The sequence below is a fragment of the Palaeococcus ferrophilus DSM 13482 genome (genome assembly GCF_000966265.1).
In the GTDB taxonomy this organism is placed as follows: Archaea; Methanobacteriota_B; Thermococci; order Thermococcales; family Thermococcaceae; genus Palaeococcus; species Palaeococcus ferrophilus.
This window is the reverse complement of the sequence record NZ_LANF01000009.1, coordinates 163,794-215,235: the sequence shown is the minus strand read 5'-3', so window position 1 is coordinate 215,235 and position 51,442 is coordinate 163,794. Positions and strand designations below refer to the sequence as shown.

Here is a 51,442-nt window from a genome sequence, read left to right as displayed (position 1 = left end):
GTTCAAAAACGTGGATTATGAGAACCGCACCCTTGCGTTGCAATAAGACTCTAGGAGAATTGAAAGAAGAACTTAATAAGCGGGAGAAGCTTAGGCGCTTGCTTCGTTGCAATAAGACTCTAGGAGAATTGAAAGCCTTGGGTCGTTCTCTTCGGGAGCGTGGACGAAGTAACGGGTGTTGCAATAAGACTCTAGGAGAATTGAAAGACAGGCACTTAATCTGGTTCCTAAAAGAGGAATCCTAAAGTTGCAATAAGACTCTAGGAGAATTGAAAGGCCCTCCGGGGAGAACCCCGAAAGGGCTTCAGGGAAGTTGCAATAAGACTCTAGGAGAATTGAAAGTAACAAACTTATCAAGGGTGTGCGTGCGGGGCTGGCGTTGCAATAAGACTCTAGGAGAATTGAAAGACCTTTGCTTGTGGGTTGCGCATGGAATTTCGCTAGGTTGCAATAAGACTCTAGGAGAATTGAAAGACCGTTAAAACGTGCGTAGCTCCGTATATCAGAAAATGTTGCAATAAGACTCTAGGAGAATTGAAAGTTCGTTATGAACAGAAAGCTTATAGCCAGCTTTGAGGTTGCAATAAGACTCTAGGAGAATTGAATCTGGGGGAGGTTTCTGGGGGTTTTCTGACACTTATCAGGGCCCCCTAAGTTACCCCCGTATTCAGCTTTCCGTCAGTCGTTATCCGGGCTGAGACTGGTTTTTCGCTGGTTTAGAGGGGAACTTGTGGGAGGAGCACTAAGGGACATGCTTCCGGTGCGGCAACTTTAAAAACTCCTTGGGAAAGCTCTCTCCGGTGAGAGCATGAAGATAGCGGCGCTCTTTTCAGGAGGGAAAGATTCAACTTACGCCCTCTACTGGGCTTTAAAGAACGGCTTTGAGGTGAAGTACCTCGTCAGCATGGAGAGCGAGAGCGACGAGAGCTACATGTACCACGTACCCAACATCCACCTGACGGAGCTACTCGCGGAGGCAATAGGAATTCCCCTTGTGAAGGCGAGAACGAGTGGAGAGAAGGAGAGGGAAGTGGAAGACTTAAAGGAAGTCCTGTCGAAGCTCGACGTTGAGGGCGTTGTGGCGGGGGCCCTCGCCAGCCGCTACCAGAAGGAGCGCATAGACCGCATAGCGAGGGAGCTCGGGATTGAAAGCTTCGCCCCCATGTGGATGGTTGACCCGGAGGAGTACATGAGGAACCTCGTGGGGGAGGGCTTTGAGGTCATCATAGTCGGCGTCTCCGCCTTCGGGCTCGATGAGAGCTGGCTGGGGCGGAAGATTGATGAGAAGACGATTGATGACCTCAAGAGACTCAACGAGCGCTACGGCGTGCACATCGGCGGTGAGGGTGGCGAATTTGAGACGCTGGTCCTCGATGCGCCCTTCTTCAAAAAGAGGCTCGTTGTAGACGAGGCCGAGAAGGTATGGGAGCCCATGATGGGTTCCGGGAAGCTCGTGGTGAAGAAGGCCCACCTGGAGGCGAAGGAATGATAGAGGGGGTTTCCTTCGGCAGGATAGTTATCAACGGGAGCGTTTACGAGCACGATGTGGTGGTGTATCCAAGCGGGAGGGTGGAGAGGCGGAAGAAGTGGCTGAGCAAGGAGAAGCACGGGACTAGCCACAAGCTCGACCCCGAGGAGCTGAAGGAGTACCTCTCGGAGGACTTCGACGTTCTCGTCGTGGGCACGGGGATTTACGGCATGCTCTCGCTCCTCCCGGAGAGCAGGGAGCTCGTTGAGGGGAAGGAGGTCGTGGAAATGCCCACCCCTGAGGCGATAAAGCTCTTCAACGGGCTGAAAAATGAAAAGAGGGTTCTCGGGATATTTCACATCACCTGCTGAGCAGGGAGAAGGCACCGCTCACCACGAGGAGTGCCATAATGCTTGAAATTGCAACCCCCCTGGTGAAGCCCGCGACGAGGAACGCCCCACCAAGGAAGAGGTAAGCGACGGCCACCATGAGGAAGAGAACCGCCATGTTGCCGAGGTTCACCTCCGGCGACCCTATCTCCTCCCCCTCGTAGCGGAAGAAGTAAAGCATGACCAGCGAGGCGGAGAGAAGGGGGAGCAAGAGGGCGAGGGGAATCAGCAGGAGTGGCTTCCACCCTAGCGTGGCCAGGCCGAAGAGTACAATGGCGAGGTTCACTATGGACGGCACTAGGGCCATTGAGATGGCTTTCGAGCGTGCGTAGTGGCCCTTGTTCAGGGGGAGTGTTCTCAGGAACCCGATTGAGAGGGACTCGAGCTTTAAAACGCCGTCGGCGCCCGCCGTTGACGTGAAGCCCACTATGAAAAGGTAGAGGGCCAGTTTGAGCGGTGTGAGGCCCTCCCTGACGCCCGCTAATATCTGGGGAAGGACCACGTAAACGGGGATTAGAAATGCCACGAGCGTTGCCGGTCTCCTGAAAAGGATTTTCACGTCCTTCGCAACGAGCGCCCTGATGGCCCCTCCCCCCGCGGCACGGAAGGGCGTTTTCTCCGTTCCGGCGAACTCCACCTCGGGCTCGAGGGCCCTGTTCCACACGGCGGGCAGTACCCTAACGTAGACCGCGCCGAAGACGAGGGCGTACAGGAGGAGGAGCGTCATGGAGGGGAACGGGTGGAAGACGGAGCTCAGGGTGAAGGGGTATGCGAGGGAGTATCGCCCTATTACCCTCGCGAGCTCCTCGCTGTGCGCCCTCATGTATTCCTGCCCGTAGGAAAAGGCGTAGAACATGCCCATGTACGCGAGTATGCCCAGTATTTTGAGGAAGTTCCTCAGGGTTCCGCCCTTTCCGATGCGCACCCTCATCCCGAAAGTCCTGAATATCAGAAGGCCTATGGTGTGCCCCAAGAAGAGCCCCATCAGAAGCCAGAGGAGCGTTATGAGACCCGTTACGGGGGCCCTCACCATTAACGCCAGCACCGAGGGGGCTGTAATCGAGAAGGTCGGGACAATCTCCAGGAGGAGCAGCTCGCTGAGGTAGAGGCTCCCGACACGGAGGGGCAGGGGCTTGAGGGGCTCGAAGATTCCCATTGAGACCACGTGGGATGCGTGGACTGCCGTTGTGTAGAGCGCCATTATGAAGGGTATCGTGGCCAGGGAGACGAGGATGGGGATGAGCTGGGTGTCAGTCTTCGCCAACAGGACGCTCCCCGCGTAGAAGAGGCCAAAGCCGAGGAAAGCCAGACTCTGGTAGCCGAGGCCCGACTTCATGCTGGTTGTTCTTTTAAGGGCCTTCCTGTAGGCCTTGGGGTCCGCCATGACGATCGGGTTCTGCTTCAGTATCCTGTAGTGAAGCTCCCTGTAAAGTATCCTCACTATCTCGAACATCCTCTCACCTACAGGGTCTCCCTCAGGGCCTGCACGATGGCGAAGACCTCGTCCTTGCTCTCCGTAAGCTTGAGGAACACGTCCTCGAGGTTCTCCTCGTGGGCTCTCTCCTTGAGCTCCTCTATGGTTCCCTCCGCTATCAGTTTGCCCCTGTATATCAGCCCTATCTTGTCGCACACCATCTCGGCCAGCTGGAGGACGTGGGTGGAGAAGACGATGCTCTTCCCTTCCCTCTTGAACTCCAGGAGAAGCTCCCTGAGGATTCTCGCGCTCTTTGGGTCGAGACCGTTCATGGACTCGTCGAGCACGAGAACCGCCGGCTCGTGGAGGAGGGCCGTTATTATGGACACCTTCTGCTGGGTTCCGAAGCTCAACGTCCCTATGAACTGCTCGAGGTACTCCTCGATTCCAAAGGCCTTCACAAGCCGCTTAACGCGCTCCTCCAGCGTCTCCTTTGGGATTCCCCTTATGCTGCCCACGAAGTTGAAGAGCTCCGAGGGGGTGAGGCTCTCGTAGAGGACGGGCGTTTCTGGAACGTATCCCACTATCTTCTTTACCTCCAGGGGGTTTCTCGCGGCGTCTATCCCGTTCACGACGACCTTTCCCGAGGTGGGCCGGAGAATTCCCGCGAGTATCTTCATGGTCGTGGATTTTCCGCTCCCGTTGGGGCCCAGAAGGCCGTATATCTCGCCGTCATCAACGTGAAAGCTTATTCCATCCACAGCCGTCTTGGGACCGTACTTTTTAACGAGGCTCTCAACCCGTATCATCCTATTCACCGTGGGTATATGAAGACAATTTTGGTTAATAAGTCTGCTGGTGGGGTTTAACCCCACACCGATAAATTTTTATATACCTACCGTGCTATTTTAGTACAAGAAAGTGTACTACAAAAACATGTACCTGGTGGTAGCATGGACGATTTGAGGGCTCAGCTGGAGGAGCTGAAAAAGCGGCTTGAGGTGCTGGAGGAGAACATCGAGCCCGTTGACGAGGTTATGCTCTCCATAAAGGCCCGTCTCAAAAAGCGGCTTGAGGGTGGGGCTTTACCCGAGATAGACGAGGAAAAAGCAGCGAAGACCCTGAAGGCCCTCGCCAACCCGGACAGGATAAGGATACTGAAAATGCTGGCGGAGAGACCGATGGGTTTCAAGGAGATCAAGGAATCCCTCGGGGTTGAGAGCCCCACCGTTTCTCACCACCTCAAGCTCCTCGTAAGGACTGGTATGGTGAGGAAAGAAGAGGGATACGAAATCTCGCCAGACGGACGTTTGTTTTTGCGCCTGCTTGAGATAATAACCGCCCTTGGGGAGGTGGAAGAATGATGTACGGGTTCCATGAGGAAAGGGGTCTCCGGTTTAGGGTGGCCGAGTACCTGAAGACCCTAACCGCGCTCCTGCTTATACTTTGGCTCTTTAAGGGGCCGCTGAAGCTTGAAGACTATAACGACTACATGGTGTACGCGATAATAGCGCTCATCTTCGCCTTCGAGCTGCTAAGCGTCGGGAAGTGGCTCGGGGTGACGATAAGCGGGGTGGTGTTTGCCCTCGCCAAGGCCTCCTTCTGGACGAGCGTCTTCCTGTTCTTCGGGAAGTGGCTTGGGCTTTCGGAGACGTTCACCGGTGAAAACGCAACGATAACCGCTGGCACTGCCTTCGCCTACGCCGTTGTCCTCTTAATAGCCGGGCTTCTGCTGGCCAAGTTCGACGAGAGGAACATCGAGTGGAAGGTCGAGAAGAAGGCCTATGAGTTCAGTGGTGCCTCCTTCGGCGAGGTTAAGCTCAAGGGGACCGGCAAGGCCTACCCCGTGAAGTTCGGGAGGAAGCCTGTGGGCTGGGTTATTGATGGCGACCTCATGGTTGAGACAGAGACACCTATTGGAAATGTCACCAGAAGGCTCCTTTCGCCGGTTGTCGTCTGGACTTCGGAGAAGATCGCCGAAAGGAAGACCTCTCCAGATCCGGGCTTCGTCAAGAGGGCGAACGAGCTGATAAACCCGGACAGGCTTTACCGTCCCAAGAACAAGGCGAGCGTCGTTGATCTTGGAATAGTGAAGGTCTACGAGGGGGATGGCTTCGAGTACGTGAAGGTGCCCTTCGTGGAGGTCATAAGCACTCCAGCGGGGGATGAGGTGAAGATAGGCCCGATGAGGCTCCGCGAGGGTCGGATAACGAAGACGATAGGAGAGATGCTCACCATTAGAGAGCTCACCAACGGCTTTCAGCTCACCAAGGCCGGCGATAGGCTGGCCATCAAGACGGAGGAGTTCACGATAGAGGTTTCCGGGGACAGGGTGACCTACAGGAGCGGCGACGAAACTCTGAGCCTCGGTGAGACGGTCTCACTCCGCTCGGGCGATATCTCCGTAACGGTGGGAAGGGGAAGGGCCAAGCTCAGGATAGAGGACGTGGTGATTTCCGCGCGCGACGGAAAGGTTCGCATTCGCGTTGGCGAGAAGACCCACACGATTGAGAGCAGGGAGGCCTGCGACCTCGTCCTGAGGAAGGCGAAGGAGATAGTGGAAGAGCAGGGAACTGAGATGGTCGAAGGGCTCGGTATAGACCGCGCCAAACTCAACGGCCGCGTTAGGGAACTCATAGACGAGCTGATGAGGTACCTGGGGTGATGGGCTTGGAACCGGGTCCGGAGAAAATGGAAGAAGGATACACTGGGGGCGAGAGCCCCTCTTTGACTTTGTTTCGGAGGGGTGGCTGTGAGGTTCGAGGGCGTTGAAGAAGTCTGGATGAAGCTCGTGGACGTTGACCTCAGAGTAGCCGGCTGGGAAAAGGACTACGTGGAGCTGAACCCCGGTACGGAGAGGGCAATTAAGCTGGATTTCAAGGACGGGGAGCTCCGCGTGGATTACAAGGCAATCTGGAAGCTCAAAAAGGCCTTGAAAAGGGACAGGACGCTCGAGCCCCTCGAGCTCCGCGTTCCCCGGGGTCTTCCAGTCTCGGTTGCAATTAAGAGGGGGAGAGTGTACGCGGAGCGAGTCCACTTCAAGAGCCTCACCCCGGGAGAGTGCACGGCGGAACTGAGAGAGTGCATCATAGGAGAGCTCCTCTCACTCGCTTCCACCGTAAAGGGCTCGATCAGCATTTTAGAGGCGGCCTCCGTGAAGGTGCTTGCGGGGACTGCCTCCCTCAGGCTTGGAAGGATTGAGGGGAGCTTTGAGGGAACGGCTATGAGCGGCATGCTGGAAATCTGCATTCCGGAGGATGGGGATGTTTCCCTGAACATTGAGCAGAACGGAGGAGTGGTGACTCTGGAAGGGGTTGAAGATGGGCTTTTCGAGGACGGAAAGCACTCCCTAAGACTTGTGGCACACAATGGAGGGGTTGTTAAAGTAAGGCTGTGTGAAGGTGATGGCCATGATGCTTGAAAACGTGAAGAGGGTTGAGATATCCGCTGTGAACGGCCGGCTTGATATCGAGGGCTGGGATAACGACCATGCCGAGGTAAGCTACACTGTACATGGGGAGGCCGAGGTGGAGGTCGAGCAGAAGGGGGAGAGGCTCGTCATCAGGGAGGAGCCGAAGAAGAGGTTCCTCAACCTTCTCGGAAAGAGCGGCTGGGCTGAGATTGCCGTAAAGGTGCCGAGGAAAGCCACAGTTAGAGCTTCCACCGTGAACGGGGAGATAAGGGCAAGGGAGGTATCCTTTGAGAAGGTCTCCACGGTTAACGGCAGGATAGAGCTTGAAAACTGTGAGGCAGAGGAGATAAGCAACGTGAACGGAAGGGTGAGAGCCCACCTAACGCTAGCGAAATCCCTGAAGGCCGGAAGCGTCAACGGGCCGATGGAGGTTGAGATAGATGAGTTTGAGGGTGATGCAAAGATAAGCACCGTGAACGGGAGTATCATTCTGGCCCTTTCCGACTTCTGCGACGCGAGGATAAAAGCAAGCCGCGTGAACGGGGTGATAACCTTTGAGGGCATTGACCCCGAGAATCCGATCATCGGCACGGGCGAGTTCAAGGTGAAGGTCAGCACGGTAAATGGAAGCGTGGTAGTGAGGCGGGTTTAGCTTTCTTTTCTGCTCACCTCTGCGCGGAAGGTAGAAGGGGAGTGAGCAGGTAAGATATATTAGCAAGTTGGGGGAAGGAGGAGAAACCATGAGATTCAACAAAAACTTCTGGCTCTTCGCGGTGGGACGCTTTATTTCCCAGCTTGGATGGGCGGTGCAGGATGTAGCGTTGCCGCTCTACGTGCTGGATCAGACCAAGAGTGGCAGTATGATGAGCCTCTTTATCATAGCGGAAATACTGCCGAGGGCCCTGCTTTCCCCCATAGCCGGTGTCGTTGGCGACCGCTACAACAGGAAGAACCTAATGGTGTGGCTCGACATAGTCAGGGGCCTTCTCCTCTTCGCGGTCATTGGGCTCAACCTGCTGACCATTAGGGAGCTCCTCGTGGTTCAAATCCTCATGACGATAATGGGGACTTTCTTCGGTGCCGCCACGGGTGCCATGTACCCCGACCTTGTAACCAAGGAGGAACTCGCCTCGGCAAACTCCCTCCTCCAGAGCTTTGGAGTTGTGGCGAGAATCATTGGCCCAGCCCTCGGCGGAATAATCTACGCCTTCGGCGGAATAAGGCTAGCCATTCTCATCAACGCGGTAAGCTTCTTTGGCTCCGGTCTCTTTGAGGCCTTCATCCGCTACGAGTGGACTTCCCGGAAGATAGGGTCCCTCGGCGAGATCGTGGAAGACCTTAAGGAGGGAGTCAATTTCCTCCGCTCGAGTACCTACCTCAAAGTGCTCCTTAGCTACGCCCTTTTCATTAATTTCCTCCTCAATCCGGTCTTTGCCGTAGCTCTCCCCTACGTCTACAGGGTGGAGCTGGCCTTTTCGAGCCAGTGGTTTGGCTTCCTCCAGACTGCCTTCATGGTGGGCATGCTGGCCGGGAACATCCTCATAATGGCAAAGCTCGGTAGCAGGGCTGAGAACTTCCTGTTCAAGGGGCTTTTCGTCCAGCTTGGTCTCGTGCTCGTGCTGGCGTTCCTGATATCTCCCTTGGTGGCCCTGAGCACGGGAGAGCTCTTCGCCATCTTCATGACTCTCAACGTTGTGGACGGGGTGTTCAATGCACTCATCAACGTGCCGATAGTGACGAAGCTCCAGAAGGCAATACCGAGTGAGCTGAGGGGGAGAATCTTCTCGGTCTTCGACCTCATAGTTGGGACCATGATACCCCTTGGAATGGCCGTGGTTGGTACCGCCCTCGACTACGTCCCGGCCTGGGTGATGTTCCTAGTTTCGGGAACGCTCGGCATTGCGGTGACGGTTTACTACTACATCCGGCACGGCGAAACCCTTCAGGGTGATATGGAGATGAAAGAGGCAAAAATCAGGGAGATGGAAGGCCTTCCAGAGGTCGCTTAGTGGGCTCCGGCTCCTTCAGCGGGGTCAGGTTTTTAATCTCCCTCTCATATTTTCAATCATGATGGACTTGCACACCCACACAGTCTTCTCGGACGGCATAGGGGACGTCCTCGAAAACGTGGCGGTGGCAGAGGATAGGGTTAGCCTCCTTGGGATAAGCGACCACCTCCACTACCTCAGCTGGACGAACGTGAACCACTACCTCCGAGAAATCGCGAGGGCAAAGGAGGAGAGCGAGATAACGGTTCTCGCGGGGGTAGAGGCCAACATCATGGAGACGGGCACGGACATAACCGACGCCATTGCGGAGAGGCTCGACTACGTTATAGCGAGCGTCCACATGTGGTTTGAGCCAGGTGATGCCTGGAAATACCTCGAGCTCGTCAAACTCGCCCTCAGGGACAGGAACGTTGACGTGATAGGCCACTTCGGAAACGTCTTCCCCTATATCGGCTACCCTTCATGGGAGGAGCTCCTGGAGGTCATAGAGGTTGCGGAGGAAGAGGGAAAGGCCTTCGAGATAAGCTCCCGCTACAAGGTTCCGGACCTCGAGTTCGTGAGGGAGTGCGTTAAGAGGGGGGTAAAGCTCACGCTGGGGAGCGACGCCCACAGACCCCAGGACGTTGGAAGGATAGGCTGGAGCGAGAGGATGTTCAGGCTCGCGGGAGGAAAAAAGGAGGATCTGCTTTTCTCGGAGTTCCTCTAGTCAAGCCACACGGAATCGTCGCCGTGATAGTTCAGCTTGACCACGAAGAGCCTGAAGGGTTCGTCACTCTCGTTGACGACCCAGTGGACGGTTTTGGGCTTTACTAGGAAGATATCGCCCGGCCTTGCTATGTATTCGTTTTCCCCTATGCCCAGCTTCGCCTCGCCGCTCATTATGTAAAACAGCTCGTACTGCTCTCTGTGGTAGTGCTTTTTAACGGTTTGATTCGGCTTGACCTCGACTATCTGGGCGTAGCTCCCCTCGGGAAGTTCACCCTCGAAGAGGGGGAGCTTTCGGTATGTCCCGCGGTCAATCAGGTTCCTGGTTTCGGCCCTCATGTTCTCACCACCTGAACCTTTCCCTCGGTTTTATTATCCTTTTCCCCGAGTACGCCGTCAAGCCAGGGGAACAGGTACATGGCAGCGAGTAGGCTCATGTAGTGGCTCGAGACGTCAACTACGGAGGAGCGCTGGAATATCTCCCTCGGGAACGCCTCGATTATTATGGTGATGTTTATCAGGAGCACACCGAGGAGGTAGAGTATGGCCTTTTGCTTCAGGGATGACTCCGTGTATTCATTAAAGGCCTGTCTCAGGGGGTCGAAAAGGAACGCGAGGGTGCTTATGAGGAGTGCGATCCAGAGTAGGGTGAGTGAGTAAATGAACGCTATCACCGTCGTGAACATGAGGAGGAAGCCCAAGGTGAGCATCCCCGGGCGAACCCTGAACTTGAAGCGCTGGTTGAGGAGTCGGGCGGTGAAATAGGGCAGCGCCCCCACGAAGGCCATGTCTATACTCGAGAAGCCCCCGCCGTAGAAGAAGTTCAAAACCCTGCCGAGGATGAAGTTTATCGGCCCTATGAAGAGCGGCACAAAGCAGAAGGCGAAGAGGACGAAGCGGCGGAACCGGGGAAGGTCGTCGTTCATCTCGGCGACCTTGAAGAGGAGGAAAAACGAGACCCCGAATATGAGGAGGTTCCCCGCGAGGTGCCTCGGGGAGTAGTGGACGAAGAGGGAGGTGTAAAAGCGCAGCCACGCGGTTAGGCGGAAGAGGGAGTCAGTCTGGTAGTTTATGGAAAGAACGTGCTTAACCCCCTCCGGGAGAGGGTACCCGAGAAGAAGTAATACCCCGACAGCGCAGGCGAACCTCACAGTTCCTTCCCTCATCATACGGATTCCTTCGCCCATATTGATTGTAGACCGCCATCTTATAAGGGATTTCCCGATGGTTTGTTACAATTTTCTAGAGTAATCATGTAAGATTGATGTTTTAATGTTTAAATCTGTGCAAAAGCATTTTATAGGGGTGATATGAGATTAAAAAAGATATAAAAATTTGGGGATGCGTGATAACCATGGAGGCACTTGAAAGGGCCCTCGGCTGGGCAGAAGGAAAACTGAAGGCGGACTACATAGAGCTCCGCTATGAGGATTTGAAGAAGACAACGCTCGGCCTCAAGGACGGTGTTTTTACGAGCTTCACAGGAAAGCTCAACCGCGGCATAGCCATAAGGGTTCTGGCTGACGGGGGCTGGGGCTTCGCCTCGACGAGCGACCTGGGCAGCATTGAGGAGAAAATTGAGGAGGCCTACAAGCTGGCTAAGGCCGCCGCTCAGACGAAGAAGGAGAAGATTCAGCTGGCCGAGATAAAGCCCGTTGAGGACTTCGTAAGGAGCAAGATGAAGATCAAACCGCGGGAAGTTGATATCGAGGAGAAGGTTAACCACCTACGCGAGCTGGAGAGGCTCCTAAAGGAGGACGAGGCCGTAAAGAGCGTCCAGATAAGATATGAAGACGGCGGCGGTAAAAAGCTCCTTTTGACCAACGAGGGAATGAGGATAGAGTGGGACTACAACTACCTCTACCAGGGAACCTACGTCACCGGAAAGGCCGACGGAAAGCTCGCCATGGCCAGGGACAGTATCGGCGCGGTTGACTATGGCTGGGAGCTGATGACCGAGAAGGAGCCGAACGAAAAAGTAGCCGAGAGGCTCAAGAGAAAGATGTGGAGCCAGCTCAAGGGCGTTGCCCCGAAGCGCGGCGAGTTCCCAATCGTTGCCGGCCCGATAGTCGTAGGAATTATAGCTCACGAGGCCCTTGGCCACCTCGCCGAGGCAGACCTGACGATAAACTCACCCTTCAAGGATCTTATCGGCAAGCAGATAGCACCGGAGTACGTAACGATGAGCGAGCGCTACGTTGACGGCGGCTTTGGAAACGACCGCTATGATGACGAAGGGGTCCCGGTCAAGGACATCCACATCATCGAGAACGGAATCCTCAAGGAGATAATGCTGAACAGGGAGTACGCGGCCAAATGGGGCATGGAGCCGAACGGCCACGCGAGGGCCGAGAGCTACCGCTATCCGCCGATAATCAGAATGAGGAACACCATCTTCGAGCCCGGCGACCACTCCTTCGAGGAGCTCATTGAGGACATCAAGTTCGGTTACTACGTCGTGGACTTCAGGGGAGGACAGGCACAGCTCAACTCAGCCTTCCAGGTTGGAATCCAGGAGGGCTACGTCATCAGGAACGGAGAGATAGCCGAGCCTATAAGGGACACCTCCATCACCGGAGTCGCCATCGAGGCCCTCAAGAAGATAAGCGCGGTAGGCAAGGACTTCGGCCTTGAGGTAGGGTTCTGCGGCAAGGGACAGACGGCCTTCGTCAGCTCGGGCGGCCCGCATATGCGCTTTGATGGAGGAATACTCATTGGATGAGGTGGTGGAGATGGAGAACCTCATACGCTTCGGCGAGAAGTTTTTCGACGAGCTTGAGATAGCAGTTTACCGCTCAAGGGAGGTCTCAGCGAGCGTTGAGCTCAACGAGATTTCCATGGCCTCGACGAGAAGCGGGGCTTTGACGATAATCCGCGGAATAAAGGACAAGCGCCTCGGCCTAGCCCTGATAGACAGCGATGATCCTGATAAGATAAGGGAAGCGGTAGAGCAGGCGGCGAAGATGGCGCGCCTGAATTCCCCCGACGATAGGTGGGTCTCCCTGCCCGAGCCGGGCAAGTACAGGGAGAAGCCGAAGCCGAACTACGAGCTCAAGGAGGCCTCGCCCGACGTTCTCGTGGAGAAGCTGGTTAAAGGTATAAAGCTCGCCCGCGAGAAGGATGAAAACGCTATCGTGGCAGGTGGAGCCGGCGGCGTCAGCTGGGAGGAGAGGAACATACTCAACTCCCACGGTGTAGATGTCTTCCAGGAGGGTGGTGCCGCGTACATGTACCTCGAGCTCGTGGGCATGAGGGACAACGTGGTTACGCCGGGAATTTTTGACTTCGATGCCAGAAGGGACCTAAACCTCGACGTTGATGGCGTCGTTGAGAGGGCCACCCAGAAGGTCAAATGGGCTTACAACGTCCTCCCGAGTAAGAACGAGGAGGTTCCGATAATCCTCGGCCCCTGGGCCATAGCAGGCCTCTTCAGCTTCGCCCTGCTTCCTGCATTTAGCGGAGAGAGGCTCGTTAAGGAGACGACGCCACTCGCTGGAAAGGTCGGGGAGAAGATAGCGAGTGATGTTATTACCCTCTACGACGACCCGTTCCACCCGCTGGCCATCGAGCCTGTGATAGCGGACGGTGAGGGGGTGCCAACGAGGAGGAACGTCCTCATCGAAAACGGAACCTTCAAAGGCTTTGTCTGGGACAACTACTGGGCGAAGGTTTACGGAACCGAGAGCACAGGGAACGGTAAACGGGACATAAGGAGCGGCGGAATCAGCATAGGCTTCCACAGCACCGTGATAGAGAAGGGGAAGCGCCCGCTGGAAGACCTCATCGGAGAAATCGATAGGGGCTACCTCGTGGACGGCCTCCAGGGTGCCCACTCGAGCAACCCCGACAACGGAAACTTCGCGGTAACGGCCAACCCGGCTTTCCTCATAGAGGACGGCGAGGTTAAGGGCGCGAGCGTCTTCCTTATGGCGGGCAACGTCTACGAGCTCCTCAAGGGAGCGAGCGAAGTCACCAAGGAGCAGACGGTCATGCCCTTCATGGCCACGATGATAACGCCGCACATAAAGTTCGAGAACGTGAAGATAGCGGGGAAGTGACCACCCCGCTTTAACCCTTTCTCAGCTTTTTCATCTTGAAAGCCCGTCCTCCAGGGCGGGATGGGGCCGGTCCAAAGGCGCAGCCTCCAATTGAACGCTCCCCCCAATACCTCCCCCGAGGGTAGCTCTCACATGAGGCGCGCCCTTCTGTGGTACATGACCGCAAAATTTATAAATGCATCCACACTCCCTATGAATGGGCTTGAGCCGCCGTAGCTTAGTCGGCAGAGCGCCGGACTGTTAATCCGGTGGTCCCCCGTTCAAGTCGGGGCGGCGGCGCCATCGTGGGCCCGTAGCTCAGCCTGGTCAGAGCGCGCGGCTCATAACCGCGTGGTCGGGGGTTCAAAGCCCCCCGGGCCCATTAAAATTAACGAGTCTCTTCTCCGCGACGATAAACCTCCTAAAACCGTGCTCAATGTAAACCCTCCCCCAGTATTCCCTGGCGTATTCCACCTCCACTCCAACCCTCAGAGCAGATTTTTGGTAGAGAACGGCCCGCTCCACCTCCGGTGGAACCTTCCCCTCGCACTCCACGAGCTCCCCATCCACGTAAACCCCCACCAGGCGTTCATTCCTGAAGAGATAGCCCTCCACATCGTAGCTCTCATAGATGGCCCCATGGGATGAGGGGAACGCCGTATCAAGCACCTCCGCCATACCACCACCGGTACAATATTCCACCGCATCGTATTTCAGGTACCCGGTGAAACCGGCGTTCCGGAGCGTTTCAGTGTCCGGAAATAATTTTAAGGGGTGCTCCGTAGGGGATAGAGGTGATACAGGTGCTGCCCCTCGGCAAGCTAAGGAGCGATGTTCTCAATGAAATCCTAGAGAGGCTTGAAATAAATGATGGAAAAGTTGTAATCGGCCCCAGGGAGGGCTTTGACTCGGCCGTTCTGGAGTACGACGAGGAGCACTACCTCGTGGTAGCTACTGATCCCGTTCTCGGAGTCCCGGAGGAGCACTTCGGTTTTTTCACATACCACTTCGCCTCGAGCGACGTTTCCGTCTTCGGGACCAGGCCGAGGTGGCTCGTCGTGGACATACTCCTCCCGGAGGGAAGTAGGAGGGAGGAACTGGCGGCGATAATGGGGGAGCTCAATGCCGAATGTGCGAAATACGGAACCTCAGTAGTCGGCGGCCACACAGGTGTCTACAGGACCCTAAGGGCTCCCACGGCGACCACCACCGCCATGGGCATCGTTAGGAGGGAGGAGCTGAGGCTCCCCGTAGCGAAGCCCGGGGACGAGATAGTGATAACGAAGGGCGTAGGCATAGAGTTTGCCGTCGGGGCGGCATGGTTCGACGCGGAGGGGCTCAAAAAGCACTTAAGCCCCGGAGAAATCGCCCAGCTGAGGGAGATGTACAGGCTTGAAACCGTCGTGTCCGATGCGCTCGTGGCGGCTCCCTTCGTGAGGGGGATGCACGACGCGACGGAAGGGGGCTTAACGGCGCTTCACGAGATAGCGGACAACTCAAACCTGGGCTTCGAGGTGGATATGGGGAAGGTTTACATCCCCCCGCTCGTGGACAGGGCTCTCGGGGCCTACGGCGTGAACCCCCTAACGGTCTCATCAACAGGGACGCTCATAGCGATAGTGCCCCCCTCAAAGGCGGAAGTGCTTGTGAGGGCCCTCGGGGAGAGGGGAATCCCCGCCTTCAGAATAGGTCGCTTCACGGAGGACAAGGGGAGGCTTTTGAAGAATGGTGAAGGGTGGGAGGAGTTCCCCCGTTTTGAGGGCGATGCGTACGCCGGGCTGTACTGACCCTCAACGACACCGAAAACCCTAATAAGGACTTCTCCTTTCTTTTCTCGGTGGTCATCATGAAGAAGATAGGCATAATCGGCGGAACGACACCCGAATCGACCTGTTACTACTACCGCAAATACATTGAGATCAGCAGGGAGAGGTTCGGACCCTTCACGTTCCCGGAGCTCATAATTTACTCCATTAACTTCGAGGAGTTCAAGAACAACCCGCGTGGCTGGGAGGGCAGGACGGAGATCCTCATAAACGCGGCGAAGGCCCTCGAGAGGGCCGGGGCGGAGATAATAGCGATGTCCGCCAACACTCCCCACATAGTCTTTCCGGAGGTTCAGAGGGCTGTGAGCGTGCCGATGGTGAGCATAATCGATGCTCTAATTGAGGAGATAAAGAGGAGGGGCGTTAGGAAGGTTCTCCTCCTCGGAACCAAGACGACGATGACGGCTGACTTCTACAGGAACGCCCTCCAGGAGGCGGGCCTTGAGGTCGTGGTTCCGGGTGAAGAGGAGATTGACAGGATTGACGGCATAATATTCGGTGAGCTTGCCTTCGAGAACTTGAAGAGCAAGCCTTACCTAATCGAGCTCGTTGAGAGGTACGCTAAGGAGAAGGGCATCGGGGGAGTCATCCTTGGCTGCACCGAGCTCCCGCTGGCCATAAAACAGGGCGACGTCTCAGTTGAGGTCTTCGACACAGCCGCAATCCACATGAGGAAGCTCATTGAGCTTGCGAGCGAGTGATTTTTAAGGGCCTCTTCTTCCCTTTATTCAGGTGAGGGGAATGGAAATTGGGGAGTTCCAGAAGCTTATCCACGACATCTACTTCCACAAGGACTCGAGGAGAGGCGTTGAAGAGACGTTCCTATGGTTCGTCGAGGAAGTGGGAGAGCTGAGCGAGGCGATACGGAAGCGCGATAAGGAAGCAATGGAGGAGGAGGTTGCCGACGTTCTGGCATGGCTGATGAGTCTCGCCAACCTCCTCGATATAGACGTTGAGGAAGCAACTAAAAAGAAGTACCCAGGTGCATGCCCTTACTGTGGAAAAAACCCGTGCGAATGCCTGGAACCTGGATTGAAGGATTAAAAGTTAAAAGAGGGGTCAGATGTCTATCTCTCCCTTCTCCTTGAGCTCCCTGTACATGCGCCATGTTATGACGGGCCTCTTGGCAGCTAAGACGTCGTCAACCCTCTTCACGGCGGCGTTGTGGGGCGCGCCCTTGACTACTTCGGGGTTCGTGTAGGCCTCCTCGCTGATCCTCTTGAGGGCCTCGACATAGGCGTCGAGCTCTTCCCTGCTGGCCGTTTCAGTGGGCTCAATCATGAGCGCCTCATGAACGATCAGCGGGAAGTAGATGGTTGGCGCATGTAAACCGAAGTCGAGGAGCCTCTTCGCCACGTCGAGGGCTTTGACACCGGTCTCCTTCTTCATTGGCTCTGCTGAAAAGACGGTCTCGTGCTTCCTGAGCTCCTTGTGGGGCAGCTCGTAGCCCTTGGTACCCTTCAGCTTCTGGGTAATGTAGTTTGCGTTGAGAACCGCTACCTCGCTGACCTCCCTGAGGCCCTCCCTTCCCATCACCTTGAGGTAGGTCAGGGCCCTCACCATGACCGCGAAGTTGCCGTAGAACTCCTTGACCTTGCCTATGCTTTTGGGGACATTGTAGTCGAGGTAGTAGCTCTCCCCGTCGTAGCCAACCAGCGGAACCGGGAGGTAGTCCTTGAGGAAGTCCTTCACTCCAACGGGCCCGCTTCCAGGGCCGCCGCCACCGTGCGGTGTTGAGAACGTCTTGTGGAGGTTGAGGTGGACGACGTCAAAGCCCATGTCTCCAGGTCTAACCTTTCCAAGGACAGCGTTTAAATTAGCGCCATCGTAGTAGAGCAGGCCACCGGCCTCGTGGACTATCTTGGCTATCTCGAGTATCTCGTCCTCGAAGATGCCGAGGGTGTTCGGGTTGGTGAGCATTAAACCTGCAGTCCTCTCGCTCACCGCGTTCTCAAGGGCCTCAAGGTCAACCGTCCCGTTCTCGTTGGAGGGAATCTCAACGACCTTGAAGCCGGCCATGGCTGCACTTGCCGGGTTGGTTCCGTGTGCTGAATCTGGAACGAGCATCTCCGTCCTCTGGGTGTCGCCACGGTCGAGGTGGTAGGCCCTTATCACCATAACGCCCGTGAACTCACCGTTCGCTCCCGCTGCCGGCTGGAGGGTGAAGCGGTCCATTCCCGTGATTTCTTTAAGCCACTGCTCCAGCTCCCACATTACCTTAAGCGCTCCCTGAACTGTTCTCTCGTCCTGGTACGGGTGGACGTAGGCAACACCTGGATGGGCGGCAATCTCCTCGTTTATCTTCGGGTTGTACTTCATGGTGCACGAACCGAGGGGATAGATGCCAGAGTCAACGCCGTAGTTCATCTCGCTAAGCCGTGTGTAGTGCTTTACAACCTCCGGCTCGCTAAGCTCGGGAAGGTTGAGGGGGCTCTTTCTCCTCAGCTTCTCAGGGATTTCAACCTCAACGTCCTCAATCGGCTTCGGGAGGGTGTAGCCAACCCTTCCGGGGCGTGAGAGCTCGAAAACGGTTGGTTCTTCCCATTTGGCCTGTCTGAACATTTTCACCACCTCACAGCTCCGCCTCGCCTATTATCTCCCGCAGGGCATCCACGAGGCCGTCAACCCACTCCTTCCTCGTGGTTTCGGTGGCAGCAAAGAGGGCCGTCTCCCCGAGCTCCGGGAAGTGCTTCCCTATGTAGTAGCCGCCGTGGATGTTCCTCTCAAGGAGCCTCTCGTGGATAACGCTGTAGGGAACCTCGAACCTAACGGGTACGTCCTTGAAGTTTATCCCATCGAAGGCTACCTCCCCAACCTCGCCGAGGCGCTTCTTTAGGTAGGCGGTGTTCTTGAGTATGACCTCACCGAGCTCCCTGAGCCCCTTCGGCCCTAGGGTGGCCAGGTGAATGGCAGCAGCGACCGCGACGAGCGCCTCGTTTGAGCATATGTTCGAGGTGGCCTTGGCCCTTCTGATGTGCTGCTCCCTCGTCTGGAGCGTCATCACGAAGGCCCTCTTGCCGTCTGCCGTTTTGGTCATGCCGATTACCCTTCCCGGCATCTGCCTTACCAGCTTTCTGTCGTTCTTCGTTGCGAATATTCCCGCCCTCGGACCGCCGAAGTTCGTAGGAGTGCCAAAGTATGCCGCCTCGCCGACGACTATGTCAGCCCCAAGCTCTCCAGGAGCTTCGACTATTCCGAGGATAGTTGGGTCAACGCCTACCACAAAGAGCGCTCCAGCGTCATGGGCTATCTCGCCGATTTCCCTTACCTTCTCCTCGAGCAGGCCGAAGAAGTTGGGTATCTCGATGTAGACGCCGGCGGCGCCCTCAACTGCCTCTTTGAGCTTCTCAATGTCGAGCTGGCCCCTCTCATCCCAGGGAACCTCAACTATCTCAAGGGCCGGGCCGGCGGTGTAGGTCTTGAGAACGAGCTTCTTCTCGGGGCTGAGGTGCTTTGGAACTACAAACTTGTTCCTCTTGGTCACGCGAGCTGACATCAGGGCGGCTTCCGCCATCGCCGTTCCCCAATCGTACATTGAGGCGTTGACTATTGGGAGGCCAACCAGCTCCGCTATGAGGCTCTGGTACTCGAAGAGGGCCTGGAGCATGCCCTGGCTTACCTCGGGCTGGTACGGAGTGTAGGAAGTTAGGAACTCGCTCCTCTCTATGAGGTACTTGACATGAGCGGGGACGTAGTGGAAGTATGTTCCGGCTCCCAGAAAGCTGGGCATCTCAAGGAAGGTTTTGTTAGCGGAGAGGGTTTCGTTGAGCTCTGTGAAGACTTCGTACTCGCTCTTCCCCTCCGGCAGGTTGAACTCCTTGACCATTCCCTTTGGCACGTCGGAGAAGAGGTCTTCAATGCGCTCAAAGCCTATTTCTTTGAGCATCTCTTCCTTATGTGGAAGGTTGGGGATGTAGTGTTTTCCCATAGGCATCACCTTTTGAAATCATCATCTAAACCTTTCATCCGTAGAATATATGCTTTGTGCCCGAAAAGGGGCGGGACGTCACGGCATGGGCCTGCCGGTGACCCATTGAAAAATAGAAAAACGGAGTTAACCTTTAACGCCGACGTCCTCGAAAAACTTCTCCATGAGGCCAGCGACGGCCCTTATTGTGTAAACCATGCTCTCGTAGGTTGCCCACTGAACGTTGCTGTATTCCCTCCCGTCGAGTGTTCTAAAGCCACTCGGAGCGTTAACGTCGAAGTTGGCCTTGACCTCTATGTTCCTTACGGCCCAGCCGTCAACGTCGTCATCGAACCAGTCGTCCCCCTCAACGTGGGTGTAGATGTAGACGGTGTCTCCCGAAACGGTAACGCTGGTATCAACTAGTGGATTGGGGTCCTGGGAGTATCTCGCTACGAGGTTCCCGTTCCTGTCGTAGAGCTCGACGTAGCCGAGGGTCTTGAAGTAGACGTTCTGCATGTCTATATCCTTGAAGACGATGGTTATCGCGCTTGCCCCGAGGAACTGAAGCTTGAAGACGCTCCAGTCTCCCTTCTTGAGCTCCTTCGTCCAGAAGTAGCTTCCGAGGTGGCCGCGCTCGCTCCAGAGGTTGATGTCCTTTCCGGTTGAGTAGAGCATGTAGCGCCAGGAGTTGTGGGCTATGAGGTCAGCGTAGGCCCAGGCGACGCCGTGCGATAAGTCCATGTGGCCGTTCTCGTTGTCCGCTACGTAGATGTCCTTTCCCAGTATGAACCTCCCCTTCTCGTTCGGGATTTCCCACCACCTTATCGGGGTGAGGTCGAGGGGGACGCGGTTGTTGAGGATGTCGTCGGCAACCGTCGGGGAAATCTCGTTCTCAACGAAGTCGTGGGCGTCCTCGATGTAGCTGAACTCGTCAAGGGTCTCGAACATGTGGGGGGTGGTGTGGGCCACGAGCATGCCCATGTCCTCGAGGATGTGGACTGATCTTCCGAGGTAGAGCATGGCCTCCTCCTTCTTGCCCTCCTTCCAGAGCTGGACTGCCTTCTCGTAGAGTTCCTGTGCCATGTCAGCGCCTGAAGACTTCCTGTCACCGAGGAGGTCAACCGTTATCAGCTCCGCGTGATCCATAGGGTCGTGGAAGTGGTACTGGCTCTGGAGGGTGTAGGTCTTGCCGTTGAAATCTATGCTCCCGCCGCGCCAGTCCTCGTCGTAGGCACCGTAGAGGAGTCTGTCCTGGTACTGCATGAGGATGTTCCCAAGGGTCGGGTTGTCCGCGTAGACCGCCTCGATGGCCTTGTAAGTCAGCCTCTGGTGGACGTTCATTGGGTCCTCGAGGGTTGGACCGTTGGTCGGCCATGCACCTGCAAAACCCATCCCCCCGAGGACGAGTAGCAGGAGGAGCAGTGCTTTAAACCTCTTCATTTTACCACCTCATTTAAACTGACAGTTTTGCAGTTTCGTTCCTCATCTTAAATAATTTTCCCTAAATTGCATGGGTTCATGTAATTTGAAATTTTTGCATAATGTGGAGCTTCCATACGGGGGGCAAGATTTTTTAACCTCGCCACCAACCTGCCCCCATGGATGGTGGGATAGTGAATAAGCTCGCCTTCGCGGGAGTGTTGCTCCTGTTGCTTCTGGTGCTCTCTCTAAACAGCGATGGAAACAATCAGGGAACTTCGCCCCCCAAAGTCGTGGGGTGGAGAGCCGATGGTGTGATAGAGGAGGGAGAATACGCGTTCAACCACACCGCTGAGGGCATGGCCGTTTTCCTCGGGTTCAATGGGGACGACCTCGTGGTGGGATTGAGAGCCGAAACCCCGGGATGGGTGGCCATCGGCTTCGGTGGCGGGCCGGGAATGAAAAATACCGACATAGTAATAGCCTACGTCCTCCCAAACGGGACGGTTGAGATAAAGGACTCCTATTCCACCGGCTTCTCCGGGCCACACGAGGATGACAGGCTCTACGGGGGGAGCTTTGACATCAAGGACTTCGGTGGGAGCGAGGTTGAGGGAATTACCACCGTCGAGTTCTCAAGATCGCTGAGGACGTTGGACGGCTACGACTTCCAGTTTCTGGATAACGGGAGCGTTAGGATAACGTGGGCCTACGGGCCGGTTGATGACTTTCTCTCCATGCACTCCGATGCCGGCGCCTTCAATGTTAAAATGGAGGACATCAAGGGGGGTTGAGGATGATAGTGGCGTTCGACTACGATGGTACCCTGGTTGACAGCTACTCCGTGATCGAGGAGGCCTTCCGCCGGGCGATAGGGAAGCACTACCCCTGGATGCCCGGTAAAAGCTCCTTTGCGAAGCTTTTGACGAGGGTGGAGCTCTACTTTGAGAGGCCCCGCTTTGGCAAGCACAGCGGTAAGGTCAAGCAGCCGGCGGTATTCAGGCTTCCCCTCTTCAGGACGTGGTTCGAGGAGAGGGCAAAGCTCACCAGGCCCCTTGACGATTCAATGGAGCTCCTCAAAAGGCTCAAGGAGGAAGGTCACACACTTCTCTCCTTCTCGGCGGAGGACTTTGTGAGCGGGATGAAGGAGCACCGCCTCAAACTGAACGGCTTCTACGACCTCTTCGACGACGTTATAATATTCGGGCGGGAGATGACGCTCGAGGAGGCCTTCGCCCTGGTTCGCGAGAAATACGGGGATGAAACGTTCATCTGGGTGGACGACAAGCCCTGGCGCTTCATAGGGCGGGGCGATGAGAATACCGAGTACGTGTGGTATTACTTCCCCCCAACGGCGCGCTATGCGAGCGATGAAATCCTCGCCCGGATACCTCATCTCCACGTGATAAGAGACCTCTGGAGCCTCTTCGATGTCATAGAACGGGTTAAAAAAGTTTAAAACATGCGGATGAGAGGGTGTAACGGTGGGATTATGCATCCGGTTAACGCGATAATATTCTTCGCCTACGCTCCAGCCCTTGCCCTGCTGTGGTACTTCTACCACAGGGATAGGTACGAGCCCGAGCCCAAGCGCTACGTCCTCGGCACTTTCATAATGGGGGCCACGCTCTCCGTGGGCGTGGCGATGTTTTTGGAGGCCGTTCTCACGGGGGGAGGGAACTTCGGTGTGGGAGGTTACGCGCTGCTCCCCGTCAGTGCCTTCTATATAGCCCTCGTTGCCGGAATCGTTGAGGAGCCCTCAAAGGCCCTCGCCATAAGGTGGCCCTTCAACGCCGGCCAGATGGATGGGGTGATGGATGGTATTGTCTACGGTGTGGCCGCGGGCCTCGGCTTTGCCGCGACGGAGAACCTCCTCTATGGCCTTGGTTACGGTCTCGGAACGACTATCCTGAGGGCATTCTTGACTCCCTTTGCCCACGCGACGTGGAGCGCCATAATAGGCGTCGGCTATGGCCTCAGGGCGGAAGGGAAGACCCCCTCTCTGTTCCCCTACTACGTGATCGCTATGGCCCTTCACTTCTTCTGGGACTATTTTGCGTTCCTGAGCATCGGGGTTCCGGCCTATTCGATATTCACAATCCTGCTGATATTCATAAACGTGGCTATAATCCGCTACTTCCTCATGATAGGCGAGAGGGAGGATATGGCCCGTTGGTGGTACAGGGTATGGAGGGTGAGGAAGTATGAGTGAAAAACTGGAAAAGGCCCTCTTTGAGGCCCGTCCCTACGTGGAGTACTTCGATGAGCTGAAGGACAAAGTTTACGAGCTCTATCTGAAGGCGCCGGACGAGGAAGCTTTCCTCAGGCTCCTCGAGGAGGAGATGGGCAACGCCCGGGAGCCCTTCAGGACAGACCTGAGGATATTCATCCAGAAGTTCGAAGTGCTGAGGAGCTGAAGCACCCAAAGGTTATTAACATCCGTGCGTTAGTGGGGGTGGTGAAAGCATGAAGAGACTTGCGTTGCTCGTTGTGCTTATCGTGCTCTTCTCGGGATGTCTCTCGGGGACCAAAGTGCCGACGAAGGATGAGATACTATCATCGCTTGAAGGCGCGGACGCCTACGTTTACACGGTTAAAATAACCTCCCCAGACTCAAACGACACGGTGAGCATTGAAACGGGAATTGACAGGAAGGCCAGGCTTTACTTCTCCCACACCCTAACCGAGGGCAACGGAACTCTGGAGGTCTGGGAGCTCTACGAGGGAGGTAAATACTACATAAAGACGCACCAGGTTCAGGGAGGAAAGAACCTAACCAATGCCGCCGTTTTCAACCTCAGCGACCTTTACGAGGCCCTAAAGCCGGGACTGCCCCCGGAGGTCACGGAGGACAACTTCGAGGAATACCTCCTCACCGAGGAGCTGGGCATACAGCACGACCTCTCGTGGCTGGAGAACGCCACGCTGACGTACACGGGGAAGGAGAACGACCTTTACCGCTTCAACATTTCCGCCACGGTCTCCTACGTGAGCGCTCCCCACACGGGAAACGCCGATTACGACACCCGGATGACGAGCAATGTGATAAAGCACTACTCCGGGGAAATGCTTGTGAACGCTGAGTTCCTGCCCGTGAAGCTCGAGGTGAACGTGGACAGGCTCTCCCTCTACAAGGCCGCCAACCTCACGGTCGCCGGCAGCAACGTCTACGAGATAAATGTGAACTACAGGTTCAAGCTTCCTGACTGGGCGGAAGAACTTAAAAAAGAGGCCGCGAAGGGTTAAGCCCCCCTCGTGGCGACTATTTTTACCCCTTCCCACTCCGCGACGACCTGGCCAACGGTCACGGGCGCCTTAAGCTTTAACCCGGCCAGAAACCTCATGAGTTCGGGAATCCTCTCCTTGGGGACGGGTTTCTCCGTCTTGACGCTCACCGTGGGAAGGGCTCCTCCTTCAACTGGAACCACGCTCATAACGACCCTCTTTGGATTGGTGACCTCCTCTATCGCCCACTCCTTTCCGCGCGGGCAGGTGTGGCCGGTGACGCCCAGGACCTTTCCCTTCTCCATTTCCACCTCTATCGAGCATCCGAGGGGGCAGACGATGCAGGTGAAGCGGTAGGTCTTCCTCATCCCCGCACCACCTCAACGGTGAGCTTTTCTCCTACCTTTTGAATCTCCTCCGCCTTCAGCCTGAACCTTATCATCTCCGCCGGCGTTGCCAGGGCGAGCTTTATCCTCCTGCCCACCTCGGGAACCCTGAGCTCCGCGTTCTCTATAGGCCTCGCAACGCGCAGGTAGAGGTAAACGTCGCGGTCGCCGCTCAGGTAGTGCGGGACAATCAGACGCACGTTCTCGCCCTTCTCCACCTTCACCCACTTCCTGCTCTCTATCCCTCCCTTCTCTATGAACTCCTTTGCGCTCTCAGCGGCTAACTCACCCTGCTCGGCAACGTAATCAACGAGGTCGTTTATTAGGAGGGCGTTTCCGGCAACGAATATTCCCGGGACGCTCGTCTCAAGCCTGTCGTTCACGACCGGTCCGCCGGTTGAAGGGTCTATCTCGACGCCGATCTTCTTGAGCTTCTTGACGCTCGGGATTAAGCCCGCTGAAATCACCAGCGTGTCCGCCTCAATCCAGAACTCCTCGCCCGTTTCGTTGAGGTTCTCGTCCACCTTGACGACCTTGACCCTCTCAACCCTTCCCTTTCCGCGGACTTCAACCACTTTGTGGCTCAGGTAGAGCGGAATGTTGAAATCGCGAAGTATCATGATGTTCCTTGCAAGGCCGCCCGGATAAGGCATGAGCTCAACGACGGCCTTCACCTTTGCCCCCTCAAGGGCAAAGCGGCGAGCCATTATTAAGCCCACATCCCCGGAACCCACTATCACGATTTCCTTTCCCGGCATTATTCCGTAGATGTCCATGAGGGTCTGAGCCTCTCCAGCCGTGTAGATTCCGGCGACACGGTCTCCAACTATGCCAATCTCAAAGGCGTGCCTCTCACGTGCACCGGCGGCGTAGATTATCGCCTTCGCCCAGACCTGGTAGAGGCCGCTTGGAGAGGTGAATATCACCACCTTCTCAAGGTCGGAGTAGTTCTTTATTTCAAGCACCCTCGCCGCTGTCCTGTACTCAACGCCGAGCTTCACCATTTTTTTCGCGAGCCTCGACGCGAACTCCGGGCCGGTGAGCTCTTCCCTGAAGTAGTGGATTCCAAAGCCCGGGTGGACGCACTGGGGGAGGATTCCGCCCAGATAATCGTTCTCATCCAATAGGAGAACGTTGAGCCCGAGCTCCTTGGCCTTTGCCGCGGCCGCCATTCCGGCCGGCCCGCCGCCTATGACGACGACGTCGTAGGAAAGCATCGGTATCTCTAGGAAAGGCTCCATCATGCCTCATCCCCCCTGAGAAGGGCCTTAACGTCGCCTATTCCAATCTCACTTCCCCTTCCCTTGAGGGTTACCTCCCAGGGCTTGACGCCGTACTCCCTGGCCAAAAGCTGTACGATCCTCGGCCTGCAGAAGCTTCCCTGGCATGTCCCGGTCGTGGCCTTCGTTCTAAACTTTACGGAATCAACGCTCGGGGTCTTAACGCCTATGAACTTCATCCTCTCTATGGCCTCGAGGATGTCTCCCTCGCTGACGTTGTTGCACCTGCAGACTATCTTTCCGTAGGACGGGTTCCCCTTTATCAGCTCGTTCGCCTTCTCCGGCAGGAGCATGAAGAAGTGGGTTATCTCCTTCCTGTAGGGGTTCCACTTCTCCTTCTCAACAAGCTTGATTCCAAGGTCACGCTGGATTATGTCCTTCACCTCGTAGGCTATAGCTGGAGCGCTCGTCAGTCCGGGAGAGCGTATTCCCGCGACGTTTATGAAGCCCCACACCTCCTTCTCAGCCTTTATTATGAAGTCCCCTCCTGTGGGCTCGGGCCTTAAACCTGCGAAGGTCCTTATCACCTTGCTCCTCTGAGGGAGGTTTGGCCAGAGCTTCTTAGCCCCTTCCCAGACCTGTTCGAGGCCCTCCTCTGTGGTGGCGAAGTCCTCCTTCTCCTCGCGCGGAAGGTCCTGGGCGTTGGGGCCTATCATGAGGTGGCCGCTTATCTCCGTCGTCACGACGATCCCCTTGCTTATTGGCGTTGGCGTGGGGAAGAGAACCCTCCTCGGGCCGGGAATGCCCTCGTCGAAGATCCAGTATTCACCTTTCCTCGGGTGTATCTCGAAGTAGTCTATTCCGGCCATTCTGGCAATCTCGTCGGCGTAGAGGCCGGCGGCATTGATAACTACCTCCGCCTCTATGAAGCCGTTGTTGGTTTCGACGCCCTTTACCTCGCCGTTCTCCACTTTTATGCCGGTAACTTCTGTCTCAAGATGGGTTTTGACGCCGTTTGCTACCGCGTTCTCGACGAGGGCTATAACGGCTGGAATCGGGCCTATCTGTCCGACCGTCGGAACCCAGAGTGCGCCTATGGCTTCCCTCGTGAGGCCCGGCTCGAGGTGGAAGAGCTCCTTCCCATCAACTATCCTCATCTCGGGGACGCCGTTTTTATGACCGCGCTCCAAAAGCCTCTCCAGGGTGTCAAAGTCCTTCTCCTTTGTGGCCACTATCAGGGCACCGTTCCAGACGTGGGGAATTTCGAGCTCCTTCACCCACCGGTGCCAGAGTCTGTTCCCCTTAACGCAGAGCCTGGCCCTCGTTGGATACTTGTTCGGCTCATCGTCGTAGCCCCCGTGGATGAGGGCGGTGTTGGCCTTGCTCACGCCCCAGCCAACGTCCGGTGCCTTCTCGATGAGGTGAACCTCAAGGTTCTCGTATCTACTTAAAACGCGCGCTATGCTCGCGCCGCTTATCCCAGCGCCAATTATGGCCACCTTGGTCCGCATATTCTCCCCTCCAATTTAACTTAAGGTAGGACTTTCAATGTTTTAAAGCTTTCTCTCGCCTTTAGGTCGGCTTAAAAGCCTTTGGAGAACAGTTTTGAGCATAAAAAGGGAGAACTGGGGTGAACACCGGTCAGGTGAACAATTGTGTTCCCTCTACTGCATAGTCCCCACGACCTTCGCCCAGCCCATGGCCCTCTTCACAGCTTCCTTCCAGCCCCGGTAGAGCCTCTCCCGCGTTTCCTCGTCCATCTTGGGCTCGAAGACCTTCTCCGCCTTCCAGAGGCTCTTTATCTCCTCGAGGCCCTCCCAATAATCCACGGCCAGTCCAGCGAGGTAGGCCGCACCCAGTGCCGTCGTCTCCTTCACGACGGGCCTCACGACGCGCCTGTTGAGTATGTCCGCCTGGAAGCCCATCAGGAAGTCGTTTGAAGTGGCCCCTCCATCAACGCGGAGCTCCTTTATTCCAACGAGCTTCTCCATCTCCTCGACGACGTCCCTCGTGAGATACGCTATCGCCTCAAGCGTGGCCCTCGCGAGGTGCTCCCTGCCGGTGCCGCGGGTTATGCCGATTATCAGCCCGCGCGCGAACTGGTCCCAGTAGGGCGCTCCAAGGCCGACGAAGGCCGGGACGAAGTAAACCCCCTCGTTGCTCTCAAGCTTCCTGGCGAGCTCCTCCGTCTCGGAGGCGTGCTTGATTATCTTTATTCCGTCCCTGAGCCACTGGACGGCGGCTCCGGTTACGAAGACGCTCCCCTCAAGGGCGTAGTTTACCCTTCCGTTGAGACCCCACGCTATCGTTGTGAGGAGGTTTTCGGAGAAGCGTACCATCTTACCGGTATTGGCAAGGATGAAGCTTCCGGTGCCGTAGGTGGCCTTGACCATTCCCGTCTCGAAGGCGGCCTGTCCAAAGAGGGCGGCCTGCTGGTCTCCGGCGTCTCCGCTCACCGGGATTTCCGCGCCGAGGAGCTCCCTCCTCGTGTGGCCGTAGATTTCGCTGGATTCCTTAACCTCCGGGAGGATGGCCTCGGGTATGCCGAAGAGCTCGAGGAGCTCATCGTCCCAGTCGAGCCTCTTTATGTTGAAGAGCATCGTCCTCGAGGCGTTGGAGTAGTCAGTAACGTGCTGTCCAGTTAAGCGGTAGATGAGGAAGGTATCCACCGTTCCGAACATCACCTCGCCTTTCTCGGCCTTTGCCCTCAAACCCGGAACGTTGTCGAGGAGCCATTTGAGCTTTGAGGCCGAGAAGTAGGCATCGGGAACGAGGCCCGTCTTCTCCTTTATCACCGTCCCGTACTCGCGCTTTATCTCCTCCACCATCTCGGCCGTTCTCCTGCACTGCCAGACTATGGCGTTGTGGAGGGGCCTTCCCTCTCTGTCCCACACGAGCGTCGTCTCGCGCTGGTTGGTGACTCCAATGGCCGCTATCTGGCTCGGCTCGATTTTAGCCCTCTCAATTGCGGTCTTTATCGCCCTGAGCTGAGCGTCCCATATCTCCTCTGGATTGTGCTCGACCCATCCCGGCTTTGGGTAGTGCTGGGGAAACTCGTACTGGCCTATTCCGTGGATGTTGCTCTCCCTGTCGAAGATTATTGCCCTCGCCGAGGTGGTTCCCTCGTCGAGAGATAGGATGAACTTCTCCATTGATGGTCACCAAAGACAAAAAATGGCTAAGGGGGTATATTAGAGATTCGGTGAAGCTCACCTGAGTCCGAGCTTCCTTAAGTAATCAACCATCCGCTCAACGTCGTTGACTATCACTCCATCAAAGAGCCCGCCGAGCCTAACGAGGTTGTCGTTGGCGTAGTAGCTCTCGTCGTTCAATGACCAGAGAACGACCTTAAGACCAGCTCCTTTGGCCATCTGGAGAGCACCGACAGTCTTCTCCACGCCGAGGAGAGCCATCGCATCGATCGGAGGGTTGATGGACCAGAGGGACAGCTCCCCGATGAGGGCCGGAAGCTGTGAGAGGACTTTCTCCCTGTCGATGAGGAGCCCCATTCTGGTCTCCCTATCGTACTTCCTGTACTCCCGCAGAGCATCTATGAGGAAGGATGATACAATGACCCTCGACGGGTTGTGGCTTTTGATGATGTCCGCGGCCTTCTCGGCGGCGTCAGCATCCTTGAGCTCGACGTTGATTATGGCATCCTCGGGAAGGGCCTCGAAGACCTCCTCCAGCGTCGGGATTCTCTCCCCGTTTCCGAAGTCCAGGGACTTGAGCTCATCGAGCGTCATCTCCTTGACCTTACCGCTCCCGTTGCTCGTTCTGTCAACGGTCTCATCGTGGATCACCACGACCTCACCATCCCTCGTGAGCCAGACGTCGAGCTCAACGCCATCGGCGCCTGCCTCGATGGCCTTCCTAAAGGCAAGGAGGGTGTTCTCGGGATACTTCGCCGAGTAGCCCCTGTGGCCGAGCACGAAGATTCTCTTATCCGCCAACACGATCACCCCAATACTTTGCCCCCCAATCCCGTAAAAACCTTTCTCAGTCGTGCGGGGTCATCGGAGATAACCGCATCAACGAAGGGTAGAAGCCTGGGGACCCAGCGGAGCTCGTCCATGGCGTGGTTCCAGAGGTATATCTTAAGGTCGCGCTTTCTGAAGGCGCGCAGGAGCGTCGTGAACGCCCCGTACCCCACGTAGGAGAGGCCGTCTATCGGAACGTGGAGTGAGTAGAGGCCCTTCAGCCGTGGAATCCATGAGAGGGAGCGGTAGCCGACTATCGAGAAGCCGACCCTGCAGTCCGGGCACTCGCGGAGGAGCCCTTCGATGATTTCGGGCCTCTCCGAGGAAAAAACCGTTCTTTCAATGGCCTTGTACCTTCCCGCAGCATTTAGAAGGGCATCAACCGTTTCAACCTCCTTGACGTCGGCGTTGAACAGCGCATTGGGAAAAGCTCTGAATACGTAATCAACCTGCGGTATTATCCCCCCGTTCGGGTGAAGCCTCCTCAGCTCTGCGAGGCTCATCTCCCTTAGGCGCTGGAAGTTCCCGTTGGCATGGAAACCCGGGTCGTGGTGGGTTACGAGCTTCCCATCGCCCGTGGTTCTAACGTCAAACTCTATCCCGTCCGCGTATCTGAGGGCCCTCCCGAAGGCAGGGAGCGTGTTCTCAAGACCGCCCCTGATGCCTGCATGTCCAAATATGAGCGCTCTCATACTGAAATACAATGTTCACAAATCCTTAAAAAGAAAGCGTCCAATTAAGGACATTGGTGCACTTAGTGGTGGTGGGGTGGTAAAACTATGGAGTTCAAGTACAGCCGCATATTCTTGCTCGGTTTCGGTTTCTTTGGGATAAGCATCATATGGTCCCTCTACAACGCGTACATACCGATTTTCCTTCAGGATACGTTCAAAATGAGCCGCACGGTGACGGGCTTCGTCATGACCATTGACAACCTCTTCGCCGTTCTGCTCCTCCCGTTCCTGGGGGCCCTAAGCGACAAAACGAGGACACGCCTTGGGCGAAGAAAGCCCTACATCCTGCTTGGTGCGCCCTCAGCCGCACTGATGTTCGCGCTCATTCCTGTGGCGAGGGAGTACGGAAGTCTGGCCCTGTTCATGGGCACCATAATCTTCATGAACTTCTTCATGGCGCTCTTCCGCTCACCCGTCATCGCCTTCATGCCCGACATAACGCCGAGCGAGAAGAGGAGCCAGGCCAACGGTGTAATAAACTTCATGGGTGGTATTGGGGCGCTTTTGGCGTACTTCGGAGGTAAGGTGCTTTACGACATGAACTACGCCTATCCGTTCTTTGCCGGGGCTGCTGTGATGCTGCTCGCCAACCTCCTCGTGGTTCTCTTCGTTCCCGAGCCGGAGGAGTACCGCGTTCCGGGGGAGAGGATCAATCTGAGGAAGCTTCTCTCCGAGACATCGCACAAGAGCTTCGGCGAGTTGAAGGAAAATCTGAAGGATGTGTTCGCGAGCCACGAGAGGAGCCTGTTCTTCATTCTGCTTTCAATATTCCTCTGGTTCATTGCCTTCAACTCCATAGAGACCTTCTTCACGAGCTACGCGAAGTATCACCTCGGCATCGAGGAGAGCACGGGGGCCTTCCTGATGGGTGTCGTTTCCCTCAGCTTCATGCTCTTCGCGATTCCAGCGGGCCTCATAGGGGGAAGGATAGGGAGGAAGAAGACGATTACAACTGGGCTTGTAATGGTGAGTGCGGTCATGCTCCTCGCTTACCTCCTTGGAGAGGCCTCAAAGCCGGGAAGCAGCTCTCTGACGGATCCAGTAGTGCTCAAGTTCATGGTGCTCTTCTTCTTCGGCGGCGTCGGCTGGGCGCTAGTGAACGTCAACTCCCTTCCCATGGTCGTGGACATGACGACGGAGGAGAAGCTCGGTGGCTACACGGGACTCTACTACTTCTTCAGCCAGGCGGCAAACCTTGTGGCTCCACCTTTGGCGGGAGCCTTCCTCGATGTTATCGGATACAAAACGCTCCTGCCCTTCGCGGTAACGTTCTTCATCCTCTCGGCGGTGACGATGCAGTTCGTCAGGAGGGGTGACATAGTCGGGGTCAAAGGGGATGCCCTCGACTACGTACCTGACATGGATTGAGCCCCTCCCTTCTTTGATTTACCCTGAAAATCAACGGCTCGAAAATGGGGGTGAAACAATGGAGAGAAAGGGATTCAACTGGGGTGTCGTTCTCGGTCTGGCAATCCTCGGATTTAGCAGGAGCATGGGATGGGCCCTCAACAAGGGGTTCTCCTTCCCGCTGCTCTCCGACTACACCAGTTCCGCCTTTGTTAAGGGAAGTATTCTGGCCCTCGAGGGCTTTATAGGCTTACTGGTCCCGCCGCTCCTCGGGTACTACAGCGACACCATAAAATCACGCCACGGCAGAAGGAGGCCCTTCATTTTCCTGGGCGGAATACTCGCGGCCCTTGCGACGCTCATGATATGGACTTCCTACAGGATGGGCGCCCCCCTCTGGGGCTTTGCTCTTGCCCTTGGCTTCCTTTACTTCTCGCTCCACCTCTACACCGCGCAGTTCAGGGCCCTGATGCCCGATACCGTTGAAAGCGGCCAGCGCGGAAAGGCCAGCGGAGTTATAACGCTCCTCGAATGGGCGGGCAACCTCTTCCTCTTCGGTCTTGGGGGCTTCCTCGTCGCGAAGTACGGGAAGGACTACATCGGCCCCTTCGGACTCACGGCGCTATTCCTATTCCTTGCGGCGGCCTTCGTGTATTACAGGGTCAGAGAGCCGGAAGCACCGGAGATAGAGGAAAACGAGACCCTTGGGGAGTACGTTAGGAGCATATTCACCACGCGGGACTTCCTGAAGTTCTACACGGCCCAGATCCTGTGGTGGATGAGCTTCGAGTTCATAGCCATATTCCTTTATGGTATTATAGCGTTCATCCTGAAGGGCAGCGCAACCCCTGAGAACATTGACGCGGTGACCTCGATGGGCCTTTACCTCATGGCCCTCTTCAACGTTGCCGTCCTCATAGGTTCACTCCCCGGAGGCTACATCTACGATAAGGTGGGAAGGAGGCTCAGCATAATCCTGGGCGGTTTTATCTTCGCCCTCCCCCTCCTGTGGGGGTGGTTCATCCACACGGAGGGACAAATCTACGCGGCACTCCTCATAGCCGGAATTGGATGGGGGGCCCTCATAGCGGCCTCTTACCCCGTGGTGGGTGACCTCCTCACCAGGTTTGAGAGGGAGGCCTTTACGGGCAGGTACTACGGTGTCTACGAGGCCACCAAGTCAATCCCCGTTCTGCTGGCGGGTACTATCGGTGGGGCCATAGTTGACCTCGCGGGCGGCAACTACCGCATCCTCTTCCCAGTGGGGGCAATCCTTGTGTTCCTCGCGATGCCCCTGATATGGAGCATGAGGGAGCTCGAGGTGAGAAAGGTTAAATAAATTATTTTTTCCATCTTTTTTGGTGAGACCTATGAAAGCCCTCCCCGAAATCATCTCAATATTAAAGGATCACAGGAGAGAGCTTGAAGAAAAATATGGTGTCATTGATATTGAGATCTTTGGTTCCTACGCTAGGGAGGAGGCAGGAGAATCCAGCGACGTTGATATCCTCGTGGAGTTCAAAGAGCCAGTTGGACTCCTCACGATCGCAAAACTTCAGACGGAACTTTCAGACCTTCTTGGAGTAAAAGTTGATCTTATACCAAAAAAGTCACTCAGAAAAGAGCTCTGGGAGAGCGTTTCAAAGGAGGCCATTAAGATATGAGGGACTACCGCCTCTATATCCGTGACATACTGGAAAACATCAGAAAGGCTAGGGAGTTTACAGAAGGAATGAGCCTCCAAGATTTCGTGAAAGATGAAAAGACGATATATGCGGTTCTCAGGTGCATCGAAATCATAGGTGAAGCTTCCAAGGGTGTTCCCAAGGAGATACGGGAGAAGTATCCTGACGTACCCTGGAGGGCAATGGCCGCGATGCGGGACAGGGTCATCCACGGATATTTTGGAATCAACCCGGAGATTGTGTGGGTAACCATTGTTAAAGACCTCCCTCCCCTTGAGGGGAGATTTAAGGAAATCTTAAAGGAGTTGGAGGGAGAAGAATGATATGGCAGGTTATCCTGGTTGTAGTCTTCGTCTTTATCGCGTTCCTTGTCTTCGTCGCCTACAAGATGGTGAAACCCCCGAGGTTGATCGAGGAGTGGACGCCGAAGGACCTCGGCTTCGACTACGAGGACGTAACCTTCGAAACGGAAGACGGCCTTAAGCTGAGCGGCTGGTGGATTGACAACGGGAGCGATAAAACCGTCATACCCCTCCACGGTTACACCGCGAGCAGGTGGTATTCGCTCTACATGAAGCCGACTGTGGAGTTCCTCCTGAAGGAGGGCTACAACGTCCTCGTCTTTGACTTCCGCGCCCACGGAAAGAGCGAGGGTAAGTACACGACGGTGGGGGATAGGGAGCTGCTCGATATCAAGGCGGCCGTTAGGTGGTTGGGGGAGAACCACCCAGAGAAAGCGAGCAAAATCGGACTCATCGGCTTCTCGATGGGCGCTATGGTGACAATCCGCTCGCTTGCAGAAATTCCAGAGGTCTGCTGCGGCGTCGCTGACAGTCCGCCGATGAATCTCGACAGGACCGGGGCGCGCGGTTTGAAGTACTTCGCTAAACTACCGGAGTGGCTCTACATCTTCGTTAAGCCCTTAACGAAGCTCTTCAGCGGCGGAAAGGAAGTCCACCCGATAGAGTACGCCGACAAGGTCAGGAAGCCCCTCCTCCTCATAGCAGGAGAAAAGGACCCGCTCGTTAAGGTTGAGGAAGTGGGGGAGTTCTACGAGCGCAACAGGAGGATAAACCCCACAGTGGAGTTATGGGTCACGGATGCGGCCCACGTCAGGACGCTCAACTCCCGCCCCGGAGAGTGGAAGGCCAGGGTGAAGAAGTTCCTGGAGGAGCACCTTTAGCTGCGAAAATTTTATATACGCTTCTCCTCTCTTTCTCATCGGGTGCCCCGGTAGCCTAGCCTGGCGGGGCGGCGGACTTGTAATCCGCAGGCCGCGGGTTCAAATCCCGCCCGGGGCTCCACAATTGTCCTTCGCTTTTGAAAAACCGTCCCTCGTGTGAAAGCCTCATTAGAATGGCGTCTTCTATGTAACGGCTCCTGTTATAAGTGGCCTTATCCATGAGTTCGATGACCTGCGGACTCAGCGTAATATGGATTGGTATACGTGCTCTTTTAGGCTTTCTTTTAGCCATTTCAATGCCCTCCTCCGCCCAATATTGTGTGGCCACACGTGGCCACATGTGACTACACTGAAATACTAACTGCGGACTGGATATAGCCATTGCGGTCATGAGGCATCACCAGAGCTCAGCGACTTTGCCAATCTCGAACTTCCACATCTTGGCCAAGTTTTCCATTCTTTCAGAGAAGCGCTCGTCCAGCTTGTACACTCCAGCATCCTCCCTCACCATGCCGAGGGCCAGGAGCTTCTTCATGACTCTGAAGTATATGACCTTATCAGCACCGTCCACGCCGAGGGCCTCCTGATACTCATCTTTGAAGAGGCCGCCGTTCTGCTTGAGGTATGTGATGACCCTCTTGGCTATCTCTAGAGTCTTGCCATCGAAGAGGAGTTCGAGAACGCTGTTCGGCGGTTGGTATACGGGAACTCGGATCGAAACATAGTCGGGAAACTTCCGTTTGCGTGGCATTATACCACCCCTATTATTTCGTTTACAACATTCATATTTTTCACCGTCCAGGACGCTTCGGGAGTTGGGGGGAATAGGTACGGGTGGTGTATATTATCCCCGGTTTTCCGGCGAATACCCTTGATTGTCGGCGAAAGATAGTTTGGGAAAAATGATAATAACGCGATGCTGTTATTATCGCTGTTAACTTTCGTATGAAAATTAAGAGTCATCGCCCCGTCACCTCCCGAGTAGAATGTCTCTGAGTGTTTTCGCGAGCTCTTCCTCATCGAGCTTCGCCACCTTCTCCCGCCTGATGAGAGCATAGTAGTCATAAGTCTCGTGCTCCCTGCTCCCAAGCCACTCAAAGCGAACCGGCGCCCGCTTGACGCTCCACAAGTAGAAATAAACCCCACTCCAGCCCTGCACGCGAATGAGGTAATAGACATCAATGCCCGTCTTTGCTACGAAATCCATGTAAGTCTTGTACTGAGTGCCGTTCACCTTCACATACCACCCGTTAGCGTCGCGGTAGTTCACCACGCTCTCCCGGAGCGTCTTGATCTCAAAGCCCGCCCTGATGACGTTATCCACGACCACGAGCGCGTCAATGTCCATGACCTTCACGAAGTGCTTTTGATCAGAGAGCGCCCTGGCCGCTTCGAGGGCGCGGCTGAACTCCAGCCGGTTGAAGACGTCCTTGCTGTGGCGAATGAAGAACGTCTCAAGCTGGTGGAGAGGAAGAGAGGAATCATAGACGAAAGCAGTCCGTGAGGCCATCATATCACCTCCATGAGGCTCAGCTGATTTGAGTGGGTCGTCGCGAGGGCATCAAGCCGGCTGATCCACTTCGCAAGAGATTCTTTGATCTGTTCTGGAATCGGCCGCGGATCCTTGACTCTGTCAATGCCATACCTGTACGCGAGGCTATCTGCCGAGTATAACGCGTCCCACACGTCTTTGTACTTCAGAGCGCTGAACTTCACCCCAAAAGCATGTAGCCCGTACTTACGCGGGAGCTCTGCACGAAGAGCAGTGATAATGCGCCGAATCTGTTTTTCCTGCCCACGCCTGCAGACTGAACCAATACCAATTAGCCTCGTGAGAAGCCCCTGACTTTTCATCTCATCGAGCATGCGCAGGTAGTCGTCGAGCGTCCATCCCTGGACCACTGCGACGAAGCGGTCTTTCAGCTCAGGATACTGATCCTCAATGAGATCCTGTATTGCGATTTGATTCTCGATAGTCTTGAGCTGGTTCTCCATGACGGTGCGGCAAGTCTGGCGGAGAACCTCTGGCTCGCATGGATAGTCTCTGTTCGCGAAGAAGTCCGCGTTCTTTTTCAGCACGAATTCAAGATACTTCTCGTGCGGATCAGGATACTCTCTGAGCTTGAAGAAGAAGCTATAGCCCCCACTGTCGATGAAGAGCTTGTTGACGTTTTTTGGAACCGGCTTGACCGCGCTGGCGTAATTGATCATGACGTTGAACTTGCGAGGAGCAAAGCTTTCTATCGCTTTCCTTGATGATCCCTCGCCAACGCCGAAAAAGAACAGCTCGACCATCAGAACCCCTCCACCTCGTGGATCACCATGATAAGATGCCCGTCCATGTCGAGGAGCGCGCCGCAACGGCGGCAGTAGAGGGGCGAGCCCCGCTTCCCCTTCACCACCGCCCCGCAACGAGGGCAGCGCATGCGAACATAGAGGTCAGAGGCAGGCACGAAATCAGTCACCACGGGAACTCACCCCCTGCGACAATCCTGGTGTGTACCTCCTCGGGCGATACAGTCACAACCATCACCCGCGCCACGCTCCTGAAGTAGTACCCCACGCGTGGGAGAACCCACTCGACGAAGAGAACCACGAACCGGTGCGCGTCCCCCATCCTACCCGCGTAAAAGTTCCACTGCATTGCATAGCGGAGGGTATTGTAGCGGTGGAACTCCTTGCTTGGGCCATAACGGAAGACGAGCTTTTTCTTCCGCTTCCCAATCCACTCGGCAAGCTCCGCAGGCGGGCGCATGCCGCGGTACCTCTTGAAGACAACTGGTATAGAGTCATCCCACTCTGCGAGCTCAAGCGGCGGTTCAAGCTCCACCCTCGCCTCCCTCGTGACCTCATGCCACTCCTCCGGCGGTAGGAAACGCGGCTGGTTTGGAAAAGCTGAGAGGGGGAAATCATAGCCGTGGAAAGACTTCGCCTGGACTGCCGCCTCGCTCATGAGCGACCCCCCACAGGGCGCACTTTTGTTATCAGGGGCTTTTCAATCCCAAACTCCTCTCTCAGCTTTCTCTTGACCCTCTCAACAGCCTCTTCTGCCCTCTCTGCACGGGGGGCAAACCACCCTTTTGCAATATAGTCCCCCGCATCGTACTGAAAATACACCTTCCACCTCATGGGCGACCCTCCTCCACCGGCTCCGCCCACACTACCTCATCGAAAAAGTAACCTTCTTCTCGAACTCCTTCTCTGCAAGCTCTGCCGCCTCAAAGCGGTCTTCAGCCTCTACTTCTATGACTTCCTGCACTTCCTCTCCTTCTACAACTCCAAGCCCTCCGAGAGGACGAATATGCCAGTCCTTATACCCTGCAACACGTACCTTCCACTTCATGCCCTCACCTCCCTTCTCTCAATCTTCTTCATCAAGTCCTCAAGCGCGTCCGCGTAGCCCGTCCAGTACTCCGCGCCCTTCGCCCTGCTGACGGTCAGGCGGAATGCGGTATCGCGGGCCACGCGGAGCTCGCGCTCGATGTACTCGAGCAAAGTGGGGACTTCCGCGGGCTGCTCCATGGACGCCGCCCGCTCCCGAGCGACGAAACTCCAAAACTCTGCCTCGGCGGTCATCAAATACCCCTCCAACTCCGCTCTATGAACAGATCCTCTTCGAGGTCGTCAAGCAACCCCATAGCCAGCCAACGCTCTTCCTCGTCTGGACTCTCCAGCATCTCCAACAACTCCTCCAAATAGCCAGGCTCAGACATCTGCCACAACCCCCATCACTCCTTTTGGGGAACGAAAGGAGTCGATACGCTTCACCACCCAAGCAAGCTCACCAAAGTGGGGATCCTTCTCCACCACGAGGCCAAGGTCCTGCGAGACGAGCACATTGTCCTCCTCCACGAACCACTCCTCGAGGAGGGTCTTTGCGCGCTTCATGAGGTCGGAAGAATAGCCAAGCCGCTTCAGGAGATCAACCATCTTTATCCTGCCGTTCCTGCCGTAACGGTCAATGACCTCGTAGAGCTCCTGCTTGAAGTCCTCAGCACGGCGCTCGCGAGCACTCATCTTCAGCTGCTTCCTCAGCTCCGCGTTCTCCGCCTTGAGCTGGCGGTTCTCTTCTTCGAGAACCTGTTTGATGAGGCGGAGCTTCTCAACCTCTTGCTCGAGACGGAGGTTCTTTGATTCAGATGTCTCGTAGGCTTTCCGCCATTTCTCAGCCTCGGCCTTGTACTCATCGCGCTCGCGGAGGACCATGGCAACATTTCCGATTGTTGCTGCATCGAGAAGGTTCTTCAGAAACTCTGGCCTCGAGCGGGAGCCCCTCATCTCGTCGAACTTGCGGGCATAACTGACTTCTAACCTGATGAGCCATTCCTCCACGGGTTCCTTGCGCCTCTTCGGGGCTCCTCTTCTTGCCATCTTTAGACCTCCTGAACCTGTGAGAACTTGCCATGCGCTTTCGCGAACTCAAACAAGTCGGTGAAGAACTCGGCCCACGTTTTGCCGTCCCTAACACGGTCCATTTCCAGATACTTCTCATAGGGTAGCTCGAAACCAATTCGCTTCACAGGTCCATACTTACGAGGCCGCCCTCTTCCCATCTTTATCACCATAGGCCAAGATTTTTGTTCGAACAAATTTCTTGTTCCAAACTATAAAAACCTTTCGTGGACTAATGAATCCAGTTGAACAAAGTTCTTGAACAGAACAATACATCGAATATGTTATCCGAAAGCAGTTTTGGAATGCGGTGAATTATTTATTTATAGCGATAATTAATTCATCAACTTTACTAACTAAAGTTTTAATCACTATGAATTAATGATATCACATTTGACTTTTCAAAATTCCGGCTTTCTGAGAGGTCTAAACATTACTTTTCTCTTCTCTTCTTTCTTCTTTCTAAAGAATTAATTATAGATATATATAATTCGCTGTTCAATAAAGAGTAGAAGTAAGAGTCTCAAGCAATTGTTTTTCTTCAGCAGCGGAGATGAGTTTGAACTTTCCAGAACTGTACTGTTTAAGCAAGATGTAGTGTTCTTCGGGGATAATCTCATGCAGTTTCTGATAACCTATCATGAGGACTTCCACAACATCCCCTTTTTTAATCCCGAGCTTATTTATGAGTTCTTTGGGAATTGTGACATTGCCTCCAGAAACTAACATGCCCTCGAAATATGCCCGGTGCACCGGATGTTTATTCTCATCGAGGGTCCGGATGATCAATTTAACAATATCTCCGTCCGATAACCCGAGAAAGTCCCGTTCGTTACTGATTATTCTAATCCGTCCTTTAACGTAAACTTTTGCGTGGAATTTCGCTAGTGGCTCGATGGTCCCTGGCTCTTCTGTCATGCTTGCGCCTCCTGATCTTTAAGTGCTCACACCACCCGACTATGTTTGGTGTTATGAGTATAAAATGATTTTCGTGCTCTGAACTTTGATATTGTAGCGAAAGATTAATATTCCTCAGGGTAAAGGGGGTTTATTGAAAATTAGTTAATGGGGGGAGAAGTCATGAGAAAGCTGCTTGCTGTCGGGGTTTTAATGCTTTTGGTAGTTAGCTTGGCGAGTGGCTGCATTGGATCAGGGAACGTTAAGGAGAAAATCGGGGAGAAGGTCGAGACTCTTAAGCCTCAGATTCTCAGTGTCTCCCATAGGTGGGGCGAGATAACCCCAACCACTTCGGAGGTCATTACTGAGATTGTAGTTTCCAATCCAAATTCTATTCCAATACCCATAAAGAACATCTCAGTGCATCTCTACATGAATGGTGTTGATATGGGTGCGGGCAAGAATGTGGGGCCTGCGAGCCTTCAACCGAAGGCAAACACTACCATAGTTCTGTTAACAAAGATTGACAACACGAAGATTCCCAAGTGGTGGGTTTCCCATCTCAGGAATGGGGAGAAGACTGATGTTCTCTTGAAGGGATCCATAACTTTTGACTTGAAGGTTACTGATTTTGAGTGGCCGTTTGAGCAGAGAAGCACTGTGAAAACTGATATTCTCAGCGGACTTCAGTTCAAGAATGTGCCAATTGATATTGATTTGAAGTTAGCTTCTATACGGCTTTATGCTAATGTTACGTCCAGGTTGGACAGTGTTGAGGAGGGGTATACTCAGATATCTCACACGGTGGTGCTGTATAATACGAATAAGCTTCTTCCTGTGGCTGTTTCGGGAATTGCTTATGAGGTATATATGAATGATATCAAGGTTGGTGAGGGCGAGGAGGAGAAGTCCGCTTTGATTCCGCCACAGAGCACTGCTACTTTTGACATGAACACTATTATCGAAAATGGAAAGCTGGATAATTGGTGGGTCAGCCACTTGAAGAATGGGGAAAAGACGAAAGTTGTGGTCCAGTATTATTTCGTTTTCAGGATTGGGGATTTGGAGGTGGTTAGGATTCCGTTTAATTCAATGGAAAGCGAGATTAAGACGAATGTTCTTGGTTCTTAATTTTTAATTTCTTGAAAAATGAGTCTCTTTCTTTTCCAGGATCTTTTGTACGTTGGTGACGATCCATAGCAGGGTGTAGAAGATGTAAAGGAGAACCGTTAGAGCCCAACGTCGTAGAGTCCTTCTAGTGTTCATTAGTACTCACCTGGAGCATAGTGCACGTAGAACCAAGCATCAACTATCGGCCCTATTATGGATCCGATTGCTACTGCTATTGTCCATATTAGCGCTATTGGCCAGTTTCCTGTTAGTTGTGCTCTGTACTTGGAAATGATGAATATGGCCACTCCGATGAGGGGTAGGAGCAGTGGTGGGAATACTATGGCGAAGATGGCAAAAGGTAGGATTGTTACTATTGCAACCATGCCCCAAAAGAGCAGGTGTAGCCAGTACACTATGAATTCTAAGATGTAGCTTTCCCTCCAGACGTAGAATAGGGCTACTGCTAAGGAGATCCACCAGATGATGGTTAATATTCCGGACTGCGCTGTAACTTCCCCTGGAAGGTAAGGGAAGATTTTCGAAGAAACCTGGTGGAGGTAGGTAACGACTGGAGTGGGGTCTATCATTCCTCATCACCTCCGAGAAGTTTCCACCAATCTACATGGTCCTTACTCAGTTGGCGGCTCAGCCAGTTTAGACCGTCGAGCGGGTTATCTCCTCTGAACTCGACGTTGTAGTCCTGTTTCTGTTTTATGCTGTACCCCTTTGTGGCGGTTATATCAACCGCGGCCTTCCAGATGACGCCGTATCCTGCTGATGGGTACCAGCTCCAGAGGATAGCTCTTGGTTGTAGAGATAGTTCATCAACTCTCTTTGTGTTAGTCGTCCAAATGTTGCCGTCAAGTGGGACCTCTTCTCTTGTGAAGAGTCCTAGAATCGTGGTTCTCTTGACAATCTTCACTCTCATAACTGCTGAAAGGATCCTGCCGTTAGAGAATTGCGTAATCTTCCAGTTTTCTCTCCCCTTGTACGGGACGATATAGTAGTCCGTCGCCTTTAGGCCGGCATTGGCCCAAAAGCTGTTATCCCACAGGATTTGAGTGTAGTAGTTGAAGTGACGATAATCCCGAGTCTCGCGGAGAAGTCTGTTTCTGAAAGTAATTTCATCCCCGCGGATTTTGAAGGACTCTTCTGGCATTAGGGAGTCGATCAGGCTCTGGTTGTTTGTGAAGAGTATCATATCATAATTGTCTCCGTTCTGGATGAAGGTCAACCACCCGTCAATGCTTCCATCGTTGTTTACGTCAATCCGCTGACCCCAAACCCCATCAGCGTTGTTATCTCTCAGTGTTAGTGTGTCGGTTATGTCTCCAATGCTAACGATACTTCCGAGATCACTTAAGGCCCCTATTCTGATATCGAGGGAACCTAACTCAAAGCGGTCATCCTCTTTTACATTGAAGAACTGGATGGCGTATTGACCCCCAAGTATCAGGGTCTCCACTGTTAGGTTCCCTTGGTCAATGATTTCGTCAGTGGTACTGTTCTTTGCGAGGGCTTTGATTTTCAGGAGGTATATGCCGGGTTCAGAATCCACTCCAATAGTTATGTTGGCCTTCCAAAGACCTGGTACGTCTGGATCTTCTATGCAGTTCCATATGTCGGCGATACCGTCGTTATCAATGTCGAGAGCGTTTCCGTAATCATCCACGAGCTCAGCTGTAACAGTTATCATGTCGGCAGTTGGGAATGTAGCCAAGGTGAAGGGATCTCCCGAGCTGCTAATCACGGAAAACGTTACCTCTGTGGTCGAGTTGGACACTAGAACAAGTCCTTCACTTTCAGGTGTACCCCGCATTGTTACCGTCGCGCTTTGGACGTTGTTAGTTGTCGCTAACATTACCACCATCACAAAAAACAAAGACAGGCTTACCATCTTTTTTAGGCGTACCTCCCGTTTTTTCATTCTCAATTCCCCCGGGGTTTTTCTTTTGTAAAAAAAAGCAAGGGATAGGAGGGTGAGTCTTTAGAAGGGGCATTCTGAAGGCCTCTTTTCCATGTCATGCTCCTCTCTGTGGACACCATACTACCCCCACATAACACAAATTGATTTTGATGAATCGGGTTTATAACCGAATTCGAGAAAATCTCTTAGTTGGAAGTTATAAGCGAATAAGAACATTTTAAGCGTAAAAGTTTGGTCAAAAAGAAGAGGTGGAACACATTGTTTGGTAGTATTCAGCTTGCGCCTCCTGTGCTCCCCACCACTATACTTAGTTTGGTGTTTGCGGCTTATAAGTAAATATTAAGTAAATAAGGTTTACCGTTAAGCAACTGTTTTGGCCAACTCCTTCTGAAATCTTTAGAATTTAGATTTATCTATGATGGTTGTTAACTCTCGTAAATCTTTAACAAAGGTATTATATGGGGATTTAGTTATTACAATATACAACTTCGAATTGTTTTTGTTTGATAATCTTTCCCACAAATTTTCAGCAGCTTTTATTATCCTTATTGTCTTAGCTTTTTTTTCGAGTTCTTCACTAAGATGCAGATGAAGAAGAAAAGAGCTATACACTCCTGCGTTGTGGAGTTCTGTAAATTTATTAAACGCCTTCTTAACATCTTCATACAGATTGTTATCTGATGAGAACCGTTTTAATTCCGCAAGTAGGAACAAGTTAAAATGGGGGCCATTATGTACTCCAATAGCATAGTCAAATTCTATTTGGCCCCCAATATCGATTTCAGGTTCTGATATAATTGAAAGTCCAGCCAAATCATTAGATAAACTGTTCGCCAAGATCAGTGAAAACAAAGATGAGGCATCTCCAAGTTTTTCTAATTCTTTGGGGCCCCAACTATGTCCTAGACCCAATTTTTTGTGTGCAGACTTTGAATAATCTTTTATTTTCTTTTTTTGTCTTGAATCTAATGATGAAGGATTGCAGGAGATATAGAACAGTTTCTCAAGTGTGTCTGCTGGAACCCTCTCCAGCCGATCCCATATAGTTTCTAATAATCTCTTTTTTCTAGACTTGGGGATTATCGTCGCATTAGCAACACCAGAGGGGGTATTAATGGGTAATGGTTTATTCTGTTTAATTAGTATTTGAGGACGAGATGTACTCATCTAATGACTTCCCCCACACTTCCAGCTTTTTCAGAGGATCTAGATTCAGCAGGCTTGACACTGTTTTCTCCAGCTCATATGGAGATTGGGTACCAAATTTTTCTAGTATTTTGTCGATCTTTTGGATAGTTTGCCTATCAAGCTTATTTTCAATTCTGATCTTAGTTTTCGGGGAATAGAGATACAGTCTCTTGGGGGATTCATCTGTGTACAAAAAGTCATCGAGATATTTAACGTCCTCGTTTAGTACGCCCTCTTTTACTAAATTATCGGTATCCTCTTTGAGATCACTTGAATATGGGCCATAATACCAAATTTTAAACTTATATCCTGTGATTCCAGAAGAAGGAACTATTCTGCTCGTATCCAAGTCAAAATGCTCGACTAAGAATATTAACTTTTGAAGTTTTTTTACGACCTTCGAGGGGGTGCTTATATATTTCGTAGAACCTTTTAATTAAGTAGTATAAGATGAGCTCTCGTTTTCTCATATGTCTCCCCCCTTAAATCAATTGTTTTCTCTCTCAGTTCTAAGTTTTTAAATTAAATATTTAAGGTTTTCTAGAATTTATAAAATGTGCACAGAAGAGTAAGACCTTACAGTAGCTAATCCTGCTCCTTCGTCACCCGTTAGAGGGGGCATAGAGCGAGTTATAGTTGAGGTTAAGGCTGTTTGTAAAGTCACTGAAGAGCGCATTAGTCAGATCAATGGGTATGCGAGGAACCTTGCGGGAGCCAATGTTAAGATTGTAAGAAAAATCCTTGTGGTGCCGTCTCGTGCCAATGCATCCATTGTGCCGAAAGATATTGAAGTAGTCTATTTGAGGAAGTTCCAATGTACAAGATAAACGCTGATGTGAACGGTGCTTTGAGTATTTTGATGAAGGTAGCTGGTGATTCTCCGTTATGGGAGTAGCCGACAGGGGTTGTGTAAACCGCTCTGTGGGGTAGATTACATCAGGGGTGGTCTAACTCTTCATGAGACCCTGTCTGTAAAGATAGTGTGGTCACTCACGTAACACCAGAATTAAGATGACAATGGCTATCCCCAAGAGCACCGTGGAGGCTATTAAAAAGCCAACATTACTAAAAATTTCTCCAAGTGGCCCACCTACTGTGCGCCCTATGAACATTAGAAGGATTGCGAAGAATACTACCAAAAAGATTTGGATGAATGCATCATCCCCATCACTCATAGCTCTCACCTCTCAATCTTTGGGAGGGGTAACTTGAAATACTTTTTGCATGGGTTGAGATTGCACTCAACTAAAAAAGAGTAAAGAACTAACCAACGAGTACTTTCACTATTTTTCCATTTTTATCCACGATGATGGCGGTTATTGGCACTTTTGTTGGGTCGGGGCCAACCTCGAAAATGCTGAATGGGTCCGCAAACATTGTAAGAACCTGTGTTTGTAGTGTAATCACTGTCATTAGGTCTGCATCGGGCTTCATGCCGCTGATAGGCTTGAGGAACTCGCCCTGGAGGAGTTCGCAGGCGGCGTAGGTTCCCCATCTGTCGAGACCTGCAACAAGCACATCCATAATTTTAAACTTGCCGCTCATGAGGTTCATCTTCAGTTCGTAGGCGTCTTTAGATGCTGGAATTAGCATGATAACACCATAGCTGCCGCTCCACCGCTCACCGGTTTTGCTGACAAGGTACCATCTGCCGTCCTCTTTCACGAATCTCACGGGGAGATCCGTGCGGTTGTTGAGCATGGCGGAGTACTGGTTGGCTGCTGGCCCTCCAACAGAGTACACAACAAGGGCAAGGTTCTCAGGGTCAGTAACTTCGGTGTCGAGCATGGCATCGGCGTTGAGGTTCTGGACTGGAGCCATGGTTGCTTTGGTTATCGCAGGCCCAAGAGGCCCGAGGAATGTCCTGGCTGCTTCTCCTGCTGTCTTGTCTTTGATGATGTCAATCCACTTCTGAACAGCTATTCCAACCTTTGCTCCCGCTGCCACATCGGCTCCTGCCGCGTGCTCACCGACTATTATCACGGCCGTTGGCGTGCTCGGGTTGAGATGTGGGATTTTCGGAGTGGGTTCTGTTTGGTTCTCTGCCGGGGCAGGTGCTCCTTCTCCGAGCTCTGTCCCGGCCGGATTTCCTGGATTTGGATAGACTTCCACGGTTCCGCTCATGGCGGTGATGTGGTGGAGTACGAGGACGGCCTTGGAGCCGAAGAGCCCGGTATTTATGCCCTTCAGCTCGAGAATGGTTTTCTCCTGCCAGGCATCGGCGAGCTCTTCCGAGATGTCTATTTCATCTCCAACATAGAGGGTGTAGGTTTCGCCGTTGAATTCGTTGTCTATGATGACTTTCCCGCTTAGGGGGTCGATGAACTTCACGACGAGCTCGTGCCAGCTTTCAAGGAGCCCGAGTTCCTTATTTTCTGGATTGTCCTCAGTCTGGACGTTCTTTAGGAACCAGATGTATTTCCCGTCTGCGTCAACGAAGCCTTTCTCAGTTGCCGCGACCCCGTGAGTGTTGCCCGTTTCTGTGAAGTAGACTGCAAAAGCCGCTTCCCACCCGTCTTCTTTTGAGTAGTCAAATGTACCAGTCCAGTTCACAACTGCTCCTGGAATCTCCTTCGTCCAGGTCTGACTGGCTACAACTTGGAGGGTTGTCACGGGCTGCTGTTCAGCTATCACCATCCCGGCCGGCACCATCGCGCCGGCGAGGAGAAAGATTAGGAGGGTGGCAAGCCGTTTCATTTGGGACCCACCTCTTCTTTTTTAGTGGTTCGTCCAAAAAACTTTTTCCTCTTCGGCTTGGAAGGCTTTTCGGCGCTGATTTTGAAACTGCGAATCTTGATCTTCTGGTCCTTGGCGAGTTGCTTGATGAGGTACTCGAGCCGGTCCGCGTCGCCCTCGACGTTCATCGTGACCCAATATCTGCCGTAGCCCCTCACTTTGTCTTTTGTGATCTCGTAGATTAGCCAGCCGCTCAAAGCAAGGGAAAGGAAGAAGAACCATTCAAACATCTTCGCCCACCTCCTCCTTTATCTGCTCTTTGAGTTCGGCGAGCTTCTTCTTCAGGTATTCAACGCGGTTCTCCTTCAGCAGGAACTTCTTTCTCGCGAGCTCGGCGACCTGGTCGATGTCGATGTTCAGGATGTCACCTTTCGTGATCTCGCTCGAGCCGGTCAGCTGCGGGATGATGGTCCTCAGGATTACGAGGAGGTTCGGATCATCAACGATGGTCTCGATCTTGGCCCTCAGGATGTCCTTCTTTAGGTACTCACTCAGGAGCTCCTCTTTCAGCTCCCTGGCCTTCTGGTCTATCATGACCTCGGCGTACTTCTTCGTCCGCTTGTATCTGCGATAGTATACGACGAGGCTTCCTAACACGGCCGGGAAGAGGTATGGCGTCCAGAGAAGGTACTGTTCCTCGCTCTTCTCGCGGAAGGTTTCCCAACTCCACTGCTGCGCCTGCAGTTCCTCGATCTGTCTCTCTAATTCACGTATGCGCTTGTTCTTCTCCTCGAGGGCCTGCTCGAGTATTTTGATTTGCTGCTCATACTGTTGCTTTTCGAGCTCTGTGAGATTCAGTTGCTGCTTGAGATACTGTATCTGTCGCTCAAGCGCGGCTTTTTCCTGTTTCTCCTTTTCGAGCTCTGCCTCGAGCTGGTCGATGATTCTTTGACACTCCTCGACGCTGGAGCATGTATAATTTGCTGTAAGGTTAGCAGGTCCAGGAGCCGGCGTGGTGGTGTTTGGGATGACCGTTTGATTTGAGCTCGTTTGATTGGCGACGGTGGTGTTTGTGGAGGTTTGGTTTTCTTCTACTGGATAGCGAATGGTGAATTTGAAGGGCGCGGAAACCACGAGGTAAACGTAGTCCTTGAACGGGGTAACTTTGATTGTGTAATTTGCGATTGTCATGTTTTCATTTTCCCAAACGAGGTAGGTTCTGTTCTGGTAATCAATAATCGCGGCGGTGCGGTTGTCGAGTTTGTTCTTATCTATTGTGATGAGCATGTTATCAATATATACCTCACTGCTAATATCGAGTTTCAATGTTTGACTCATGGCCGCAGCGCTTTCCAATATTCCTATATATATTATTATGAGTAAGACACTAATAATTCGCTTCCTCATTCTCCCACCTCTCGTATTCCTTGATGAAGTGTATCGGAAGAAATTCTCCGGAGCGGGCCTTCCGGCTCATGGGTGGCCTGACGAGGATTTTCTTGACCATGTAGCCATCATCGAAGTATGCGAACTTCTTGTCGAGCCTCCGCAGCTCTGTGTGGTCGAGCTTCAGCCTGTCGGCAACTTCCCGGTTCCTCATGCGTTTGATGAACCTCTCTTGGCACTGTGCAACCACGACATCGTCAAGGTCGTCGAATTCCTGACTGTCAAATGTCCACAATAGCCCTTTTCCTCGCGAGATTCTTGAGTAGACTTGCAAGTTCTGTTTCATGCGCTCCTGGTACCTGGCGAGGGTGTCGATCATGTCTTTCTTCTTCTTTGGTGCGAGCAGATGGGCATCGGCTACATAGAAGCTCAGAATATCTTCTTTCCGCTTGAGATACTCCCATCTGTCATAGATAATGTTGAGAATGGCCATGGCCCACAGGTACCTTTCGAGCGGGTCCCTTATGAAAGTGAACGTGAAAACGCTGATCTCGTCTTTTTTCTTGAGTATTTCATCTATTTTGTACTCTCCGTTGCTGTGGAGGACGCTCGCTATGTATTCGAGCTTGAGCAGGGTGAAGCTGCTGAAGTTTGCCTCTTTTCCGACCTCCTCGAAGACTTCCAGGAATTCTGATATAGAGCGCTCTTTCCTCTTTGGCCGGATCTCTTCAGTGTATTTCTTATATGCCTTGTTGATGATGAGCCTTTCAATGGATCCACCAGGGAAAATGGCCGGGATGAGGTCTACAACGTCGGGCTCGGTGATTTTGAGCGACTTGTAGAACTTCGAGCGGATCCCCTCGTCGTTCTTCATGAAAGCCCTGTACTTCCGCGTCGCTGGAGAGTATACGATGGCCTTGAAGGGTCTTGGCTCAAGGTGGAAGTACTTGTTGAGGACCTCGAGCATTACATCGTCATCGTTTGGCAAATTCATGAAGGCTCTCTCGTTCTTCGCCTCAAGGGCAGGCTCTATCTCGACGACTTTTCGCCCACGGAGGAAGTCAACTTCCATGAGCGTCTGTGCAAGGGTGGTTTTCCCTGCGTTAGTCTGGCCGGAGATATAGCGATGCACCATGTCGGCGGACACGTAAACGAAATTCCTGCCTCGGGTAATTCCCACGGCATGAGTTCTTGGCTGGTCGATTTTGATTTCCTGCGGCTGGACGACGAAGCGGTCGAGATATGCACTCATCATACGCCTCCCCTCGCCTTGAGCTCTGCAACGCTCTGCCAGAGAAGCCGAAACACCTCGTCCATCACGCCGTCACGGAGCTTGTAGTGGCCTTTCTCGTCCTTCTCTACGACCTTAAGCTTGTCGAGCTCCTGGAGTGCCTGATGTACTGCCTGTGCCGAGATGCCGAAGCGCTCGGCGAGCTCGGAGGGGCCTACTGGTTCGGTCTCACCGTAGAGGACTGCGATAATCTTCGTCCTCAGCGTCGCTCTTGAACTCAGCATCCTTTCGAGCTTTCTCAATGCCATCTCTGCACTCTCGCCAACCAAAATCGCCTTGATGAGGAGCTCGTTTGCCTGCTTGTACTGCTCTATCGTGGAAAGTGCAATTTCGAGCTTTTTCTCCTTGTAAATGCCAGGGACTTTTTCCATCTCCTCCTCAAGCTGTGTCGCCTTTTCCATGAGAGAAAGAGCGAGGTCTAGGTACTTGGCTTCCCCATCCTCGGCCGCTTCGGCCTTCAAACGGGAGATATACTCAAACCTACTTAGGACTAACCCGTTCGCCACATTTTCACCTCCCCCGACTCCAATGCTCGATTCCCGTGATGTGTGGCCTTCACTCCATCAAGCCAGCCTTTGACTTGATCACCTCGCGGCCCTTTTGGCCCACACGGGCCGACGTTGCCGTGGGGGCGGACGCTTTCGGAACCCCTACTCACGTCCGGCCCCTTTCACGGCGGAAATTGAAAAACGAAAGAGTCACCAGGCCTCGCGGTCTTTCTTGATTGCTTCCAAAATGGCGGAGATCTCTTCCTTCTTGATCTTCCCGACTTCGCTGAAGAAGCCCTTGCCCATAATGTCGAGGATCTGCTTCGCCTTCTCGAAGCCTCTGTTGGAGAGTTCCTCGAAGAACTCCTGCGGAATTTGGCTAATGGTCTTGGCCAGCTCGTAGCCCCTGGCAGCGTATTCCTGGAGGATGCGGTTCTCGGCCTGGAGGTAGGCGATTTCCTTCTGCGCTCTCATGTACTTTTCCTCGCCCAAATCTATGGGCTCCCACACGTAGACCGGAATGGCCTCACCGGTCACGGGGTCGGTCTCGTAGTAAGTTGGTTGGCTTGGTTTCCTGGCGCTGATGACCCTCGTGTTGCCGTAGCCATGTATTGAATCATACGGGATGAAGTAGATCTCACCGTCCCACTGTGGCGAGAGGAGGGACTTGTTCGGATACACGCGCCAGCCCAACTCCGTTTCCACAATGTGGGGCTTTATCTTGCGGCTCTTGACTTCCCTGCTCGTGAACGGGAACTTGAGGCCGAGGAGCGGCTTTTCCTTGACCCAAATTTCCATTTCGGGTGATGTGAGCGGGATGAGCCTCTTTGAGCGGGCTTTCGCCGACTCGACCCAAGTCGCCCTCATGAACTCGACGAAGAGGATGCTACCGATTAATACATAGAATGAATATCTAGGCGCGGCCAGGCTTTCGTGTACCTGGACGAGCGTGTCGTAGAACCCTGGAAAGGCGAGCATCACGAGGCCAGCGACTGCGCCGGCGCCAATGCCGATTAGTGTGAGCTTGAGTACCCTGCTTTTCTGGCTTTCTTTCCCCTCGACCTTCGCCGCGAGCTCGGCGCGGATGTCTTCTCTGACCTCAGGCGCGGGTTCCACGCTCATTCACCCCTTTCATCTTTGCTTGCTTTGCCTGCTTGAGGAGGCGCAGGATGCGGGCTTCCTCCCGTGCAAACCTCTCCTTAAGCGCCCTGTTGACCTCGAGCATGCGTTCAAGCTTGGTAACCTCGTCCATAGCTTACCCCCCTATCAGCCCGATGACGAAAATCACCGCCGCCGGCACGTACCAGAGCCCTGGAATCAGAGTGAAGGGCACTGCAAACAGCGGGCTGGCGAGAATAATGAGCCCCCACGGTATTATGTCGAGGTCGAAGAACTTTGCGCCAACCACCATCACGATGCCGGCGAGTATGAAGCTGATTGCGACGTATATTGGAATCAGTATGGCGTGTCCAATGTCACTCGCTGGAGGTCCTGCAATTATCCAAAACGGCACAGCATACAGGGCGGATAGAATCAGACCCCTCTTTATATCCATCACTCTTCACCTCCTTCCTCATCTTTCTTCCTAACAAGATAGAGCGGCCCAATCAGGTGCTTGAACTCAAAACTTCCCGTTCTGATCTCTTTAATCTTGAAAACCTCATCAAAGTCCCTGAAGAGCTCTGTCCCGTTCTCAAGAACGATCTGCACGGTTCCGTTTTCGAGGATGGTCATG

General features: G+C 53.7%; 63 protein-coding genes, 3 tRNA genes and 1 CRISPR repeat array (1 of these 67 running past the window's edge). Of the genes, 27 read left to right on the top strand and 39 right to left on the bottom strand.

What is annotated here, in order from left to right:
* Positions 1-36 precede the first annotated feature (36 nt).
* Positions 37-607: direct repeats of the CRISPR family, unit length 30 nt; unit sequence GTTGCAATAAGACTCTAGGAGAATTGAAAG.
* Positions 608-808: 201 nt separating this feature from the next.
* Both PFER_RS04215 and PFER_RS04210 read left to right on the top strand, forming a co-directional pair.
* Positions 809-1,489, top strand: a complete 681-nt coding sequence (locus tag PFER_RS04215) for a diphthine--ammonia ligase (RefSeq protein ID WP_048149087.1) — start codon at positions 809-811, stop codon at positions 1,487-1,489.
* Positions 1,486-1,839, top strand: coding sequence for an Mth938-like domain-containing protein (locus tag PFER_RS04210; RefSeq protein ID WP_048149085.1), 354 nt, complete (start codon positions 1,486-1,488; stop codon positions 1,837-1,839). Before PFER_RS04215 ends, PFER_RS04210 begins: the two co-directional genes overlap by 4 nt.
* Here the strand turns inward: PFER_RS04210 and PFER_RS04205 are convergent.
* Both PFER_RS04205 and PFER_RS04200 read right to left on the bottom strand, forming a co-directional pair.
* Entirely contained in the window at positions 1,829-3,310 is a 1,482-nt protein-coding gene (locus PFER_RS04205; RefSeq protein WP_048149083.1) for a hypothetical protein, read from the bottom strand. The two genes, PFER_RS04210 and PFER_RS04205, sit on opposite strands and share 11 nt — an antisense overlap.
* Before the next feature lie 8 nt (positions 3,311-3,318).
* Positions 3,319-4,080 (bottom strand): ABC transporter ATP-binding protein, encoded by a 762-nt coding sequence (locus tag PFER_RS04200; protein ID WP_048149081.1) that lies wholly within the window; start codon positions 4,078-4,080, stop codon positions 3,319-3,321.
* 144 nt (positions 4,081-4,224) lie between these two features.
* On the opposite strand from PFER_RS04200, the gene PFER_RS04195 reads away from it, so the two are divergent.
* The 6 genes from PFER_RS04195 to PFER_RS04170 all read left to right on the top strand — a co-directional run bounded on the left by PFER_RS04195 (position 4,225) and on the right by PFER_RS04170 (position 9,398).
* Positions 4,225-4,635, top strand: coding sequence for an ArsR/SmtB family transcription factor (locus PFER_RS04195; protein ID WP_048149079.1), 411 nt, complete (start codon positions 4,225-4,227; stop codon positions 4,633-4,635).
* Complete coding sequence (locus PFER_RS04190; protein ID WP_048149076.1) at positions 4,632-5,936, top strand: membrane protein; 1,305 nt, start codon at positions 4,632-4,634, stop codon at positions 5,934-5,936. Before PFER_RS04195 ends, PFER_RS04190 begins: the two co-directional genes overlap by 4 nt.
* Before the next feature lie 87 nt (positions 5,937-6,023).
* Positions 6,024-6,692, top strand: coding sequence for a DUF4097 family beta strand repeat-containing protein (locus tag PFER_RS04185; RefSeq protein WP_048149075.1), 669 nt, complete (start codon positions 6,024-6,026; stop codon positions 6,690-6,692).
* On the top strand, positions 6,676-7,335 hold the full coding sequence (locus tag PFER_RS04180) for a DUF4097 family beta strand repeat-containing protein (protein WP_342666377.1): 660 nt from the start codon (positions 6,676-6,678) through the stop codon (positions 7,333-7,335). Before PFER_RS04185 ends, PFER_RS04180 begins: the two co-directional genes overlap by 17 nt.
* A gap of 88 nt (positions 7,336-7,423) precedes the next feature.
* On the top strand, positions 7,424-8,692 hold the full coding sequence (locus PFER_RS04175) for an MFS transporter (protein ID WP_048149072.1): 1,269 nt from the start codon (positions 7,424-7,426) through the stop codon (positions 8,690-8,692).
* A gap of 61 nt (positions 8,693-8,753) precedes the next feature.
* A complete protein-coding gene (locus tag PFER_RS04170) occupies positions 8,754-9,398 on the top strand; it encodes a PHP domain-containing protein (protein ID WP_084593908.1) in 645 nt (214 codons plus the stop codon).
* Here the strand turns inward: PFER_RS04170 and PFER_RS04165 are convergent.
* Both PFER_RS04165 and PFER_RS04160 read right to left on the bottom strand, forming a co-directional pair.
* Entirely contained in the window at positions 9,395-9,736 is a 342-nt protein-coding gene (locus PFER_RS04165) for a cupin domain-containing protein (protein WP_048149068.1), read from the bottom strand. The two genes, PFER_RS04170 and PFER_RS04165, sit on opposite strands and share 4 nt — an antisense overlap.
* On the bottom strand, positions 9,733-10,584 hold the full coding sequence (locus tag PFER_RS04160) for a hypothetical protein (protein ID WP_157255075.1): 852 nt from the start codon (positions 10,582-10,584) through the stop codon (positions 9,733-9,735). The genes PFER_RS04165 and PFER_RS04160 overlap by 4 nt, the downstream gene beginning before the upstream one ends.
* A gap of 167 nt (positions 10,585-10,751) precedes the next feature.
* Between PFER_RS04160 and PFER_RS04155 the strand changes: the two genes are divergently transcribed.
* The 4 genes from PFER_RS04155 to PFER_RS04140 all read left to right on the top strand — a co-directional run bounded on the left by PFER_RS04155 (position 10,752) and on the right by PFER_RS04140 (position 13,816).
* Positions 10,752-12,119 (top strand): TldD/PmbA family protein, encoded by a 1,368-nt coding sequence (locus PFER_RS04155; RefSeq protein ID WP_048149128.1) that lies wholly within the window; start codon positions 10,752-10,754, stop codon positions 12,117-12,119.
* Between the two features lie 10 nt (positions 12,120-12,129).
* Complete coding sequence (locus PFER_RS04150; protein ID WP_048149065.1) at positions 12,130-13,455, top strand: TldD/PmbA family protein; 1,326 nt, start codon at positions 12,130-12,132, stop codon at positions 13,453-13,455.
* A gap of 206 nt (positions 13,456-13,661) precedes the next feature.
* Positions 13,662-13,737: transfer RNA gene (locus tag PFER_RS04145), tRNA-Asn, on the top strand.
* Between the two features lie 4 nt (positions 13,738-13,741).
* Positions 13,742-13,816, top strand: a tRNA-Ile gene (locus tag PFER_RS04140).
* Here the strand turns inward: PFER_RS04140 and PFER_RS11990 are convergent.
* A complete protein-coding gene (locus PFER_RS11990) occupies positions 13,798-14,112 on the bottom strand; it encodes a hypothetical protein (RefSeq protein WP_084593905.1) in 315 nt (104 codons plus the stop codon). The genes PFER_RS04140 and PFER_RS11990 overlap by 19 nt on opposite strands.
* Before the next feature lie 125 nt (positions 14,113-14,237).
* Here PFER_RS11990 and PFER_RS04135 point away from each other — a divergent pair, with 125 nt between their 5' ends.
* From PFER_RS04135 to PFER_RS04125, 3 genes are read left to right on the top strand one after another with little or no spacing between them, the layout of a single operon-like run.
* On the top strand, positions 14,238-15,221 hold the full coding sequence (locus PFER_RS04135) for an AIR synthase family protein (RefSeq protein ID WP_048149063.1): 984 nt from the start codon (positions 14,238-14,240) through the stop codon (positions 15,219-15,221).
* 59 nt (positions 15,222-15,280) lie between these two features.
* On the top strand, positions 15,281-15,961 hold the full coding sequence (locus tag PFER_RS04130; RefSeq protein ID WP_048149061.1) for an aspartate/glutamate racemase family protein: 681 nt from the start codon (positions 15,281-15,283) through the stop codon (positions 15,959-15,961).
* A 40-nt stretch (positions 15,962-16,001) separates the two neighbouring features.
* A complete protein-coding gene (locus PFER_RS04125) occupies positions 16,002-16,304 on the top strand; it encodes a MazG nucleotide pyrophosphohydrolase domain-containing protein (RefSeq protein ID WP_048149058.1) in 303 nt (100 codons plus the stop codon).
* 15 nt (positions 16,305-16,319) lie between these two features.
* Here PFER_RS04125 and gcvPB read toward each other — a convergent pair whose 3' ends face one another.
* The 3 genes from gcvPB to PFER_RS04110 all read right to left on the bottom strand — a co-directional run bounded on the left by gcvPB (position 16,320) and on the right by PFER_RS04110 (position 20,610).
* Positions 16,320-17,822 carry an aminomethyl-transferring glycine dehydrogenase subunit GcvPB gene (gene gcvPB, locus PFER_RS04120; RefSeq protein WP_048149056.1) on the bottom strand — a complete coding sequence of 501 codons (1,503 nt, stop codon included), beginning with the start codon at positions 17,820-17,822 and terminating at the stop codon, positions 16,320-16,322.
* A gap of 10 nt (positions 17,823-17,832) precedes the next feature.
* Entirely contained in the window at positions 17,833-19,188 is a 1,356-nt protein-coding gene (gene gcvPA / locus PFER_RS04115) for an aminomethyl-transferring glycine dehydrogenase subunit GcvPA (protein WP_048149054.1), read from the bottom strand.
* A gap of 126 nt (positions 19,189-19,314) precedes the next feature.
* Entirely contained in the window at positions 19,315-20,610 is a 1,296-nt protein-coding gene (locus PFER_RS04110) for a phospholipase C/P1 nuclease family protein (protein ID WP_048149052.1), read from the bottom strand.
* Positions 20,611-20,768: 158 nt separating this feature from the next.
* Here PFER_RS04110 and PFER_RS04105 point away from each other — a divergent pair, with 158 nt between their 5' ends.
* From PFER_RS04105 to PFER_RS04085, 5 genes are read left to right on the top strand one after another with little or no spacing between them, the layout of a single operon-like run.
* A complete protein-coding gene (locus tag PFER_RS04105; protein WP_084593904.1) occupies positions 20,769-21,383 on the top strand; it encodes a DOMON domain-containing protein in 615 nt (204 codons plus the stop codon).
* A gap of 2 nt (positions 21,384-21,385) precedes the next feature.
* Positions 21,386-22,048 carry an HAD family hydrolase gene (locus PFER_RS04100; protein ID WP_048149050.1) on the top strand — a complete coding sequence of 221 codons (663 nt, stop codon included), beginning with the start codon at positions 21,386-21,388 and terminating at the stop codon, positions 22,046-22,048.
* A 33-nt stretch (positions 22,049-22,081) separates the two neighbouring features.
* Positions 22,082-22,801: a PrsW family intramembrane metalloprotease gene (locus PFER_RS04095; RefSeq protein ID WP_048149048.1), complete on the top strand. Its 720-nt coding sequence runs from the start codon at positions 22,082-22,084 to the stop codon at positions 22,799-22,801.
* Positions 22,794-23,006, top strand: a complete 213-nt coding sequence (locus tag PFER_RS04090) for a hypothetical protein (RefSeq protein ID WP_048149046.1) — start codon at positions 22,794-22,796, stop codon at positions 23,004-23,006. Before PFER_RS04095 ends, PFER_RS04090 begins: the two co-directional genes overlap by 8 nt.
* A gap of 49 nt (positions 23,007-23,055) precedes the next feature.
* Positions 23,056-23,835 carry a hypothetical protein gene (locus tag PFER_RS04085; protein ID WP_048149044.1) on the top strand — a complete coding sequence of 260 codons (780 nt, stop codon included), beginning with the start codon at positions 23,056-23,058 and terminating at the stop codon, positions 23,833-23,835.
* Here PFER_RS04085 and PFER_RS04080 read toward each other — a convergent pair.
* The 6 genes from PFER_RS04080 to PFER_RS04055 form a co-directional block, all read right to left on the bottom strand.
* Positions 23,832-24,182 carry a DUF1667 domain-containing protein gene (locus PFER_RS04080; protein WP_048149042.1) on the bottom strand — a complete coding sequence of 117 codons (351 nt, stop codon included), beginning with the start codon at positions 24,180-24,182 and terminating at the stop codon, positions 23,832-23,834. The genes PFER_RS04085 and PFER_RS04080 overlap by 4 nt on opposite strands.
* Entirely contained in the window at positions 24,179-25,441 is a 1,263-nt protein-coding gene (locus tag PFER_RS04075) for an NAD(P)/FAD-dependent oxidoreductase (RefSeq protein WP_245612436.1), read from the bottom strand. Before PFER_RS04075 ends, PFER_RS04080 begins: the two co-directional genes overlap by 4 nt.
* Complete coding sequence (locus tag PFER_RS04070) at positions 25,441-26,931, bottom strand: NAD(P)/FAD-dependent oxidoreductase (protein WP_048149039.1); 1,491 nt, start codon at positions 26,929-26,931, stop codon at positions 25,441-25,443. The genes PFER_RS04075 and PFER_RS04070 overlap by 1 nt, the downstream gene beginning before the upstream one ends.
* Positions 26,932-27,084: 153 nt before the next feature.
* Positions 27,085-28,572, bottom strand: a complete 1,488-nt coding sequence (gene glpK / locus PFER_RS04065; RefSeq protein ID WP_048149037.1) for a glycerol kinase GlpK — start codon at positions 28,570-28,572, stop codon at positions 27,085-27,087.
* 57 nt (positions 28,573-28,629) lie between these two features.
* Positions 28,630-29,382, bottom strand: a complete 753-nt coding sequence (locus PFER_RS04060; RefSeq protein ID WP_394296993.1) for a glycerophosphodiester phosphodiesterase family protein — start codon at positions 29,380-29,382, stop codon at positions 28,630-28,632.
* Positions 29,379-30,092: a glycerophosphodiester phosphodiesterase family protein gene (locus tag PFER_RS04055; RefSeq protein ID WP_048149031.1), complete on the bottom strand. Its 714-nt coding sequence runs from the start codon at positions 30,090-30,092 to the stop codon at positions 29,379-29,381. The genes PFER_RS04060 and PFER_RS04055 overlap by 4 nt, the downstream gene beginning before the upstream one ends.
* A gap of 87 nt (positions 30,093-30,179) precedes the next feature.
* Between PFER_RS04055 and PFER_RS04050 the strand changes: the two genes are divergently transcribed.
* The 6 genes from PFER_RS04050 (at position 30,180) to PFER_RS04025 (ending at position 34,470) form a co-directional block, all read left to right on the top strand.
* Positions 30,180-31,502, top strand: coding sequence for an SLC45 family MFS transporter (locus PFER_RS04050; protein WP_048149028.1), 1,323 nt, complete (start codon positions 30,180-30,182; stop codon positions 31,500-31,502).
* Between the two features lie 58 nt (positions 31,503-31,560).
* The gene (locus PFER_RS04045) at positions 31,561-32,820 is read left to right on the top strand and encodes an MFS transporter (RefSeq protein ID WP_048149025.1); all 1,260 of its coding nucleotides are present in this window, start codon (positions 31,561-31,563) and stop codon (positions 32,818-32,820) included.
* 31 nt (positions 32,821-32,851) lie between these two features.
* Entirely contained in the window at positions 32,852-33,145 is a 294-nt protein-coding gene (locus tag PFER_RS04040) for a nucleotidyltransferase family protein (protein WP_048149022.1), read from the top strand.
* Complete coding sequence (locus PFER_RS04035) at positions 33,142-33,489, top strand: HepT-like ribonuclease domain-containing protein (RefSeq protein ID WP_048149020.1); 348 nt, start codon at positions 33,142-33,144, stop codon at positions 33,487-33,489. The genes PFER_RS04040 and PFER_RS04035 overlap by 4 nt, the downstream gene beginning before the upstream one ends.
* Positions 33,486-34,349 carry an alpha/beta hydrolase gene (locus PFER_RS04030; protein ID WP_048149018.1) on the top strand — a complete coding sequence of 288 codons (864 nt, stop codon included), beginning with the start codon at positions 33,486-33,488 and terminating at the stop codon, positions 34,347-34,349. Before PFER_RS04035 ends, PFER_RS04030 begins: the two co-directional genes overlap by 4 nt.
* A 44-nt stretch (positions 34,350-34,393) precedes the next feature.
* Positions 34,394-34,470 (top strand) — tRNA-Thr (locus PFER_RS04025).
* 276 nt (positions 34,471-34,746) lie between these two features.
* Here PFER_RS04025 and PFER_RS04020 read toward each other — a convergent pair.
* The 11 genes from PFER_RS04020 to PFER_RS03970 all read right to left on the bottom strand — a co-directional run bounded on the left by PFER_RS04020 (position 34,747) and on the right by PFER_RS03970 (position 39,659).
* Positions 34,747-35,100, bottom strand: a complete 354-nt coding sequence (locus tag PFER_RS04020; RefSeq protein WP_048149016.1) for a hypothetical protein — start codon at positions 35,098-35,100, stop codon at positions 34,747-34,749.
* Between the two features lie 219 nt (positions 35,101-35,319).
* The gene (locus PFER_RS04010; RefSeq protein WP_052696178.1) at positions 35,320-35,859 is read right to left on the bottom strand and encodes a hypothetical protein; all 540 of its coding nucleotides are present in this window, start codon (positions 35,857-35,859) and stop codon (positions 35,320-35,322) included.
* The gene (locus PFER_RS04005; protein ID WP_048149010.1) at positions 35,859-36,644 is read right to left on the bottom strand and encodes a deazapurine DNA modification protein DpdA family protein; all 786 of its coding nucleotides are present in this window, start codon (positions 36,642-36,644) and stop codon (positions 35,859-35,861) included. The genes PFER_RS04010 and PFER_RS04005 overlap by 1 nt, the downstream gene beginning before the upstream one ends.
* Positions 36,645-36,810: 166 nt before the next feature.
* On the bottom strand, positions 36,811-37,302 hold the full coding sequence (locus PFER_RS04000) for a hypothetical protein (protein ID WP_048149007.1): 492 nt from the start codon (positions 37,300-37,302) through the stop codon (positions 36,811-36,813).
* Positions 37,299-37,478: a hypothetical protein gene (locus tag PFER_RS03995; RefSeq protein ID WP_048149005.1), complete on the bottom strand. Its 180-nt coding sequence runs from the start codon at positions 37,476-37,478 to the stop codon at positions 37,299-37,301. Before PFER_RS03995 ends, PFER_RS04000 begins: the two co-directional genes overlap by 4 nt.
* A 31-nt stretch (positions 37,479-37,509) precedes the next feature.
* Positions 37,510-37,692 (bottom strand): hypothetical protein, encoded by a 183-nt coding sequence (locus tag PFER_RS03990; RefSeq protein ID WP_048149003.1) that lies wholly within the window; start codon positions 37,690-37,692, stop codon positions 37,510-37,512.
* A complete protein-coding gene (locus PFER_RS03985) occupies positions 37,689-37,871 on the bottom strand; it encodes a hypothetical protein (RefSeq protein ID WP_245612432.1) in 183 nt (60 codons plus the stop codon). Before PFER_RS03985 ends, PFER_RS03990 begins: the two co-directional genes overlap by 4 nt.
* A 53-nt stretch (positions 37,872-37,924) precedes the next feature.
* Positions 37,925-38,062: a hypothetical protein gene (locus PFER_RS12135; protein WP_157255073.1), complete on the bottom strand. Its 138-nt coding sequence runs from the start codon at positions 38,060-38,062 to the stop codon at positions 37,925-37,927.
* Positions 38,055-38,720: a hypothetical protein gene (locus PFER_RS03980; protein WP_048148993.1), complete on the bottom strand. Its 666-nt coding sequence runs from the start codon at positions 38,718-38,720 to the stop codon at positions 38,055-38,057. Before PFER_RS03980 ends, PFER_RS12135 begins: the two co-directional genes overlap by 8 nt.
* A gap of 2 nt (positions 38,721-38,722) precedes the next feature.
* A complete protein-coding gene (locus PFER_RS03975) occupies positions 38,723-38,869 on the bottom strand; it encodes a hypothetical protein (protein WP_157255071.1) in 147 nt (48 codons plus the stop codon).
* Between the two features lie 370 nt (positions 38,870-39,239).
* Positions 39,240-39,659, bottom strand: a complete 420-nt coding sequence (locus PFER_RS03970) for an AbrB/MazE/SpoVT family DNA-binding domain-containing protein (RefSeq protein WP_048148989.1) — start codon at positions 39,657-39,659, stop codon at positions 39,240-39,242.
* A gap of 162 nt (positions 39,660-39,821) precedes the next feature.
* On the opposite strand from PFER_RS03970, the gene PFER_RS03965 reads away from it, so the two are divergent.
* Positions 39,822-40,769 carry an LEA type 2 family protein gene (locus PFER_RS03965; protein WP_048148987.1) on the top strand — a complete coding sequence of 316 codons (948 nt, stop codon included), beginning with the start codon at positions 39,822-39,824 and terminating at the stop codon, positions 40,767-40,769.
* Between the two features lie 134 nt (positions 40,770-40,903).
* Here the strand turns inward: PFER_RS03965 and PFER_RS03960 are convergent, their stop codons facing one another.
* The 14 genes from PFER_RS03960 to PFER_RS03900 all read right to left on the bottom strand — a co-directional run.
* Positions 40,904-41,338, bottom strand: coding sequence for a hypothetical protein (locus PFER_RS03960; protein ID WP_048148986.1), 435 nt, complete (start codon positions 41,336-41,338; stop codon positions 40,904-40,906).
* Positions 41,335-42,621: a hypothetical protein gene (locus tag PFER_RS03955; RefSeq protein WP_157255069.1), complete on the bottom strand. Its 1,287-nt coding sequence runs from the start codon at positions 42,619-42,621 to the stop codon at positions 41,335-41,337. Before PFER_RS03955 ends, PFER_RS03960 begins: the two co-directional genes overlap by 4 nt.
* Positions 42,622-43,074: 453 nt before the next feature.
* Positions 43,075-43,845 carry a hypothetical protein gene (locus PFER_RS12130; protein WP_157255067.1) on the bottom strand — a complete coding sequence of 257 codons (771 nt, stop codon included), beginning with the start codon at positions 43,843-43,845 and terminating at the stop codon, positions 43,075-43,077.
* Positions 43,814-44,239 (bottom strand): type II toxin-antitoxin system antitoxin SocA domain-containing protein, encoded by a 426-nt coding sequence (locus tag PFER_RS03945; RefSeq protein WP_281175696.1) that lies wholly within the window; start codon positions 44,237-44,239, stop codon positions 43,814-43,816. Before PFER_RS03945 ends, PFER_RS12130 begins: the two co-directional genes overlap by 32 nt.
* 613 nt (positions 44,240-44,852) lie before the next feature.
* Positions 44,853-45,041, bottom strand: a complete 189-nt coding sequence (locus tag PFER_RS03940; RefSeq protein WP_048148978.1) for a hypothetical protein — start codon at positions 45,039-45,041, stop codon at positions 44,853-44,855.
* Positions 45,042-45,129: 88 nt separating this feature from the next.
* The gene (locus PFER_RS03935) at positions 45,130-46,563 is read right to left on the bottom strand and encodes a hypothetical protein (RefSeq protein ID WP_048148976.1); all 1,434 of its coding nucleotides are present in this window, start codon (positions 46,561-46,563) and stop codon (positions 45,130-45,132) included.
* Complete coding sequence (locus tag PFER_RS03930) at positions 46,560-46,832, bottom strand: hypothetical protein (RefSeq protein ID WP_048148974.1); 273 nt, start codon at positions 46,830-46,832, stop codon at positions 46,560-46,562. Before PFER_RS03930 ends, PFER_RS03935 begins: the two co-directional genes overlap by 4 nt.
* Entirely contained in the window at positions 46,825-47,733 is a 909-nt protein-coding gene (locus PFER_RS03925) for a hypothetical protein (protein ID WP_157255065.1), read from the bottom strand. Before PFER_RS03925 ends, PFER_RS03930 begins: the two co-directional genes overlap by 8 nt.
* A gap of 196 nt (positions 47,734-47,929) precedes the next feature.
* Entirely contained in the window at positions 47,930-49,108 is a 1,179-nt protein-coding gene (locus PFER_RS03920) for a hypothetical protein (RefSeq protein ID WP_157255063.1), read from the bottom strand.
* A gap of 71 nt (positions 49,109-49,179) precedes the next feature.
* Positions 49,180-49,725, bottom strand: coding sequence for a helix-turn-helix domain-containing protein (locus PFER_RS03915; protein WP_048148968.1), 546 nt, complete (start codon positions 49,723-49,725; stop codon positions 49,180-49,182).
* Positions 49,726-49,917: 192 nt separating this feature from the next.
* A complete protein-coding gene (locus PFER_RS03910; RefSeq protein WP_157255061.1) occupies positions 49,918-50,829 on the bottom strand; it encodes a hypothetical protein in 912 nt (303 codons plus the stop codon).
* Positions 50,807-50,959, bottom strand: coding sequence for a hypothetical protein (locus PFER_RS12125; protein ID WP_157255059.1), 153 nt, complete (start codon positions 50,957-50,959; stop codon positions 50,807-50,809). The genes PFER_RS03910 and PFER_RS12125 overlap by 23 nt, the downstream gene beginning before the upstream one ends.
* A gap of 3 nt (positions 50,960-50,962) precedes the next feature.
* On the bottom strand, positions 50,963-51,262 hold the full coding sequence (locus tag PFER_RS03905) for a hypothetical protein (protein ID WP_048148965.1): 300 nt from the start codon (positions 51,260-51,262) through the stop codon (positions 50,963-50,965).
* Positions 51,262-51,442: the final stretch of a hypothetical protein gene (locus PFER_RS03900; protein WP_048148963.1), read on the bottom strand. Its footprint extends 503 nt past the window's final position; only the last 181 of its 684 coding nucleotides appear in the window; its start codon lies beyond the right edge, outside the window — the gene reads right to left on this strand; it ends in the stop codon at positions 51,262-51,264. Before PFER_RS03900 ends, PFER_RS03905 begins: the two co-directional genes overlap by 1 nt.

What these genes read in the sequence shown, in the direction of transcription:
- PFER_RS04215 (WP_048149087.1), top strand. Translation starts at nt 809, where the DNA reads ATGAAGATAGCGGCGCTCTTTTCAGGAGGGAAAGATTCAACTTACGCC.
- PFER_RS04210 (WP_048149085.1), top strand. Translation starts at nt 1,486, where the DNA reads ATGATAGAGGGGGTTTCCTTCGGCAGGATAGTTATCAACGGGAGCGTT.
- PFER_RS04205 (WP_048149083.1), bottom strand. Translation starts at nt 3,310, where the DNA reads ATGTTCGAGATAGTGAGGATACTTTACAGGGAGCTTCACTACAGGATA.
- PFER_RS04200 (WP_048149081.1), bottom strand. Translation starts at nt 4,080, where the DNA reads ATGATACGGGTTGAGAGCCTCGTTAAAAAGTACGGTCCCAAGACGGCT.
- PFER_RS04195 (WP_048149079.1), top strand. Translation starts at nt 4,225, where the DNA reads ATGGACGATTTGAGGGCTCAGCTGGAGGAGCTGAAAAAGCGGCTTGAG.
- PFER_RS04190 (WP_048149076.1), top strand. Translation starts at nt 4,632, where the DNA reads ATGATGTACGGGTTCCATGAGGAAAGGGGTCTCCGGTTTAGGGTGGCC.
- PFER_RS04180 (WP_342666377.1), top strand. Translation starts at nt 6,676, where the DNA reads ATGGCCATGATGCTTGAAAACGTGAAGAGGGTTGAGATATCCGCTGTG.
- PFER_RS04175 (WP_048149072.1), top strand. Translation starts at nt 7,424, where the DNA reads ATGAGATTCAACAAAAACTTCTGGCTCTTCGCGGTGGGACGCTTTATT.
- PFER_RS04170 (WP_084593908.1), top strand. Translation starts at nt 8,754, where the DNA reads ATGGACTTGCACACCCACACAGTCTTCTCGGACGGCATAGGGGACGTC.
- PFER_RS04165 (WP_048149068.1), bottom strand. Translation starts at nt 9,736, where the DNA reads ATGAGGGCCGAAACCAGGAACCTGATTGACCGCGGGACATACCGAAAG.
- PFER_RS04160 (WP_157255075.1), bottom strand. Translation starts at nt 10,584, where the DNA reads ATGGGCGAAGGAATCCGTATGATGAGGGAAGGAACTGTGAGGTTCGCC.
- PFER_RS04155 (WP_048149128.1), top strand. Translation starts at nt 10,752, where the DNA reads ATGGAGGCACTTGAAAGGGCCCTCGGCTGGGCAGAAGGAAAACTGAAG.
- PFER_RS04150 (WP_048149065.1), top strand. Translation starts at nt 12,130, where the DNA reads ATGGAGAACCTCATACGCTTCGGCGAGAAGTTTTTCGACGAGCTTGAG.
- PFER_RS11990 (WP_084593905.1), bottom strand. Translation starts at nt 14,112, where the DNA reads ATGGCGGAGGTGCTTGATACGGCGTTCCCCTCATCCCATGGGGCCATC.
- PFER_RS04130 (WP_048149061.1), top strand. Translation starts at nt 15,281, where the DNA reads ATGAAGAAGATAGGCATAATCGGCGGAACGACACCCGAATCGACCTGT.
- PFER_RS04125 (WP_048149058.1), top strand. Translation starts at nt 16,002, where the DNA reads ATGGAAATTGGGGAGTTCCAGAAGCTTATCCACGACATCTACTTCCAC.
- gcvPB (WP_048149056.1), bottom strand. Translation starts at nt 17,822, where the DNA reads ATGTTCAGACAGGCCAAATGGGAAGAACCAACCGTTTTCGAGCTCTCA.
- gcvPA (WP_048149054.1), bottom strand. Translation starts at nt 19,188, where the DNA reads ATGGGAAAACACTACATCCCCAACCTTCCACATAAGGAAGAGATGCTC.
- PFER_RS04110 (WP_048149052.1), bottom strand. Translation starts at nt 20,610, where the DNA reads ATGAAGAGGTTTAAAGCACTGCTCCTCCTGCTACTCGTCCTCGGGGGG.
- PFER_RS04105 (WP_084593904.1), top strand. Translation starts at nt 20,769, where the DNA reads ATGGATGGTGGGATAGTGAATAAGCTCGCCTTCGCGGGAGTGTTGCTC.
- PFER_RS04100 (WP_048149050.1), top strand. Translation starts at nt 21,386, where the DNA reads ATGATAGTGGCGTTCGACTACGATGGTACCCTGGTTGACAGCTACTCC.
- PFER_RS04095 (WP_048149048.1), top strand. Translation starts at nt 22,082, where the DNA reads ATGCATCCGGTTAACGCGATAATATTCTTCGCCTACGCTCCAGCCCTT.
- PFER_RS04090 (WP_048149046.1), top strand. Translation starts at nt 22,794, where the DNA reads ATGAGTGAAAAACTGGAAAAGGCCCTCTTTGAGGCCCGTCCCTACGTG.
- PFER_RS04085 (WP_048149044.1), top strand. Translation starts at nt 23,056, where the DNA reads ATGAAGAGACTTGCGTTGCTCGTTGTGCTTATCGTGCTCTTCTCGGGA.
- PFER_RS04080 (WP_048149042.1), bottom strand. Translation starts at nt 24,182, where the DNA reads ATGAGGAAGACCTACCGCTTCACCTGCATCGTCTGCCCCCTCGGATGC.
- PFER_RS04075 (WP_245612436.1), bottom strand. Translation starts at nt 25,441, where the DNA reads ATGGAGCCTTTCCTAGAGATACCGATGCTTTCCTACGACGTCGTCGTC.
- PFER_RS04070 (WP_048149039.1), bottom strand. Translation starts at nt 26,931, where the DNA reads ATGCGGACCAAGGTGGCCATAATTGGCGCTGGGATAAGCGGCGCGAGC.
- glpK (WP_048149037.1), bottom strand. Translation starts at nt 28,572, where the DNA reads ATGGAGAAGTTCATCCTATCTCTCGACGAGGGAACCACCTCGGCGAGG.
- PFER_RS04055 (WP_048149031.1), bottom strand. Translation starts at nt 30,092, where the DNA reads ATGAGAGCGCTCATATTTGGACATGCAGGCATCAGGGGCGGTCTTGAG.
- PFER_RS04050 (WP_048149028.1), top strand. Translation starts at nt 30,180, where the DNA reads ATGGAGTTCAAGTACAGCCGCATATTCTTGCTCGGTTTCGGTTTCTTT.
- PFER_RS04045 (WP_048149025.1), top strand. Translation starts at nt 31,561, where the DNA reads ATGGAGAGAAAGGGATTCAACTGGGGTGTCGTTCTCGGTCTGGCAATC.
- PFER_RS04040 (WP_048149022.1), top strand. Translation starts at nt 32,852, where the DNA reads ATGAAAGCCCTCCCCGAAATCATCTCAATATTAAAGGATCACAGGAGA.
- PFER_RS04035 (WP_048149020.1), top strand. Translation starts at nt 33,142, where the DNA reads ATGAGGGACTACCGCCTCTATATCCGTGACATACTGGAAAACATCAGA.
- PFER_RS04030 (WP_048149018.1), top strand. Translation starts at nt 33,486, where the DNA reads ATGATATGGCAGGTTATCCTGGTTGTAGTCTTCGTCTTTATCGCGTTC.
- PFER_RS04020 (WP_048149016.1), bottom strand. Translation starts at nt 35,100, where the DNA reads ATGCCACGCAAACGGAAGTTTCCCGACTATGTTTCGATCCGAGTTCCC.
- PFER_RS04010 (WP_052696178.1), bottom strand. Translation starts at nt 35,859, where the DNA reads ATGGCCTCACGGACTGCTTTCGTCTATGATTCCTCTCTTCCTCTCCAC.
- PFER_RS04005 (WP_048149010.1), bottom strand. Translation starts at nt 36,644, where the DNA reads ATGGTCGAGCTGTTCTTTTTCGGCGTTGGCGAGGGATCATCAAGGAAA.
- PFER_RS04000 (WP_048149007.1), bottom strand. Translation starts at nt 37,302, where the DNA reads ATGAGCGAGGCGGCAGTCCAGGCGAAGTCTTTCCACGGCTATGATTTC.
- PFER_RS03995 (WP_048149005.1), bottom strand. Translation starts at nt 37,478, where the DNA reads ATGAGGTGGAAGGTGTATTTTCAGTACGATGCGGGGGACTATATTGCA.
- PFER_RS03990 (WP_048149003.1), bottom strand. Translation starts at nt 37,692, where the DNA reads ATGAAGTGGAAGGTACGTGTTGCAGGGTATAAGGACTGGCATATTCGT.
- PFER_RS03985 (WP_245612432.1), bottom strand. Translation starts at nt 37,871, where the DNA reads ATGGAGCAGCCCGCGGAAGTCCCCACTTTGCTCGAGTACATCGAGCGC.
- PFER_RS12135 (WP_157255073.1), bottom strand. Translation starts at nt 38,062, where the DNA reads ATGTCTGAGCCTGGCTATTTGGAGGAGTTGTTGGAGATGCTGGAGAGT.
- PFER_RS03980 (WP_048148993.1), bottom strand. Translation starts at nt 38,720, where the DNA reads ATGGCAAGAAGAGGAGCCCCGAAGAGGCGCAAGGAACCCGTGGAGGAA.
- PFER_RS03970 (WP_048148989.1), bottom strand. Translation starts at nt 39,659, where the DNA reads ATGACAGAAGAGCCAGGGACCATCGAGCCACTAGCGAAATTCCACGCA.
- PFER_RS03965 (WP_048148987.1), top strand. Translation starts at nt 39,822, where the DNA reads ATGAGAAAGCTGCTTGCTGTCGGGGTTTTAATGCTTTTGGTAGTTAGC.
- PFER_RS03960 (WP_048148986.1), bottom strand. Translation starts at nt 41,338, where the DNA reads ATGATAGACCCCACTCCAGTCGTTACCTACCTCCACCAGGTTTCTTCG.
- PFER_RS03955 (WP_157255069.1), bottom strand. Translation starts at nt 42,621, where the DNA reads ATGGTGGTAATGTTAGCGACAACTAACAACGTCCAAAGCGCGACGGTA.
- PFER_RS12130 (WP_157255067.1), bottom strand. Translation starts at nt 43,845, where the DNA reads ATGAGTACATCTCGTCCTCAAATACTAATTAAACAGAATAAACCATTA.
- PFER_RS03940 (WP_048148978.1), bottom strand. Translation starts at nt 45,041, where the DNA reads ATGAGTGATGGGGATGATGCATTCATCCAAATCTTTTTGGTAGTATTC.
- PFER_RS03935 (WP_048148976.1), bottom strand. Translation starts at nt 46,563, where the DNA reads ATGAAACGGCTTGCCACCCTCCTAATCTTTCTCCTCGCCGGCGCGATG.
- PFER_RS03930 (WP_048148974.1), bottom strand. Translation starts at nt 46,832, where the DNA reads ATGTTTGAATGGTTCTTCTTCCTTTCCCTTGCTTTGAGCGGCTGGCTA.
- PFER_RS03925 (WP_157255065.1), bottom strand. Translation starts at nt 47,733, where the DNA reads ATGACAATCGCAAATTACACAATCAAAGTTACCCCGTTCAAGGACTAC.
- PFER_RS03910 (WP_157255061.1), bottom strand. Translation starts at nt 50,829, where the DNA reads ATGAGCGTGGAACCCGCGCCTGAGGTCAGAGAAGACATCCGCGCCGAG.
- PFER_RS12125 (WP_157255059.1), bottom strand. Translation starts at nt 50,959, where the DNA reads ATGGACGAGGTTACCAAGCTTGAACGCATGCTCGAGGTCAACAGGGCG.
- PFER_RS03905 (WP_048148965.1), bottom strand. Translation starts at nt 51,262, where the DNA reads ATGGATATAAAGAGGGGTCTGATTCTATCCGCCCTGTATGCTGTGCCG.